General features: G+C 68.6%; 54 protein-coding genes and 1 tRNA gene (1 of these 55 running past the window's edge). 38 read left to right on the top strand and 17 right to left on the bottom strand.

Annotated elements, in window-relative coordinates; genetic code table 11:
* The 15 genes from dacB to C560_RS0119750 form a co-directional block, all read left to right on the top strand.
* On the top strand, positions 1-617 hold the 3' portion of the coding sequence (gene dacB, locus C560_RS0119820; protein ID WP_051533284.1) for a D-alanyl-D-alanine carboxypeptidase/D-alanyl-D-alanine endopeptidase. It extends 877 nt beyond the left edge of the window; the window shows 617 of its 1,494 coding nt (coding positions 878-1,494); its start codon lies off the left edge, out of view; the stop codon is at positions 615-617.
* Between the two features lie 146 nt (positions 618-763).
* On the top strand, positions 764-1,915 hold the full coding sequence (locus tag C560_RS0119815) for a zinc-dependent metalloprotease (RefSeq protein ID WP_026539513.1): 1,152 nt from the start codon (positions 764-766) through the stop codon (positions 1,913-1,915).
* A 98-nt stretch (positions 1,916-2,013) separates the two neighbouring features.
* On the top strand, positions 2,014-3,048 hold the full coding sequence (gene tilS, locus C560_RS0119810) for a tRNA lysidine(34) synthetase TilS (protein ID WP_197026201.1): 1,035 nt from the start codon (positions 2,014-2,016) through the stop codon (positions 3,046-3,048).
* A gap of 30 nt (positions 3,049-3,078) precedes the next feature.
* Positions 3,079-3,630, top strand: a complete 552-nt coding sequence (gene hpt, locus C560_RS0119805) for a hypoxanthine phosphoribosyltransferase (protein WP_018774939.1) — start codon at positions 3,079-3,081, stop codon at positions 3,628-3,630.
* A 212-nt stretch (positions 3,631-3,842) separates the two neighbouring features.
* Complete coding sequence (ftsH, locus tag C560_RS0119800; RefSeq protein WP_026539511.1) at positions 3,843-5,909, top strand: ATP-dependent zinc metalloprotease FtsH; 2,067 nt, start codon at positions 3,843-3,845, stop codon at positions 5,907-5,909.
* 9 nt (positions 5,910-5,918) lie between these two features.
* Positions 5,919-6,563, top strand: coding sequence for a GTP cyclohydrolase I FolE (gene folE, locus C560_RS0119795; RefSeq protein ID WP_026539510.1), 645 nt, complete (start codon positions 5,919-5,921; stop codon positions 6,561-6,563).
* 11 nt (positions 6,564-6,574) lie between these two features.
* Entirely contained in the window at positions 6,575-7,525 is a 951-nt protein-coding gene (gene folP / locus C560_RS0119790) for a dihydropteroate synthase (RefSeq protein WP_026539509.1), read from the top strand.
* A gap of 13 nt (positions 7,526-7,538) precedes the next feature.
* Positions 7,539-7,898 (top strand): dihydroneopterin aldolase, encoded by a 360-nt coding sequence (folB, locus tag C560_RS0119785; protein ID WP_026539508.1) that lies wholly within the window; start codon positions 7,539-7,541, stop codon positions 7,896-7,898.
* Positions 7,895-8,464: a 2-amino-4-hydroxy-6-hydroxymethyldihydropteridine diphosphokinase gene (gene folK, locus C560_RS0119780; protein ID WP_026539507.1), complete on the top strand. Its 570-nt coding sequence runs from the start codon at positions 7,895-7,897 to the stop codon at positions 8,462-8,464. Before folB ends, folK begins: the two co-directional genes overlap by 4 nt.
* Complete coding sequence (locus C560_RS0119775) at positions 8,461-8,988, top strand: DUF3180 domain-containing protein (protein ID WP_026539506.1); 528 nt, start codon at positions 8,461-8,463, stop codon at positions 8,986-8,988. The genes folK and C560_RS0119775 overlap by 4 nt, the downstream gene beginning before the upstream one ends.
* On the top strand, positions 8,969-9,481 hold the full coding sequence (locus tag C560_RS0119770) for a PH domain-containing protein (RefSeq protein WP_026539505.1): 513 nt from the start codon (positions 8,969-8,971) through the stop codon (positions 9,479-9,481). Before C560_RS0119775 ends, C560_RS0119770 begins: the two co-directional genes overlap by 20 nt.
* Positions 9,482-9,499: 18 nt before the next feature.
* A complete protein-coding gene (locus C560_RS0119765; protein WP_026539504.1) occupies positions 9,500-11,113 on the top strand; it encodes a PH domain-containing protein in 1,614 nt (537 codons plus the stop codon).
* Complete coding sequence (locus C560_RS0119760) at positions 11,106-12,026, top strand: Rossmann-like and DUF2520 domain-containing protein (RefSeq protein ID WP_026539503.1); 921 nt, start codon at positions 11,106-11,108, stop codon at positions 12,024-12,026. Before C560_RS0119765 ends, C560_RS0119760 begins: the two co-directional genes overlap by 8 nt.
* Position 12,027: 1 nt before the next feature.
* Positions 12,028-12,930 carry a pantoate--beta-alanine ligase gene (panC, locus tag C560_RS0119755; protein WP_026539502.1) on the top strand — a complete coding sequence of 301 codons (903 nt, stop codon included), beginning with the start codon at positions 12,028-12,030 and terminating at the stop codon, positions 12,928-12,930.
* 184 nt (positions 12,931-13,114) lie between these two features.
* Positions 13,115-14,614, top strand: coding sequence for an MDR family MFS transporter (locus C560_RS0119750; protein WP_026539501.1), 1,500 nt, complete (start codon positions 13,115-13,117; stop codon positions 14,612-14,614).
* 89 nt (positions 14,615-14,703) lie between these two features.
* Here C560_RS0119750 and C560_RS0119745 read toward each other — a convergent pair whose 3' ends face one another.
* The 3 genes from C560_RS0119745 to C560_RS22485 form a co-directional block, all read right to left on the bottom strand.
* Positions 14,704-15,537, bottom strand: coding sequence for an alpha/beta fold hydrolase (locus C560_RS0119745; RefSeq protein WP_026539500.1), 834 nt, complete (start codon positions 15,535-15,537; stop codon positions 14,704-14,706).
* Between the two features lie 121 nt (positions 15,538-15,658).
* Complete coding sequence (locus C560_RS0119740; protein WP_018774926.1) at positions 15,659-16,285, bottom strand: thymidine kinase; 627 nt, start codon at positions 16,283-16,285, stop codon at positions 15,659-15,661.
* Between the two features lie 56 nt (positions 16,286-16,341).
* Positions 16,342-17,319: an alpha/beta fold hydrolase gene (locus tag C560_RS22485; protein ID WP_081801771.1), complete on the bottom strand. Its 978-nt coding sequence runs from the start codon at positions 17,317-17,319 to the stop codon at positions 16,342-16,344.
* A 100-nt stretch (positions 17,320-17,419) separates the two neighbouring features.
* On the opposite strand from C560_RS22485, the gene lysS reads away from it, so the two are divergent.
* The 10 genes from lysS (at position 17,420) to dhaM (ending at position 28,730) form a co-directional block, all read left to right on the top strand.
* The gene (gene lysS, locus C560_RS0119730; protein WP_018774924.1) at positions 17,420-18,952 is read left to right on the top strand and encodes a lysine--tRNA ligase; all 1,533 of its coding nucleotides are present in this window, start codon (positions 17,420-17,422) and stop codon (positions 18,950-18,952) included.
* Between the two features lie 2 nt (positions 18,953-18,954).
* On the top strand, positions 18,955-19,125 hold the full coding sequence (locus C560_RS23670) for a hypothetical protein (protein ID WP_197026194.1): 171 nt from the start codon (positions 18,955-18,957) through the stop codon (positions 19,123-19,125).
* A gap of 154 nt (positions 19,126-19,279) precedes the next feature.
* Positions 19,280-19,606, top strand: a complete 327-nt coding sequence (locus tag C560_RS0119720) for a histone-like nucleoid-structuring protein Lsr2 (RefSeq protein WP_018774922.1) — start codon at positions 19,280-19,282, stop codon at positions 19,604-19,606.
* 767 nt (positions 19,607-20,373) lie between these two features.
* Positions 20,374-22,866 (top strand): ATP-dependent Clp protease ATP-binding subunit, encoded by a 2,493-nt coding sequence (locus C560_RS0119715; protein WP_026539499.1) that lies wholly within the window; start codon positions 20,374-20,376, stop codon positions 22,864-22,866.
* Positions 22,867-23,111: 245 nt separating this feature from the next.
* Positions 23,112-25,235, top strand: a complete 2,124-nt coding sequence (locus tag C560_RS0119710; protein WP_026539498.1) for a S9 family peptidase — start codon at positions 23,112-23,114, stop codon at positions 25,233-25,235.
* A gap of 61 nt (positions 25,236-25,296) precedes the next feature.
* Entirely contained in the window at positions 25,297-25,830 is a 534-nt protein-coding gene (locus tag C560_RS0119705) for an amino-acid N-acetyltransferase (protein ID WP_197026193.1), read from the top strand.
* A 160-nt stretch (positions 25,831-25,990) separates the two neighbouring features.
* The gene (locus C560_RS0119700) at positions 25,991-26,272 is read left to right on the top strand and encodes a hypothetical protein (RefSeq protein WP_155855834.1); all 282 of its coding nucleotides are present in this window, start codon (positions 25,991-25,993) and stop codon (positions 26,270-26,272) included.
* A 153-nt stretch (positions 26,273-26,425) separates the two neighbouring features.
* Positions 26,426-27,427 (top strand): dihydroxyacetone kinase subunit DhaK, encoded by a 1,002-nt coding sequence (gene dhaK / locus C560_RS0119695; RefSeq protein WP_026539495.1) that lies wholly within the window; start codon positions 26,426-26,428, stop codon positions 27,425-27,427.
* Between the two features lie 2 nt (positions 27,428-27,429).
* Positions 27,430-28,062 carry a dihydroxyacetone kinase subunit DhaL gene (gene dhaL, locus C560_RS0119690; protein ID WP_026266688.1) on the top strand — a complete coding sequence of 211 codons (633 nt, stop codon included), beginning with the start codon at positions 27,430-27,432 and terminating at the stop codon, positions 28,060-28,062.
* A complete protein-coding gene (gene dhaM / locus C560_RS0119685) occupies positions 28,059-28,730 on the top strand; it encodes a dihydroxyacetone kinase phosphoryl donor subunit DhaM (RefSeq protein ID WP_026539494.1) in 672 nt (223 codons plus the stop codon). Before dhaL ends, dhaM begins: the two co-directional genes overlap by 4 nt.
* Positions 28,731-28,733: 3 nt before the next feature.
* On the opposite strand, the gene C560_RS0119680 is transcribed toward dhaM, so the two are convergent.
* Together C560_RS0119680 and C560_RS0119675 are read right to left on the bottom strand one after the other, a co-directional pair.
* Positions 28,734-29,231, bottom strand: a complete 498-nt coding sequence (locus C560_RS0119680; RefSeq protein ID WP_026539493.1) for a hypothetical protein — start codon at positions 29,229-29,231, stop codon at positions 28,734-28,736.
* A gap of 16 nt (positions 29,232-29,247) precedes the next feature.
* The gene (locus C560_RS0119675) at positions 29,248-30,084 is read right to left on the bottom strand and encodes an A/G-specific adenine glycosylase (protein ID WP_269320037.1); all 837 of its coding nucleotides are present in this window, start codon (positions 30,082-30,084) and stop codon (positions 29,248-29,250) included.
* A gap of 404 nt (positions 30,085-30,488) precedes the next feature.
* Here C560_RS0119675 and C560_RS0119670 point away from each other — a divergent pair, with 404 nt between their 5' ends.
* Positions 30,489-31,076: a hypothetical protein gene (locus C560_RS0119670; protein WP_081801770.1), complete on the top strand. Its 588-nt coding sequence runs from the start codon at positions 30,489-30,491 to the stop codon at positions 31,074-31,076.
* Positions 31,077-31,274: 198 nt separating this feature from the next.
* Here the strand turns inward: C560_RS0119670 and disA are convergent, their stop codons facing one another.
* Positions 31,275-32,351, bottom strand: a complete 1,077-nt coding sequence (gene disA / locus C560_RS0119665) for a DNA integrity scanning diadenylate cyclase DisA (RefSeq protein WP_018774911.1) — start codon at positions 32,349-32,351, stop codon at positions 31,275-31,277.
* A 376-nt stretch (positions 32,352-32,727) separates the two neighbouring features.
* Here disA and C560_RS0119660 point away from each other — a divergent pair, with 376 nt between their 5' ends.
* A complete protein-coding gene (locus C560_RS0119660; protein ID WP_026539490.1) occupies positions 32,728-34,341 on the top strand; it encodes a peptide chain release factor 3 in 1,614 nt (537 codons plus the stop codon).
* Between the two features lie 174 nt (positions 34,342-34,515).
* Positions 34,516-35,874 (top strand): protein kinase domain-containing protein, encoded by a 1,359-nt coding sequence (locus tag C560_RS0119655; RefSeq protein WP_026539489.1) that lies wholly within the window; start codon positions 34,516-34,518, stop codon positions 35,872-35,874.
* Positions 35,875-35,899: 25 nt separating this feature from the next.
* Here C560_RS0119655 and C560_RS0119650 read toward each other — a convergent pair whose 3' ends face one another.
* On the bottom strand, positions 35,900-37,108 hold the full coding sequence (locus C560_RS0119650) for a PucR family transcriptional regulator (RefSeq protein ID WP_026539488.1): 1,209 nt from the start codon (positions 37,106-37,108) through the stop codon (positions 35,900-35,902).
* 97 nt (positions 37,109-37,205) lie between these two features.
* On the opposite strand from C560_RS0119650, the gene C560_RS0119645 reads away from it, so the two are divergent.
* Both C560_RS0119645 and C560_RS0119640 read left to right on the top strand, forming a co-directional pair.
* Positions 37,206-38,285: a ferredoxin reductase gene (locus C560_RS0119645; RefSeq protein ID WP_026539487.1), complete on the top strand. Its 1,080-nt coding sequence runs from the start codon at positions 37,206-37,208 to the stop codon at positions 38,283-38,285.
* Between the two features lie 13 nt (positions 38,286-38,298).
* Complete coding sequence (locus C560_RS0119640) at positions 38,299-39,501, top strand: fatty acid desaturase family protein (RefSeq protein ID WP_026539486.1); 1,203 nt, start codon at positions 38,299-38,301, stop codon at positions 39,499-39,501.
* 83 nt (positions 39,502-39,584) lie between these two features.
* On the opposite strand, the gene C560_RS0119635 is transcribed toward C560_RS0119640, so the two are convergent.
* From C560_RS0119635 to C560_RS0119620, 4 genes are all read right to left on the bottom strand, one after another.
* A complete protein-coding gene (locus tag C560_RS0119635; RefSeq protein WP_026539485.1) occupies positions 39,585-40,220 on the bottom strand; it encodes a class I SAM-dependent methyltransferase in 636 nt (211 codons plus the stop codon).
* Positions 40,221-40,233: 13 nt separating this feature from the next.
* Positions 40,234-42,417, bottom strand: a complete 2,184-nt coding sequence (locus C560_RS0119630; RefSeq protein ID WP_043423430.1) for a heavy metal translocating P-type ATPase — start codon at positions 42,415-42,417, stop codon at positions 40,234-40,236.
* Between the two features lie 156 nt (positions 42,418-42,573).
* Positions 42,574-43,947, bottom strand: coding sequence for a DNA repair protein RadA (radA, locus tag C560_RS0119625; protein ID WP_026539483.1), 1,374 nt, complete (start codon positions 43,945-43,947; stop codon positions 42,574-42,576).
* A 76-nt stretch (positions 43,948-44,023) separates the two neighbouring features.
* On the bottom strand, positions 44,024-45,151 hold the full coding sequence (locus tag C560_RS0119620) for an FUSC family protein (protein ID WP_026539482.1): 1,128 nt from the start codon (positions 45,149-45,151) through the stop codon (positions 44,024-44,026).
* A gap of 260 nt (positions 45,152-45,411) precedes the next feature.
* Between C560_RS0119620 and pstS the strand changes: the two genes are divergently transcribed.
* The 4 genes from pstS to pstB all read left to right on the top strand — a co-directional run bounded on the left by pstS (position 45,412) and on the right by pstB (position 49,609).
* The gene (gene pstS, locus C560_RS0119615) at positions 45,412-46,533 is read left to right on the top strand and encodes a phosphate ABC transporter substrate-binding protein PstS (RefSeq protein ID WP_026539481.1); all 1,122 of its coding nucleotides are present in this window, start codon (positions 45,412-45,414) and stop codon (positions 46,531-46,533) included.
* Between the two features lie 208 nt (positions 46,534-46,741).
* Positions 46,742-47,674 carry a phosphate ABC transporter permease subunit PstC gene (gene pstC / locus C560_RS0119610; protein ID WP_026539480.1) on the top strand — a complete coding sequence of 311 codons (933 nt, stop codon included), beginning with the start codon at positions 46,742-46,744 and terminating at the stop codon, positions 47,672-47,674.
* Positions 47,675-48,784 (top strand): phosphate ABC transporter permease PstA, encoded by a 1,110-nt coding sequence (pstA, locus tag C560_RS0119605; RefSeq protein ID WP_026539479.1) that lies wholly within the window; start codon positions 47,675-47,677, stop codon positions 48,782-48,784.
* A gap of 45 nt (positions 48,785-48,829) precedes the next feature.
* Positions 48,830-49,609 carry a phosphate ABC transporter ATP-binding protein PstB gene (gene pstB / locus C560_RS0119600; protein ID WP_026539478.1) on the top strand — a complete coding sequence of 260 codons (780 nt, stop codon included), beginning with the start codon at positions 48,830-48,832 and terminating at the stop codon, positions 49,607-49,609.
* An 11-nt stretch (positions 49,610-49,620) separates the two neighbouring features.
* On the opposite strand, the gene C560_RS0119595 is transcribed toward pstB, so the two are convergent.
* The 3 genes from C560_RS0119595 to C560_RS0119585 all read right to left on the bottom strand — a co-directional run bounded on the left by C560_RS0119595 (position 49,621) and on the right by C560_RS0119585 (position 52,311).
* Positions 49,621-50,634 (bottom strand): inorganic phosphate transporter, encoded by a 1,014-nt coding sequence (locus tag C560_RS0119595; RefSeq protein WP_197026200.1) that lies wholly within the window; start codon positions 50,632-50,634, stop codon positions 49,621-49,623.
* Between the two features lie 4 nt (positions 50,635-50,638).
* Positions 50,639-51,256 (bottom strand): DUF47 domain-containing protein, encoded by a 618-nt coding sequence (locus C560_RS0119590; RefSeq protein WP_018774896.1) that lies wholly within the window; start codon positions 51,254-51,256, stop codon positions 50,639-50,641.
* Between the two features lie 401 nt (positions 51,257-51,657).
* Positions 51,658-52,311: a hypothetical protein gene (locus C560_RS0119585; protein ID WP_018774895.1), complete on the bottom strand. Its 654-nt coding sequence runs from the start codon at positions 52,309-52,311 to the stop codon at positions 51,658-51,660.
* A 202-nt stretch (positions 52,312-52,513) separates the two neighbouring features.
* Here C560_RS0119585 and C560_RS0119580 point away from each other — a divergent pair.
* From C560_RS0119580 to C560_RS0119570, 3 genes are all read left to right on the top strand, one after another.
* A tRNA-Lys gene (locus C560_RS0119580) sits at positions 52,514-52,586 on the top strand.
* A gap of 188 nt (positions 52,587-52,774) precedes the next feature.
* Positions 52,775-53,269 carry a MarR family winged helix-turn-helix transcriptional regulator gene (locus tag C560_RS0119575; RefSeq protein ID WP_026539476.1) on the top strand — a complete coding sequence of 165 codons (495 nt, stop codon included), beginning with the start codon at positions 52,775-52,777 and terminating at the stop codon, positions 53,267-53,269.
* A gap of 142 nt (positions 53,270-53,411) precedes the next feature.
* Positions 53,412-53,651, top strand: a complete 240-nt coding sequence (locus C560_RS0119570) for a hypothetical protein (RefSeq protein WP_155855833.1) — start codon at positions 53,412-53,414, stop codon at positions 53,649-53,651.
* Between the two features lie 79 nt (positions 53,652-53,730).
* On the opposite strand, the gene C560_RS0119565 is transcribed toward C560_RS0119570, so the two are convergent.
* Positions 53,731-54,831: a lactonase family protein gene (locus C560_RS0119565; protein WP_026539474.1), complete on the bottom strand. Its 1,101-nt coding sequence runs from the start codon at positions 54,829-54,831 to the stop codon at positions 53,731-53,733.
* A gap of 254 nt (positions 54,832-55,085) precedes the next feature.
* On the opposite strand from C560_RS0119565, the gene C560_RS0119560 reads away from it, so the two are divergent.
* Entirely contained in the window at positions 55,086-55,916 is an 831-nt protein-coding gene (locus tag C560_RS0119560; protein WP_026539473.1) for a putative protein N(5)-glutamine methyltransferase, read from the top strand.
* Between the two features lie 40 nt (positions 55,917-55,956).
* Here the strand turns inward: C560_RS0119560 and C560_RS22480 are convergent, their stop codons facing one another.
* Positions 55,957-56,388, bottom strand: coding sequence for a hypothetical protein (locus C560_RS22480; protein ID WP_043423428.1), 432 nt, complete (start codon positions 56,386-56,388; stop codon positions 55,957-55,959).
* Between the two features lie 193 nt (positions 56,389-56,581).
* Positions 56,582-56,845, bottom strand: coding sequence for a GlsB/YeaQ/YmgE family stress response membrane protein (locus C560_RS0119550; protein WP_018774889.1), 264 nt, complete (start codon positions 56,843-56,845; stop codon positions 56,582-56,584).
* Positions 56,846-56,894 lie beyond the last annotated feature (49 nt).

Genomic DNA, 56,894 nt, shown 5'->3' with positions numbered 1-56,894 from the left:
CCGGCATCGCCCGGGTCCAGCCCGGCGGCGCGCCGGAGGGCCGGGACGCCAAAGTCCTGGCCGAGGTCCAGTCCGCCACGGTGGGGCAGCAGGTGGACTTCATGCTGCAGACCTCGGACAACTACCTCGCCGAGGTGATGGGGCGGATGACCGCCCTCGGCGCCGGCCTGCCCGGCAGCAGCGACGACGCCATTGCCGCCGTGCTGGCGCAGGTCAAGGACATGGGCGTTCCCACTGATTCCCTCCGGGCCGCGGACGTCTCCGGCCTGGCCCTGGCCAATCGGGTCTCGGCCCGGCAACTGACGGACGTGGTCCGGGCCATGACCTCGGGCACAGACCCCCGGCTGCGCGCCGCCCTCACCGGGTTCCCGGTCGCCGGGCTCACCGGCACCCTGGGGGACCGTTACACGGATGCGGCCTCGGCCGCGGGCGCCGGGCTTGTCCGCGCCAAAACGGGCACGCTGAACACGGTCATTGCCCTCAGCGGTTACGTGGTCGACGCCGACGGCCGGCTCCTGGTCTTTTCCTTCGTCGGCAACGGGCTGACCCCCGGCGCCGCGAACAAGGCCGCACTGGACCGCTCCGCCGCCGTCCTCGCCGGCTGCGGCTGCCGCTGACGTCGGCGGCCGGCCAGGAACGCGCAGCCGGGAACCCCCGGCCGGGTCCGGGGACGGGGCCGGCCGACGGCCGACGAGCCCTGGCCGGTTCGCCGGTCAGCGAAAATTAAGGCGGATTGTCGGGCCCCTGTGATCTGATGGACCCCATGGAGTCTTCTGCAAGCCAGACATCAAGCGAGACATCACCCAAGACGCCGAGCGGGGCATCGGCCCAGGCCCCAGATCTCATCAACTGGGAGCTCGCCGCGTCCACGGCAGCCCGGCTGACGCCGGCAGGTCCCGTCCTGGGCGCAGCCGAGATCGGCGCCGCCGTCGAAAATCTGCGGCTCATGGCGGACATGGCCGTGCCGCACGTCCACCACATCACCGGCCTGGACGCCGCGCGGGACCTGCGCGACTCCGAGGTCCTTGTGGTGGACCGGGCCTCATGGGCCAAGGCCAACACGCAGAGCTTCGCCGTCATGCTCAAGCCCGCCATGGGAAAGCTGCTGGAGGGCCGCGGATCCCTCAGCCCCGGGGCTGCCGGGGTCAGCGCAGCCATCACCGGCAGCCAGCTCGGCGCCATCCTGGCCTTCCTTTCGAGCAAAGTCCTGGGCCAGTACGATCCCTTCTCCGCGCTGGCCGAAAACTCCACGGCCCCCGCTTCCGGGCGGCTGCTGCTCGTCGCGCCGAACATCATCTCCGTGGAACGCGAACTGAAAGTCGAACCCGCGGACTTCCGGCTCTGGGTCTGCCTCCACGAACAGACCCACCGGGTGCAGTTTGCCGCCGCACCGTGGCTGCGGCACCACATGCTCCAAGAGATCGAAAACCTCAGCGGACTGTTGCTGGGCAACGTCGATTCCCTGATGGAGCGGGCCTCGGCGGCCGCGAAATCGCTGAAGGACCGCGCGGCTCCCGGCACCGCACCCGGACGCGGCGCCATCCTGGACCTGCTCCAGAACCCGGAGGAAAAGGCGGCCCTGTCCCGCCTGACTGCCCTCATGAGCCTGCTCGAGGGCCACGCCAATGTGGTCATGGACGCCGTGGACGCCAGCATCGTCCCCTCGGTGAAGACCATCCGGCAGCGTTTCAACGACCGCGGCCAGGACCGCGGCATGATCGAGAAATTCATCCGCAACCTGCTCGGCCTCGACGCCAAGATGCGCCAGTACAGCGACGGCGCCAAGTTCGTCCGGGAAGTGGTGGCGGCCGCCGGCATGGGAGGCTTCAACAGGGTCTGGGAGTCCGCGGACCATCTCCCCAGCGAACCCGAGATCCACGACTCCAAGCTCTGGCTCGACCGGATGGGCCTCTAGCCGCCATGACTGCTCCCGACGGCGTCGGTTCGACCTCGATTTCCAGCGGACGACGCCGGCCCGGCCGCCTCGCGCCGGTGGTCGGCACGGCGCGAAAAATGCTGCAGGACGCCCTTGCCGCGGCCGGCTACCCGGACCGCGTCCTGGTCGCCTGCAGCGGCGGCCCGGACTCGCTGGCTCTCGCCGCCGTCGCCGCCTATTTCGGGCGCCGGGGTCACGTGGACGGCCATCCTGTCTCTGTTGGCGCCGTCGTCGTGGACCACCAGCTTCAGCCGGGCTCGGCCGGGGTCGCCGCCACCACGGCCCGGACCCTCGAAGAACTCGGGCTCTCTCCCGTGACGATCAGGACTGTCGACGTCGCCTCCAGCGGCGCAGGCCCCGAGGCTGCTGCCCGGGACGCCCGCCATGCGGCCCTCGAGGCCGCCGCGGACGAGGCAGGCGCAGGCGCGATCCTGCTCGGCCACACCCTCGATGACCAGGCCGAACAGGTACTCCTGGGCCTGGCGCGGGGGTCGGGTACCCGGTCCCTCGCCGGGATGCGCCCGGCCCGCGGCCGGCTGCTGCGCCCGTTCCTGGGCCTGCGGCGTGCGGACACCCTGGAGATCTGCCGGGTGGAGGACCTGGAGCCCTGGCACGACCCGTCCAACACCGATCCCGTGTACGCGCGTTCCCGGACCCGGGTTGAGGTGCTGCCCCTGCTGGAGGACAAGCTTGGCCCCGGAGTCGCCGAATCGCTCGCCCGCACGGCCGCGATCCTGCAGCTCGACGCCGATTACCTGGAGGACGTGGCGAACGACACGTTCGAGCGGCTGCGCCAGCAGGCCGGGGAGGAGATCAGCCTTCCGGAGGCCGAACTGCGGGATCTTGCCCCGGCCGTGAGGTTCCGGGTGATCGCCAAGGCCGCCGCCGCCGTGGGCGGTCAGCAGCCCAGCTACCAGCGCCTGCTCGCGGCGGAAGCACTGCTGCGCCGGCAGGGATCGGCCGGTCCGGTGGAGCTTCCCGGCGCGGTCAGCGTCTACCGGCTCTCGCTCGCGCAGCTCCTCGCGGCGGAGCCGTCCGCCGCCGGTGTTCCCCGCGAAGCCGCCCGCTGTGGGAAGCTTGTATTCCGGCCTCAACAGCCGCCCCGAAATTAGTCGCACCCCGCATCTACACAGGAGCCATTGGTGGATTCAAACGACGTCCAGGCAGACCTCAAACACGTTCTCTACACCAAGGAACAGATCCAGCAACGGATCACCGAACTCGCGGCGCAGATCGACAAGGACTACGAGGGCCGCGACCTCCTGATCGTCGGCGTGCTCAAGGGCGCCGTCATGGTCATGGCAGATCTGGCCCGCGCACTGCACACCCACGTCTCCATGGACTGGATGGCCGTCTCCTCGTACGGCTCGGGCACGCAGTCCTCAGGCGTGGTCCGCATCCTGAAGGACCTCGACACCGACCTCATGGGCAAAGACGTCCTGATCGTCGAGGACATCATCGATTCCGGCCTCACGCTGTCCTGGCTCAAGACGAACCTGGAATCCCGCGGCACGGCGTCGGTGGAAATCTGCACCGCCTTCCGCAAGCCGACGGCCGCCAAGGTCAAGATCGACGTCAAGTACGTCGGCTATGACATCCCCAACGAGTTCGTGGTGGGCTATGGCCTGGACTACGCCGAGAAGTACCGCAACCTGGACTTCGTCGGCACCCTGGCCCCGCACGTCTACGAGTAAGTCGTTCACGCGGGGGCACCCGTCCGGGCCCCGGGCGGCCGGAGGCCCGGCCGGCCGGAGGCCCGGGGCCGCTACGCCCACAGGGAACTTTTGCCCTTTGCCGTGCGTGGGATAGTGCGACGGTGTATAGCTAGAACCTGACGCAGCACCACACGCGCGCAGATCTCTCGCCGTGCAGCACTACCAGGAGGGACGGGGCCAGCCCCGAACAGATGAAAGCTAAGAGTTTCTTCAAGGGCCCCGGCATCTGGATTGTCGTCGTGGTGGCCATGCTGCTGCTGGCATTTGCCACGCTTGCACCGGGCGGCGCCAGCCGGATCGACACCGACAAGGGCCTTGAGCTGCTGACAGCCGGCGGCAAGGTTGAACAGGCCAAGATTTTCGACGCCGAGAACCGGGTGGACCTGGTCCTGAAGGACAACCTCCAGGTCGACGGGCAGGACAAGGGCAAGAACGTCCAGTTCTACTTCGTCAACGCCCGCGCCCAGGACGTCGTCAAGGCGGTCACGGACTCCAAACCGTCCGGCGGCTTCACCGACCAGCCGATCGAAAACAACTGGTTCTCCGGGCTCTTCTCCCTGCTGGTGCCCGTGCTGCTGCTTGGCGTCCTGTTCTGGTTCCTGCTCTCCCGGATGCAGGGCGGCGGGTCCAAGGTGATGCAGTTCGGCAAGTCCAAGGCCAAGCTGGTCAACAAGGACATGCCGCAGGTGACCTTCAGCGATGTCGCCGGCGCCGATGAGGCTGTCGAGGAACTCGAGGAGATCAAGGAATTCCTGCAGGAGCCGGCCAAATTCCAGGCCGTCGGCGCCAAGATTCCGAAGGGCGTGCTGCTCTACGGCCCTCCGGGCACCGGCAAAACCCTCCTTGCCCGCGCTGTTGCCGGCGAGGCCGGCGTTCCCTTCTTCTCCATCTCAGGCTCCGACTTCGTGGAAATGTTCGTCGGCGTGGGCGCCTCCCGTGTACGCGACCTCTTCGAGCAGGCCAAGTCCAACGCGCCGGCGATCATTTTCGTCGATGAGATCGACGCCGTCGGCCGGCACCGCGGCGCCGGAATCGGCGGCGGCAACGACGAGCGCGAGCAGACCCTGAACCAGCTGCTGGTGGAAATGGACGGCTTCGACGTCAAGACCAACGTCATCCTGATTGCCGCCACCAACCGCCCCGACGTCCTGGACCCCGCACTGCTGCGCCCGGGCCGTTTCGACCGGCAAATCTCGGTGGAAGCCCCCGACCTGATCGGCCGCGACCAGATCCTGCAGGTGCACGCCAAGGGCAAACCGATGGCCGACGGCGTCGACCTCAAGGCCGTCGCCAAAAAGACCCCCGGATACACCGGCGCGGACCTCGCCAACGTCCTGAACGAGGCTGCCCTGCTGACGGCCCGCTCCAACGCGAACCTGATCGATGACCGCGCCCTCGACGAGGCGATCGACCGCGTCATGGCAGGCCCGCAGAAGCGCAGCCGGGTCATGAAAGAACACGAACGCAAAGTCACCGCGTACCACGAGGGCGGCCACGCCCTGGTCGCGGCTGCCCTGCGGAACTCCGCCCCGGTCACCAAGATCACCATCCTGCCCCGCGGCCGTGCCCTGGGTTACACCATGGTGGTCCCGGAGAACGACAAATACTCCGTCACCCGCAACGAGCTGCTGGACCAGATGGCCTACGCCATGGGCGGCCGCGTCGCCGAGGAACTTGTCTTCCACGATCCGTCCACGGGTGCGTCCAACGACATCGAAAAGGCCACCGGAATCGCCCGGAAGATGGTCACCGAGTTCGGCATGAGCGAAAGGGTCGGCTCCGTCCGCCTCGGCCAGGGCGGCGGCGAGCCGTTCCTTGGCCGCGATGCCGGGCACGAGCGCAACTACTCGGACCAGATTGCCTACATCGTCGACGAGGAAGTACGCCGCCTGATCGACGGCGCGCACGATGAGGCCTACGCCATCCTGACCGAGAACCGGGATGTCCTGGACGAGCTCGCGCTGGAACTGCTCGAGCGCGAAACACTAAACCAGGCTGAAATCGCGCAAATCTTCACCAACATCCGCAAGCGCGACTTCCGCGACGTCTGGCTCTCCAAGGAGACCCGCACGCTCCAGTCCGCCGGACCGGTGGAGTCGCGCCGCGAAAAGGCGGAGCGTGAAGCGCAGGAGGAAGCCACCCACGCCCGGCTCGAAGAGCCCCTGGATGCCCAGCCCCCGCATGCCCAGGGAGTCGGCGGGCAGGAGTCTTTCCAGGGCGGTGCAACAGATATCGGGACTGATGGTCATCCCGGCTAGGCTTCTTCTGTGACTTCTAACTTCGACGACGACGTTCCCGCCCCCGCTGCTGCTCCGGCGGGGGGCGGGGAAGCCCCACATTCAAAGTCCAAAGTGGACCGGCCCAGGATTGAAGCCGCCGTGCGGGAAATCCTGCTGGCGATCGGGGAGGACCCGGACCGCGGCGGTCTCGTGGACACCCCGAAGCGGGTGGCCAAGGCGTACGTGGAAATGTTTGCCGGCCTGCACCACGACCCCGCCGAGATCCTGGCCACCACCTTCGACCTCGAGCACGAGGAACTCGTCCTCGTCAAGGACATCCCGTTCTATTCCACCTGCGAGCACCACCTGGTGCCGTTCCACGGGGTGGCGCATGTGGGCTACATCCCGTCCCACGACGGCAAGGTCACAGGCCTGAGCAAGCTGGCGCGCGTGGTGGACATGTTCGCCAAGCGCCCGCAGGTCCAGGAACGCCTGACCACCCAGATCGTCGAGGCCCTCGTCACGCACCTCAATCCGCGCGGCGCGATCGTCGTCGTCGAATGCGAACACCTGTGCATGTCCATGCGGGGAATCCGCAAGCCCGGCGCCAAGACCGTCACCAGCGCAGTGCGCGGGCAACTCCATGACCCGGCCACCCGTGCCGAAGCCATGAGCCTCATACTCGGAAGGTAAGAACACAGACTATGGACTCCCTAGCTGCAGCCCCGGGGACCGGCCCGGCCACCTCGCCCCTGCCCATCCTGCGCAAAGCGCGCCCGGCGGCGAAGTTCCAGGACCTGCCCACTGACCGGACACTGGTGATGGGAATCCTCAACGTCACCCCTGATTCCTTCAGCGACGGCGGAGCGCACGCGACGGAAGACACGGCGATCGCGGCAGGGCTGCGGATGTTCTACGCCGGGGCGGACATCATCGACGTCGGCGGCGAATCCACCCGCCCGGGTGCCACGGCAGTCGGCGCCGACGAGGAACAGCGCCGGGTCCTGCCGGTCATCGAGGCCCTGGTCAAGGCCGGCGCCCTGGTCAGCATCGACACCACCCACGCCGTGACGGCTGCCGCGGCTCTGAAGGCCGGCGCCGCGATCATCAACGACGTCTCGGGCCTGACCATGGAACCGGAAATGGCCGAACTGGCCGCGCGCACCAAGGTCCCGTACATCCTGACGCACCGCCGCGGCGACGCCAGCACCATGAACTCCCTGACGGACTACCGTGACGTTGCAGGGGAAGTGGTGACGGAGCTCGCCGGCATCCGCGACAAGCTGTACGCCGCCGGGGTCGCGCCGGAGCAGATCATTGTGGACCCGGGACTGGGGTTCGCCAAAAACGACGGCCAGAACTGGGAGCTCCTGCAGCACCTGGATGTCCTGCAGGCCATGGGCCACAAGGTCCTCGTCGCCGGCTCGCGCAAACGCTTCCTCGGCAGCCTCCTGACCGTGGCCGGCAAGGCCGCCCAGCCGGCTGAACGCGACGCCGCCACCGCCGCCATAACCGCCATCAGCGCCTTCCGCGGCGCCTGGGCTGTGCGCGTGCACGACGTCGGCGCGAGCCTGGACGCCGTCAAGGTCGCCGCCCGCATGGCACCCCCGACGCCCCCGGCAGCGGCCGCTTCCGCCGCCGCCGGCACCAACTGAACCGGCCGGCACCATGGATCAGATCACGCTGAGCGGCGTCACCGCCGTCGGCCATCACGGTGTGTTCGATTTCGAGCGCCGCGACGGGCAGCCGTTCGTCGTTGACGCGGTGCTGCACCTGGACTTCAGCAAGGCGGCGGCTTCCGACGACGTCCTGGACACCGCGCATTACGGCGAGGTGGCCAACTGCATCCGGGACTGGATCACGGGTGGGCCGCTGAACCTGATCGAGGCCCTCGCGGTGCGGATCGCCGAGGACGTCCTGCAGAAATTCCCAGTCGCCGCCGTGGATGTCACCGTGCACAAGCCCAAGGCCCCAATCGACGTCGACTTCGGCGACGTCGCCGTCAGCGTGCACCGGAGGCGGACGTGAGCCCGCGCTACACCCGTGCCGTGATCGCGCTCGGCAGCAACCTGGGTGAGCGCAGCGACACCCTGTCCGCCGCCGTCGCAGACCTCGTCGACCCGCCGGAGGTGCGCCTGCTGGCCATCTCGCCGATCGTCCAGACTAAGGCCGTCGGTGGCCCGCCGGGCCAACCTGACTTCCTGAACATGGTGATCGCCGTCGAGACGTCGCTGCCGCCACGCGAACTGCTGGAGCACTGCCACGAGGTGGAGCAGAAGCATTTGCGCGTGCGCGAGGTCCGGTGGGGGCCGCGGACCCTGGACGTGGACATCATCACGTACGGGGACGTGGCAAGCTCCGACCCCGACCTCACCCTGCCGCACCCCCGGGCCGCGGAACGGGCGTTCGTGCTCTATCCGTGGTCGCTGATCGATCCCGCGGCGGAGCTCAACGGCGAACGCGTGGGCGACCTCGCGGCGAAAGCGGCCGACTTCGCCGACCTCGCCACCTTTGACGGCTTCCAGGACCAGGCTGCGACAGATGTCACAGCCACGGAGACCACCGGCGTGCCCGGTGCGGCGGAGCAGCCGTGAAGCTGACCAGCCCCCTGCTCCTGCTGGCCATTTGCGTGGTCCTGGCCGTGGCCGGCTGGTTCGCCACCATGCTCTCCGGCCGCTACGGACTGGCCACCCCGGTGCTGCCCCTGACGGGGCTGGTGACCATGGGTGTGATCGTGGCCCTCACGCTGGTGCTGGGCATCCGCGTGCTCCGGTGGCGCAACGGCAAAAAGAAGAAGAAAATCCTCAACCCCATCCTGGCGGCCTGGACCCTGGTCCTCGCCCAGGCCTGCGCCTACACCGGGGCGGTCCTTTTGGGCTGGCACGCGGGAATCGTGGTGGAACAACTGCGGCTGTGGAACCTGCGCAGCAACCAGGACATCACCTGGCAGGCCCTGGCCATGGCTGGGGGCGCGCTGATCATGGTGATTGTCGGGCTCGTCGTCGAGCGGTTCTGCCGGATTCCGCCCGAGGACGGCGACGCCGATTCCCGCCCCGGCGTGCAGGGAAAGCGCAGCAAGCCCTCGGCAGAAGGCGAATATGCGTACCGAAGCGATTGATCCTCCAGGCATCGACTGGCTCAGGGTGTCACCGAAGTACGTCACGGTGCGCCTCGCGGGATGGGCGCTGGGAACCCTGATCACGGTGGCCCTGCTCTCGCTTCCCCTGGTCCTGGTGCTGACCGGGGCGTGGACCTGGCCGCCGGTCTGGCTGGCCGTCGCCCTGCCCGCCGTCGCGCTGCTTCTTGCCCTGTGGCGGCTCGTGCTGATTCCCCGGCAGGTGCGCTCGATCGGCTACGCCGAGCGTGAGGACGACCTCCTGATCCGGCGGGGCATCTTCTTTCAGCGCACGCTCGTGGTTCCTTACGGGCGGATGCAGTACGTGGATATTGCGGTGGGCCCGGTCGAACGTCAGCTGGGCCTGTGCACCCTGAAGCTGCACACCGCAGCCGCCGCGACCAGCGCCGAGATTCCCGGCCTGCCCGCGGGCGAAGGCGCCCGGCTCCGCGAACAACTGTCCGCCCGCGGCGAAGCCCGGCTGGCCGGGCTGTGACCGGAAGGCCGTGACGGGATGGCGCTGACACCGGAGGATGCCGGACGCGCCGCCGACGGAACCGCCGTCGGAGCCGGCATCGGGACAAACGCCGACGCCGGCTGGTTGCGCGTGCACCCCGCGTCGCCCTTTGTCCGCGGCTGGGTGGCGCTGGCTGCACTGCTGTTCTTTTTTGGACGCGACAGTTTCGAACGGTTCCTGCAGGGCGGCCCGGTCTTTGACGAACGGTTGGCCGGACGGGCGCCGTGGCTGCTGCTCGGCGGCGGCATCCTTCTGCTGCTGACCGTTCTCGGCTACGTCCTGAGCTGGTACTTCACCCGCTACCAGGTGGCCGGCGGCTACGTGCGCGTCAACACCGGTTTCCTGTTCAAGCAGCAGCGGCAGGCCAGGCTGGACCGGGTGCAGGCGATCGACGTCGTGCAGCCCCTGCTGGCGCGGATCTTCGGACTGGCTGAACTGCGGTTCGAAGTCGCCGACGCCGGCCAGTCCGCGGTGCGCCTGGCGTACCTGCGCGCGGACGAGGCCCGGCAGCTCCGCGCCACAATCCTGGCCCGCGCCTCCGGTGCCGCCGCCGGGACGCAGGCGCCTGAGCCGGGACACCCGGAGCCCGGAGGGCTGGAGTCCGGAGAGCTGGCGTCCGCCGCCGTGGAGGCCCCCCAGCAGGCCGTGCTGACCGTGCCGCCGCCGCGCCTGCTGGGCTCGTTGCTCCTGAGCGAACAAAGCGTTGTGATCCTGGCTGGCGGCATTGCCTCGGTGATGCTCTCCGCTGTCACGGAAAACCGGAACTTCGCGGTCTTCCTGATCCCTGCCGCGATCGGGCTCCTGGCCTCCTACTGGTCCGCGTTCAACAAGGGCTACAACTTCACAGCCGCTGTTTCCCCGGACGGCATCCGGCTGCGCTACGGCCTGCTGGACACGCAGGCGCAGACCGTGCCGCCGGGCAGGATCCAGGCGCTGAAGGTCAGCCAGCCGCCGCTGTGGCGGGTGTTCGGCTGGTACCGGATCCAGGTCAACGTGGCCGGCTACGGCCTGGCCAGCAGCGCCGGGGAAGGGGCGGCCCGGACCACGCTGCTTCCGGTGGGATCACTCGCCGACGTCATGGAAATCCTCGCCCTGGTGCTCCCGGATCCCGGAACCCAGGATCCGGTGGGGCTGTTCACCGCCGGGATCACCGGCCTCGCGGACCCCGCCGGGACCCCGGGAAGCGCGGCCGGCCGGGACGCCGACGGCGGCTTCGTCACCAGCCCGCGCCGGGCCCGGTTCCTGGCGCCGCTGGGCTGGCGGCGCAACGGTTTCACGGCAACGGAGACCGCCCTGCTCCTGAGGTCGGGCCGCTGGTGGCGGAACTTCGTGGTGGTGCCGCACCAGCGCACCCAGTCCATGGCGCTCGAGCAGGGTCCGCTCGCCCGGCGGTTCCGGGTGGCGGACCTGGTCCTGCACACCACGGCGGGTCCGGTGGCCCCGCGGCTCATCCAGGCCGGCCTCGACGAAGCCCGGGACCTGTTCGATGCCCAAGCCGCGCGTGCCCGCGCCGCGCGCAAGCACCAGAAGAGCGAACACTGGCTGGAGCCGGCGGCCCAGCCGGCCGCACCACCCGCAGAAGACCCCCAGGAAGGCCCGCATCATGGCTAAACCAGGACGCCTTGGCGTCGGAATCATTGGCGCAGGGAAGGTCGGTGCCGTCCTGGGGGCGGCGCTGCGCGGAGCCGAGCACGCCGTCATCGGGGCGTCCGCCGTTTCGGACGCCAGCAAAGAACGCGTCGAAACGCTCCTGGCAGGCGTCCCGATCCTGGACGTGCAGGACATCGTGGAGCGCGCCGAACTGGTCCTGCTTGCCGTCCCGGACGATGCCCTGGGCCCGCTGGTGAACGGACTGGCCAAGCTCGGCGCCTGGCAGCCAGGCCAGCTCGTGGCGCACACCTCCGGGCGCTTCGGCGTCGGGATCCTGCACCCGGTCCGTGCCGCCGGCGCCGTGCCGCTCGCGCTGCACCCGGCCATGACGTTCACGGGCATGAGCCTGGACCTCACCAGGCTCCTGGACTGCACCTTTGGCGTCACGGCCGACGCCGCGATGCTGCCGATCGCCCAGGCACTCGTCGTCGAAATGGGCGCCGAGCCCGTCGCGATCGCCGAGGCCGACCGCGTCCTCTACCACGCTGCCCTCGCGCACGGTTCGAACCATATGGTCACGCTCGTGGCGCAGGCCTCGCAGCTGCTCCGCGACGTCGGCGTCGACGCCCCGGACCGGATGCTGGGCCCGCTGCTGCGCGCCACCCTCGAGAACGCCCTCGCCTCGGGCGAAACGGCCCTGACCGGGCCCGTGGCCCGCGGCGACACCGGCACGGTGGCCGCGCACGCCGGCGCCCTCCGCGAGTACGACGGCGGCGCGGCCGGCGATATTCTTGAGGCGTACCTGGCCATGGCCCGGGCGACAGCCCGCCGGGCAGGAAGCCGCGGGCTCCTGAAGCCGGAACAACTCGACGGCATCGAACAGGCGCTCGGCGGGCCCGGCCAGAACGGGACGCCCGCCCCGGAAGGACCCTGACATGGCAATCCAACTCGTCACCACGGCGGCCCAGCTCCGCGCCGCCAGCGCCCGGCTGCTGGCGCAGAAAGGCGGCACGTCCCAGGGCCTCGTGCCCACCATGGGCGCCCTGCACGAGGGACATGCCCAGCTGGCCCGGACGGCCGTCGCCCAGAACGACGTCGTGGCGGCCACCATTTTCGTCAACCCGCTGCAGTTTGGCGAGGCCGCGGATCTGGAACGCTACCCCCGCACGCTCGATGCCGACCTCGCGCTGCTCGACGCCGAGGGGGTGGACCTGGCGTTCGCACCGGGTGTCGAGGAGGTCTACCCCGGCGGGGCACCCCTCGTGCGGATCACGGCGGGACCCCTGGGCGAAAAATGGGAAGGCGCGTCCCGGCCCGGGCACTTCGACGGGGCGCTGACCGTCGTCGCGAAACTGCTCCACTACGGCATCCCTGGTGCCGGCCTGCCCGGTGGCGGCCAGCCCGCGTACCGCGCCTATTTCGGCCAGAAGGACGCGCAGCAGCTGGCCCTGGTCCAGCGCATGGTGGCGGACCTGAATTTCCCCGTGGAGATCGTGCCGGTGCCCATTGTGCGCTCGGCCGACGGCCTGGCGCTCTCCAGCCGCAACCGCTTCCTCTCCGAAGACCAGCGCGAGGCGGCCCTGGTGCTCTCCCGCGCTCTGCGGCTCATCGAGGAGCGCGCCAACGCCCATGAGCCGCTGGACGTCGAATCCGCGCAGGCCCTCGTCCGGTCCCAGCCGCTCGTGGAGCTGGACTATTTCGAGGTGGTGGATCCGCGCACCCTCGAGCCCCTCGCGGAGAACTGCCGGGACACCCCGTTCCGCGGCGAGGGGCTGGCGATCATCGCCGCCACGGTGGGCCCCGTCCGCCTCATCGACAACGCACCCCTGAACTCCTAACCCCAACCCGCCACCAAAAAGCAACGCGGGGTCACTTACCGCCCATGTCGCGGCCTCCGATGGGCGGTAAGTGACCCCGCGTTGGTTTTCCGGTGACGGGAATGCGCCCGGGCCTTAGACTGTTGCAACCTGCAGCAGCGCCGACGCTCGCCGGACCCACACCAAACTCCCTGAGGGAACTCCCATGTCAACAGACGTCTCTTCCAACGCCTCTGGCGATCCCGCACCGGGCGCTGCCCCCGCCGTCCCCGCGCAGAACCTGCCGGCGGCGCCTGTCGCGCCCACCGCGCCGGCAAAGATGTCCCGGGAGTCCGTGGCCATCATCGCCACGCTGCTGGTGGCCACCTTCGTCGTGATCCTCAACGAGACCATCATGAACGTGGCACTGCAGCGGCTGATGGTGGATCTGAACATCGATGCGCCCACCGTGCAGTGGCTGTCCACGGGTTTCATGCTCACCATGGCCGTCGTGATTCCCACCACCGGATTCATCCTGCAGCGGCTGACCACCCGTGCCGTGTTCATGCTGGCCATGGGACTGTTCTCCGGCGGCACGCTGCTGGCCGCCCTCGCGCCGGGCTTCGAAGTCCTGCTGCTGGCCCGCATTGTCCAGGCCGGCGGCACCGCCATCATGCTGCCGCTCCTGATGACCACCATCCTCACGCTGGTGCCGCTGGAACGCCGCGGCGCCGTCATGGGCAACGTCAGCATCGCCATTTCGGTGGCGCCGGCACTGGGCCCCACGGTTTCCGGCCTGATCCTCCAGCATTTTTCCTGGCGGTTCATGTTCGTCTTCGTACTGCCGATCGCCCTCGCCGCGCTGGCCATCGGGGCCAGGTACCTGACCAACATCGGTGAGACCGAGAAGACCCGGCTCGATGCCCTGTCCGTGGTGCTCACGGTCCCCGCCTTCGGCGGCCTGGTGTACGGCCTGAGCCAGATCGGCGGCGGCCAGGGCGGATCCCGCACCCCCGCCGTGGTGGCCCTGGCGGTGGGCGTGCTGGCCCTGGCAGCGTTCGTCCTGCGCCAGCTGAAGCTGCAGAAGACCGACGGCCCCCTGCTGGACCTGCGCGCCTTCACCTTCCGGATGTTCACCGTGTCCGTGCTGCTGCTGGTCGTGGCCATGATCGCGCTGTTCGGCGCGGTGATCCTGCTGCCGTTGTACCTGCAGGAGATCCGCGGCCTGACCTCACTTGAGACCGGCCTGGTCCTGCTGCCCGGCGGACTGGCCATGGGCCTGCTGGGGCCCTTCATCGGCCGCGTATTCGACAGGGTCGGGCCCCTGCCGCTGACAGTGACCGGCTCGATCATGATGGTGCTGTCCCTCTGGCAGTTCTCCATGCTGGACGCCACGTCGCCGCTGGGGTGGATCATCGCCCTGCATGTGGCACTGAGCCTGGGCCTGGCGCTGTTGTTCACCCCGGCCTTCACGACGGGGCTGAACCCGCTGCCGCCGCACCTGTACTCCCACGGCTCGGCCATCATGAGCACGCTGCAGCAGGTGGCCGGCGCCGCCGGCACGGCGCTCCTGGTCTCGATCTACGCCTTCGTGGCGGCTAACTCGGGCATGGTCGCCGGCATGCATGCGGCATTCCTGACGGCGGCCGTCATAGCCGTCGCCGCCGTCGTGCTGTCCTCCATGATGCGCAAAACCGAAGGCGCGGCACACCCGGCCGCCCACTAGGGGTAGCCAACCAACGCGGGGTCACGTAGCGCCGGTCCGGAGGTCCGGGAAGGGCGCTACGTGACCCCGCGTTGGTTTGCGGCCGAGGGTCAGCCCGAGTAAAACGCGCTCAGCTCGGCGATCAGCTTGTCCGGCGCCTTGTTGACACCGTCGTGTCCCATGCCCGGCAGGATCGTATAGCTGGAGCCGGAGAGGACATCATGGATCTGGGCGCAGGCCACGCCGAAGTAGGCCGGGCTCTTCTCGCCAACAATGATCAGCGTCTCCAGCGGCAGTTCCAGGAAGGGTTCGGCCGGCATGTCCGCGGCGATGATCGCCTTGATCTCGCGGACGCCGGTCTGCATGAGGTCGCGCAGCTGCTTGCCGATCGGGGTGCTCGCCGAAAGCTTGTTCGCCAGCGTCAGCATGGACAGCGGCATCCGGGACAGGGCGCTGCCGGTCTCCAGGCCCTTGAGCAGGACGGCGAGGGCGCGGTCGTCGTCGCCGGCTGCGGTCGCCCGCTCGTATTCGGGCGTCCAGTCCGCCGTGACGCTGTGGTTGACGGACACGGCGGGGTCGTACACGGCCAGCCGTTCCACCGGCAGGGTGCGGGCCGCGTGCAGGGCCACCGCCCCGCCGAAGCTGTGGCCGAAGACGTCCGTGCTGGCGGTGTGCTTCATGACGGCGTCGAGGTCGTGGATGTCCACGTCGAGGGTGTAATCCTCAGGCTGCGGGGAGGACGAGCCGCGGCCGCGACGGTTGAAGGTGTGCACCGGCCGGCCCAGCGACGCACTGAGTTTCTGCGCGAAACGGGTGTAATCGGCGGCCGTCACCATCGAGGCCGGCACGACGACGATGCCCGAACCCGCCGAGACGAGCTCGGCGCCCGTGCTCAAAAGCTCGATCGTTCCGCCGTCGGGGGTTCTGATGTTCTCGCGGGTCATGCTCCGAGCCTAGCCGAGGCCGCGCCGCGGTGCAGTACGCCGCAGTGCAGTATGACCGCAGTTCAGTTCAGGGCAGGGCAGGGCAGGGCAGTGCAGGACGCCGCACGGCGCTGCGCCGGCGCTAGTTGCCCAGCCGGCCGCCGGAGACCTCGAGGTAGCAGGCGCCGCAGAGCGACTCGTACCAGACGTCCTGGCCGTCGATCGCAACCTGGTTCCCGTCGAACACCACGTGGTCCCCGATCCGGCGTGTGTTGAAGATGGCCTTCCGTCCGCAGCGGCAGATGGTCTTGAGCTCTTCGAGGGTGTGCGCGATCTCCAGCAGGCGCAGGGAACCGGGGAACGCGCGGGTCCGGAAGTCGGTGCGGATGCCGTAGGCGAGGACGGGGACGTTGTCCAGGACCGCGATGCGGAAGAGGTCGTCCACCTGTTCCGGTTCCAGGAACTGGGCCTCGTCCACCAGCAGGCAGGCCACCGGCGGGGTGTCCACATGCTGCAGCAGGGCATCGGGATCGTCGCCGTGGGCCTGGGCGGTGAAAAGCGCACGGGCCGACGCGCCGGCGGGGATCAGGAAGTCCACCGAACGGGTCATGCCCAGGCGGGACACGACGTCGGAGTCGCCCTTGGTGTCCACGTCCGGCTTGGCCAGCAGGACCCGCTGGCCGCGTTCCTCATAGTTGAACGCCGCCTGCAGCAGCCCCGTAGATTTGCCGGAGTTCATGGCGCCGTAGCGGAAGTAGAGCTTGGCCAAGGGGGTCCTTTCGAAAGGGTCGCCCCCGATTCTAGCGGTCGGTCGCGTTGCCGCCCTCAGCGGCCGGGCCCGCTCCGCCGCCACCGGGCCGGCACGCCCGCGGCTGCAAGGCTGCCGGCCAGGCTGACGGGCGGCGGGGCCGCAGCCCCGGGTCCGCCGCGGAGGAACCGGGCCGTACGCAGGGCCAGCCGGCTTCCCGGCCGGATGGGGCCTTCGTGGAGCTGCCCGGGGACCACGGCGAAGCTGACCGCCGGGACGGCGTCGGCAAGCTGGTGGCTCGTCTCGGCGAAGTAGCCGGGGCTCCAGCCGCCGCTGAGCATGAGGGTGGGGGTGGTGATGGCGGCAAAATCTTCGAGTTCGGCGTCGGCATCCAGTACGGCGCGCATTTCGGCGACGGCCGTGGGCAGCAGCTGCCGCATTTCGGCGCCGAGCCTGGTCCGGGCCGAGAGGATGCTGAGCATGCGCAGCGCGCCCAGGGGCAGCATGGATACCGGGCCGGCCGTCTCCAGGCCTTGCACCAAATGCGCCCAGGCGTGGTCGAGCTCGCCCGCCGCCACGGACTTTTCCAGTTCGGGCCGCCAGCGCTGGGTGAGGTTCCCAGAGAGGCTCACGGCGGCGTCGTAAGTCACCATCCTGCGAATCGGCAGGCTCCGGGCGGCCTCGAGGGCCACGAACCCGCCATAGCTGTGGGCCACGACGTCGCTGGCGCCGGTCTCGCGGAGCACCGTTGCCAGGTCGGCCACCTCGGTGGCGGCGGAATAGTCGGCCGGCTGGTGCGAGGAACCGGCGCGACCCCGGCGGTTGTAGCAGTGCACCGGCTGCTCCAGCAGCCGGCAAAGTTTTCGGGCAAAGGACCGGTAGAGCGCATCGGTGATAAGTGTCCCGTGCACGACGACGATGCCGGATCCTTTGCCGCGCGCCGCCACGGCGGCGCCTGACGCTGCTGCTCTGCCCGGTGCATGCCCCGCCGGACGGATGGTGTGCAGCTCAAGGTGTCCGTTGCCGTCGTCGGTCCTCACTGTCCATGTCTCCACAACTTCGAGTCTATTCCCGCCACCCGTCCGTCTGGCTGCCGCCCGGGCAGAACCGGGCCGGGACCTTCCCGGACGCAAATCGACGGTAAACTTGGGGATTGTGACTTCCCAAAACACCCCCGCCCCGAACACCGCCGCCGAACCGCACGACGCCAGCGAACAGACCCGCATCCGCATGGAGAAGCGCGCCAAGCTGATCGAACGCGGCGTCGAGGCATATCCGGTGGGTGTCGAACGCACGCACTCGCTCACCGAAATCCGGGAGAAATACGCCTACCTGCAGGCCGATGAAACCACCGGCGACGCCGTCGGCGTGACCGGCCGCATCGTCTTCATCCGCAATACGGGCAAACTCTGCTTCGCCACCCTCCAGGAGGGCGGCCTGGACGGCAAGGCCGTACGGCTGCAGGTCATGCTGAGCCTGGCCAACATCGGTGAGGAGGCGCTCGCGGAGTGGAAGTCCCTCGTGGACCTCGGCGACCACGTCTTCATCAAGGGCGAGGTCATCTCCTCACGCCGCGGCGAACTCTCCGTCATGGCGGATTCCTGGACCATGGCCTCGAAGGCGCTGCGCCCGCTGCCCGTGCTGCACGCCGGGCTGAGTGAAGAAACGCGTGTCCGCCAGCGCTACGTGGACCTCATTGTCCGCGACGAAGCCCGCGAGATGGTTTACACCCGCGCCGCGATCACCCGCTCCATCCGCGAAACCCTGCACCGCCAGGGCTACGTCGAGGTGGAAACCCCCATGCTGCAGCTGGTTCACGGCGGCGCGACGGCCCGTCCCTTCGAGACGCACATGAACGCCTTCGACCAGAAAATGACGCTGCGCATCGCTACCGAGCTCTACCTCAAGCGCACGGTGGTCGGCGGGATCGACCGGGTCTACGACATGGGCCGGGTCTTCCGCAACGAAGGCGTGGACTCCACGCACAGCCCCGAGTTCACCACTTTGGAGTCCTACGAGGCGTGGGCAGACCAGTTCGTCATGGCGGACCGGATCAAGGAAATCATCCTGGATGCCGCCGACGCCGCCGGTGTGGGCCGCGTGCTGCAGACCGAAGCCGGGGAGATCAACCTCGACGGCGACTGGACCTGGCTGGCTGTCTACCCGGGACTGTCCGACTTCGTGGGCCAGGAAGTAACCCCCGACACCCCGGTTGCCGAGCTGCTGGAGCTGGCCGCCAAGCACGAGGTTAAGGTCGACGCCGCCTGGGAAGCCGAGAAGCTCGTCGTCGAACTCTTCGGCGAACTGGTGGAACCGACTTTGCTCAACCCCACCTTCGTCTACGACTATCCGCCGTCCGCGCAGCCGCTGGCCCGCCAGCACCGCGAAGACGGCCGCCTGATCGAGGCCTGGGACCTCATCATCGGCGGCATGGAGCGGGGCACGGCGTTCTCCGAACTGATTGACCCGGTGATCCAGCGCGAACGCCTCACCGAACAGTCCCGCCGCTCCGCCGCCGGTGACGTGGAGGCAATGCAGCTGGACGAAGACTTCCTCCGTGCGCTCGAGTACGGCGCACCGCCCATGGGCGGGATCGGCCTCGGCATCGACCGGCTCGTGATGCTCTTCACCGGAGCCGGCATCCGCGAAACGATTCTCTTCCCCCTGTTGAAGCCCGAAGGACACTGAGCGTGGACTATATCGCCGTATTGCTGCCTCCCATCGTGGTGGGCCTGCTTTTCTGGTTTGCCATGAAATCCATATTCAATGCCGACAAATCAGAGCGGCAGGCAGAAGCCCGCGCCCATGCCGAAGCCGAAACTAGGGCCAAAGGACAGGATTCCGGGACCTCGGGGAGCTAATTGCCCGGGAAAGAAGTAATAGTTCCCTATTGCAGCCTGTAGTTTTCCTTTGGACAGAGTTTTGCGCTTTGACTCCCTGCTGTAACGCGGAGGATACTTATTCCAGATACATCCTGCTTTTCTAAACGCTCGATCTTTGGAAAGAGAGTCCTTTATGGCACAGAAAGTAAAAATCATCCTCGTTGATGATCTGGATGGGGGATCCGCGGACGAAACTGTCCGGTTTGGCCTTGACGGCGTCAGCTACGAAATAGACCTGTCGTCAAGCAATGCTTCAGAACTGCGCTCCGCGGTGGAACGATTTGTGACGCACGCGCGCAAAACGTCAAGCGGACGCGCCACGCGCACGAAAATTTCCAGCGGACGGAATCAGGACTCTGCCCAGATCCGTCAGTGGGCACGGGACAACGGCTATGCGGTAAACAGCCGTGGACGTATCCAGGCTGAAATTCAGGAAGCTTACCAAAAGGCCAATTCCTAGCAGGGGCCCGCGTCGGGGCGCAGTGTCGAGCCCGGCGTGAGAGCGCAGTATCAAGCCGCAATCACGTTTCATGGCGTCGTAATCGAGCCTCAGTCAAATGCCAATGCCCCCGTTATCTGACGGGGGCATTGCCATGCCGGCGGCGAGTGCCCGGCCGGCGACGTGCCCGGCCGGCGACGCGCCCGGCGGATCGACCGTCCGGCTACGCGCCCGCTCCGCCGGAGCTGCCCGTCCGGGCACGCGCCCGCTCCGCCGGAGCTGCCCGTCCGGCCGCCAGTGGTCCCCGCCTGCAGCATCCCCGGGCCGACGTCCCGCACGAGGTCAACCATTTGCCAGAGATGGCCGCTATGGGACCAGGCTTAGCGGCCATCTTCGTCAATTCGGGAAACTTTGCCATGCCGACGGCGGGGCGCCCGTCCGGGGTGCCCGCCCGCCGGATCGGCCCGCCCCGAACGGCCGGCGCAGCTGCCGGCCCGGAAGGCCCGCCCGGCGGATCGGCCCGCCCCGAACGGCCGGCGCAGCTGCCGGCCCGGAAGGCCCGCCCGGCGGATCGGCCCGCCCCGAACGGCCGGCGCAGCCCGCCGGCGCGCCCGCCCGGCCGGCGGATCGGCCCGCCAGGAAGGGTTCCGGACGGTTCCTGCCTTCTGCCGGGGACCCGGTCCGGGCAGGGATGCGCAACCCTCCGGTTTCCCCTGTGGCGAACAAGCCACAAATCTGGAACCCGGCCACGTAGCATCAAAGTACGTCGTAGCTAGGAGTGTGGCGAAATGTTTGAGCGATTTACGGACCGTGCCCGTCGCGTAGTTGTGCTTGCCCAAGAAGAGGCACGCATGCTGAACCACAATTACATTGGTACCGAACACATCCTCTTGGGTCTGATCCATGAGGGTGAAGGTGTTGCCGCCAAAGCCCTTGAATCCTTGAGCATTTCGCTCGACGGTGTCCGCGAACAGGTCCAGGAGATCATCGGCCAGGGCCAGCAGGCGCCCTCCGGCCACATCCCCTTTACCCCGCGCGCCAAGAAGGTCCTGGAGCTCTCGCTGCGCGAGGCCCTGCAGCTGGGCCATAACTACATTGGTACCGAGCACATCCTCCTCGGCCTCATCCGGGAGGGCGAAGGCGTTGCCGCCCAGGTACTCGTCAAGCTCGGCGCAGACCTGAACCGGGTCCGCTCGCAGGTCATCCAGCTGCTCTCGGGTTACCAGGGCAAGGAAGCCACGGGCGCCGGTGTCGGCCCCGGACAGGCCGAGGGGACCCCGGCCGGGTCCGTCGTCCTGGACCAGTTCGGCCGCAACCTGACCCAGGCGGCGCGCGAGAACAAACTGGACCCCGTGATCGGCCGTGAGCAGGAAATGGAACGCGTCATGCAGGTCCTTTCCCGCCGCACCAAGAACAACCCCGTGCTGATCGGTGAGCCCGGCGTCGGCAAGACCGCCGTCGTCGAGGGCCTGGCCCAGGCGATCGTCCGCGGGGATGTCCCGGAGACCATTAAGGACAAGCAGCTTTACACGCTGGACCTCGGGTCCCTCGTGGCCGGTTCCCGCTACCGCGGCGACTTCGAAGAGCGCCTGAAGAAGGTCCTCAAGGAGATCCGCACCCGCGGCGACATCATCCTGTTCATCGATGAGATCCACACCCTGGTGGGTGCCGGTGCCGCCGAAGGCGCCATCGATGCGGCCTCGATCCTGAAGCCCATGCTGGCCCGCGGCGAACTCCAGACCATCGGGGCCACCACGCTGGACGAATACCGTAAGCACATCGAGAAGGATGCCGCGCTGGAGCGCCGCTTCCAGCCGATCCAGGTCAAGGAACCCTCCGTTGCGCACGCGATCGAGATCCTCAAGGGCCTCCGCGACCGGTATGAGGCACACCACCGGGTCACCATCACCGACGGCGCCCTCGCCTCGGCGGCGAGCCTTTCCGAGCGCTACATCTCGGACCGCTTCCTGCCGGACAAGGCAATCGACCTGATCGACGAGGCCGGTGCGCGGTTGCGCATCCGCCGCATGACTGCTCCGCCGGAGCTCAAGGTCATGGACGAGAAGATCGCCGCCATGAAGCTGGAGAAGGAATCCGCGATCGATGCGCAGGACTTCGAAGGTGCCGCGTCGCTGCGCGACAAGGAGCAAAAGCTCATTGCCGAGCGCGCCGAGAAGGAACGCCAGTGGAAGACCGGCGGCATGGACGACATCTCCGAAGTTGATGAGGACCTCATCGCCGAGGTGCTGGCGAACTCCACCGGCATCCCGGTCTTCAAGCTGACCGAGGAAGAGTCCTCGCGCCTGCTGAAGATGGAAGACGAGCTGCACAAGCGCGTGGTCGGCCAGAACGAGGCCATCAAGGCCCTGTCCCAGGCGATCCGGCGCACCCGTGCAGGTCTCAAGGACCCCAAGCGTCCGGGCGGTTCGTTCATCTTCGCCGGCCCCACCGGCGTCGGCAAGACCGAACTGGCCAAGGCCCTCGCCGAGTTCCTGTTCGGCGAGGAAGACGCGCTGATCACCCTGGACATGTCCGAGTACTCGGAGAAGCACACGGTGTCGCGGCTCTTCGGTGCCCCTCCGGGCTACGTGGGCTACGAGGAAGGCGGCCAGCTGACCGAGAAGGTCCGCCGTCGTCCGTTCTCCGTGGTCCTGTTCGACGAAGTGGAGAAGGCGCACGCTGATCTCTTCAACTCGCTGCTGCAGATCCTGGAAGACGGCCGCCTGACCGACTCCCAGGGCCGCGTGGTGGACTTCAAGAACACCGTGATCATCATGACCACGAACCTCGGCACCCGGGACATCTCGAAGAGCGTTGCCACCGGCTTCCAGTCCGGCACGGACACGCAGACCGGCTACAACCGGATGCGGGCCCGGGTCACGGAGGAGCTCAAGCAGCACTTCCGCCCCGAGTTCCTGAACCGTGTTGATGATGTTGTGGTCTTCCCGCAGCTGACCCAGGACGAGATCATCGAGATCGTGGACATGTTCGTCGCCCGCCTGGAGAAGCGCCTCAAGGACAAGGACATGGGCATCGAGCTCACGTCCGCGGCCAAGGTGCTCCTGGCGACCCGCGGCTACGACCCCGCCATGGGTGCCCGGCCGCTGCGCCGCACCATCCAGCGCGAGATCGAGGACCAGCTCTCCGAGAAGATCCTCTTCGGCGAACTGCACTCCGGCGACATTGTGGTGGTGGATGTGGAAGGCGAGGGCGACGACGCGAAGTTCACCTTCGCCGGCAACGCCAAGCCGCGCATCCCGGAGATCGCTCCGAGCGTCTAAGCATCAAAAGCAAAGGCCCCGCTGCCCCGAAAGGGACGGCGGGGCCTTTGCTTTTTGCGCTGCCGTGAACCATTTGCCGGAGATGGCCGCTATGGGGCCGGGCATAGCGGCCATCTTAGGCAAATGGCGCCTGTGCTGAAGCGATCCGGCCCGTCCCGCACGGTTCGGAGGCCTGATCTGAAAGCAGTGTTTCACTCTTAGTGAACTTTCTGTGATCGATGCCACATACGGTGTTGAATCGGTGCATGGCTGCCAAGGACTCAGAGACCCTGAGCGAACAACCCGAGACCCCCTTCCATGATCTGGACCACTACCTGGCGATCCCCAGAGTGAGCGGTTTGACGCTGAGCCCGGACGGCGCCCGGCTGGTGACCACCGTGGCAACGCTCGGCGCGAAGGGTACTGAATACTGCACCGCGCTATGGGAGGTGGATCCGGGCGGGGTCAAACAGGCCCGCCGGATCACGCGCAGCGCCAAGGGGGAGGCGGGGGCGGTGTTTGCCGCCAGCGGCGACCTGTACTTCACCTCGGCCCGTCCCGATCCGGAGAGCCCCGAGGCCGACCCCGTCAACGCCCTCTGGATTCTCCCGGCCGACGGCGGCGAAGCCCGGGTGGCGTTGTCCCGCGCCGGCGGAATCGGCGGGATCCACGCCGCCAAGGACGCCGACACCGTGGTGGTGGCGGCCTCTGTGCTGGCCGGCTCCACGGACGAGGACAACGACGAGGAACGCCGCAAGGCGCGCAGGGACAACAAGGTCGCGGCCATCCTGCACAGCGGCTACCCCGTCCGCTACTGGGACGCCGACCTGGGCCCGGCGCAGCCGCGGCTGTTCGCTGTCGAACCCGGAGACCCGTTGGAGGCTGGAAAGCCGGCCACCGTCGACGCCGCGGCGCCCCTCAAGCTCCGCAACCTGACGCCCGACGCCGGCACGCGGCTCAGGGACGCCGAATCCGTGCTCAGCCCGGACGGCAGAACCATTTACAGCAGCTTCGCGAAGCCCCTCGCGAATGCCGATTCGCGCTCGGTGCTGGTCGCCATCGACGTCGCCACCGGCACCCGGACGGTGTTGCTGGACACGGAAGGCCTGAGCTACTTCCCGGGCCCGGTGAGTCCGGACGGCCGCAGCCTGGTGGTGGTCAGTGAAAGCGACACCACGCCGCTGGCGGCCCCGCAGGTCAAGCTGGACCTCCTTGACGTCGCCGGCGCGAAGGCAGGGGACGGCGCACTGACGCCGCTCGCCCATGACTGGGACCGCTGGGCCCGCCCCGCCGCGTGGCTGCCGGACGGATCGGCCCTCCTGGTCACCGCCGACGAGGACGGCGCATCGCCGGTGTTCCGGATCGGTGTGGCCGGAGGCCCGGCCGGGGCCGGCCAGGTGCTGCGCCTGACGGCCGACGCCGCCGCGTACACCGACGTCGTCGTCGCACCGGACGGACGCAGCGCCTACGCTCTGCGCAGCTCCTACGAATTCCCCGCCGAACCTGTACGGATCGACCTCGCCACCGGCGGCGTCGTCCGCCTGCCCGCGCCCGCGGAGCGCCCCCGCTTCAAGGGCACGCTGGAGCGCGTCGAGACGACGGCGGCCGACGGCGCCCGTGTGCCCGCGTACCTGGCCTTGCCCGAGGGCGCGTCCGCCGCGGACCCGGCGCCGCTGCTGCTGTGGATCCATGGCGGCCCGCTGGGGTCCTGGAACGCCTGGACCTGGCGCTGGAACCCGTGGCTGCTGGTGGCCCGCGGCTACGCGGTGCTCCTCCCGGACCCTGCCCTGTCCACCGGCTACGGCCAGGACCACATCCAGCGCGGCTGGGGGGAATGGGGCAAGGCTCCGTTCACCGACCTGATGGCCATCACCGACGCCGTCGTGCAGCGCCCCGACATCGACCAGACGCGCACGGCCGCCATGGGCGGCTCCTTCGGCGGGTACATGGCCAACTGGGTGGCCGGGCAAACAGACCGCTTCAAGGCAATCGTCACGCACGCCAGCCTCTGGGCACTGGACCAGTTCGGCCCCACCACCGACGCCGCGCAGTACTGGCTCAAGGAGATGACGGCAGAGATGGCGCTGGAGAACTCCCCGCATCTGCACGTGGAGAACATCCGCACTCCCATGCTGGTCATCCATGGCGACAAGGACTACCGTGTGCCGATCGGCGAGGGGCTCCGGCTCTGGTACGAACTGCTCGCCAAGTCGCAACTGGCGGCGGACGAGAACGGCGAAACGGACCACCGTTTCCTGTACTTCCCGGACGAGAACCACTGGATCCTGCAGCCGCAGCACGCGAAGGTCTGGTACGGCGTCGTGGAGCACTTCCTGGCCAGGAACCTGCTGGACAAGGACGTTCCCGTGCCCGACGAACTCGGTCTCTGACGCCCCGGGGCCCGTGCCGGCAGGAAGCCGGCCGGGCCCGGGGCACCCGTAAGATTGGGCTGTGACTGAGACCGTGACTGAGACCGCGACTGAGACGATCCGCATCCGCCCCGCCCGCACCGACGACGTTGGCGCCATCAAGACACTAGTGGCGCCGCTGGCCGACCAGCGGATCCTCATGGCCAAGGAAACTGTGGCCTACTACGAAAGCCTGCAGGAGTTCCGGATCGCCGAATCCGGAGAGGGCGAGGTGATCGGCTGCGGGGCGCTGCACGTCATGTGGGAGGACCTCGCCGAGGTCCGCACCCTCGCGGCCTCGGACGCCTGGCGCGGCAAAGGCGTGGGACACGCGCTGGTGGAGCGTCTGCTGGAGGATGCCCGCGCGCTGGGAGTCTCCCGGGTCTTCTGCCTGACATTCGAGGTGGAGTTCTTCAAGAAGCACGGCTTTGAGGTCATGGCCGACCAGACCGCCGTCGACCCCGTGGTGTATTCCGAGCTCCTACGCTCGCATGACGAAGGCGTGGCCGAGTTCCTGGACCTGGCGCGGGTCAAGCCGAACACGCTGGGCAACACCAGGATGATCAAGGAGCTGTAGCGGCCGCCGGGTTGCGGCTGCCCCGGGCGGCTCTGGCGGCGCTGCCGCCAGGAAATCGACGTCCACGCAGGGCTTCCCTTCAATAAATTTGGTGGATAAACTGATGCCGGCCCAGGGGGTGGGCCGCCATACTTTCGGAGGCAAAAAATTGCACAAAGACGTGATTTTTCCCGATCTCTCCGCAATCCACAGGCCGATCGCCAGCGCACCGGCAGGGCCGCCGGACCAGCCGCTGGAAGCGCTGCCGCCCGAACCCGCCACCCGCTCCTCGCCCGGCACCGGCGCTCCCGTGACGGGGCAAACCGCCGGACCGGTATCTGCCGCATCAGTACCGCCGGCCACGTCCCGCACCCGCAAGGGCCGGCTCGCCGCGCCACCGTTCTCATGGCTGGGCGTCGACGCCTGGCCGCATTCTCCGGCGTGGGCCGACCAACAAGCCTGAAGCGCCGGAGTCCGGAACGCGCGGCCAACCCCGCCGCCCCGGGATTCGCAGCCCGCCAGGGGCCCGGGCGGAGGAATCGGGAGCCTACCGCCGGCCGTGCCCCGGTAGTAGGGTCTAAGCAAGCAGCCAGGACACCATCCAGGGAGCACCGCCATGAAGAAACTCATCAATGATCCCAAAGCCGTGGTCGACGAGTCAGTGGAAGGGTTCGGGCTTGCTCACGCCGACCTCGTGACCGTCTTTCCGGACCCGAAATACATCGTGCGCAAGGACGCCCCCGTGGCAGGGAAAGTCGGGCTCGTCTCCGGCGGCGGCAGCGGACACGAGCCGCTGCACGGCGGGTACGTGGGCATGGGCATGCTCGACGCCGCCGTCCCGGGTGCCGTGTTCACCTCGCCCACCCCGGACCAGATCCTGCCGGCCACGCTGGCCGTAAGCTCCGGCGCCGGCGTCGTGCACATCGTGAAGAACTACACCGGTGACGTCCTTAATTTCGAAACCGCGGCCGAACTCGCGCAGGCCGAAGGCGTCGAGATCCGCACCGTGCTCGTCAACGACGACGTCGCCGTGCAGGATTCGCTGTACACGGCCGGGCGCCGGGGCGTCGGCGGCACCGTCCTGGTCGAGAAAATCGCCGGTGCGGCCGCCGAGCGGGGTGACAACCTGGACGCCGTCGCCGCGATCGGTGACCGCGTCAACCAGAACGTGCGCAGCATGGGCGTGGCGTTGTCTGCCTGCACCGTCCCGCATGCCGGGGTGCCCAGTTTCGAGCTCGAGGAAAACGAGATCGAGATCGGCATCGGCATCCACGGCGAGCCGGGACGGCACCGCATCCCGATGGAAAACGCCGACGGCATCACCGACCGGCTCCTGGACCCGGTGGTCAGCGACCTCGGCCTCGCTTCCGGGGACCAGGTGCTCCTGTTCGTCAACGGCATGGGCGGCACCCCGCAAAGCGAGCTGTACATCGTCTACCGCAGGGCCGCGCAGAAACTGGCCGAGCAGGGCGTCACCGTGGCCCGCTCCCTCGTGGGCAACTTCATCACGTCCCTCGAAATGCAGGGCTGCTCCATCACTGTTCTGCGCCTCGATGACGAGATGACAATACTCTGGGACGCTCCCGTGCACACTCCGGCCCTTCGCTGGGGCGTCTGACCGTGGGCTTGGACGTCGGCTGGGCGGTGCGGTGGCTGACGCTTTCGGCGCAGGCCATGGCGGAGCACCGGGTGGAACTGATCGAGCTGGACCGGCCGATCGGGGACTCGGACCACGGCGAGAACATGGACCGCGGCTTCAAGGCCGTGATGGACAAGCTTGCCGAGGCGCCGCCGGAAACCCCGGCCGCGGCCCTGAAACTGACGGCCATGACGCTGATGTCCAAGGTCGGCGGGGCGGCCGGCCCGCTGTACGGCACGGCGTTCCTGCGGGCCGCCACGGCGCTGGGTGAGGCCTCCGACGTCGACGCCGCCACTCTCGCTGCCGCCCTGCAGGCCGCCCGCGACGGGATCGTGGCCCGCGGCAAGGCCGAATCCGGGGACAAGACCATGGTGGACGCGTGGACGCCCGCGATCGAGGCGGCCGCCGCTGCGGCCGGCGACGGCGACGGGGACGTCCGGAAGGTGCTGCTTGCCGCGGCGGAGGCCGCCGAGGCCGGCGCCGTGTCCACGGATCCGATGCTCGCCCGCAAGGGACGTGCCAGCTACCTGGGGGAGCGCAGCATCGGCCACCGCGATCCCGGGGCGGTCTCCAGCGCGCTGATTCTGCGCGCCGCGGCCGGAGCGGCCGAATGACAGTCCGGCTGGTGGTCGTCTCGCACAGCTCCAAGATAGCGGACGGCGCCGCCGAGCTCGCCGCGCAGATGGCTCCCGACGTCCTGATCTTGCCCGCCGGCGGCACCGACGACGGCCGCATCGGCACGAGCCTGGACAAGGTCATGGCGGCCCTGGAGCAGGCTGCCGGTGACGGTGTGGTGGTGCTCGCCGACCTCGGCTCCGCGGTGATGACGGCCGAGTCCGCTGTGGAGTTTGCAGCCGACCCGGGCTCGGTGCTGATCGCTGATGCGCCCCTCGTCGAAGGACTCGTCGCGGCCGCGGTGGCTGCGCAGGCTGGGGCCGAAGCGGCGGCGGTGAAGGACGCGGCCGAGGCCGTCTACCGGCCCCCGGCCCATCCCGCGGAGGCCGGGCATGTGCACCAGCAGCCGCCGGACGCCACCGGGGACTTTGAGCTCGTCAACCAGGCCGGCATGCATGCCCGGCCCGCAGCGAAGATCGCCGGCGGCCTGTCCGGCATGGACGCCGAGGTGACCGTGAACGGCGCCGATGGCGCCTCCATGACCGAGCTCATGATGCTTGCCGCCGGCAAGGGAACCGTCCTGCACGTGGAGGCCAGCGGCCCGGACGCCGCCAAGGCGGTCGGCTACCTGGAACGCCTGGTTGGCTCGGGGTTTGGAGAACCGTAGGCGCTAGGGTGCCTGGCGGAGGCCGGTCGCGTCGAGCACGACGCTGGCGGTGATGAAGGTTCCGCACTGCTCACCAAACGGATGTGCCGCCCGGGGCGTGAACGCCGCGGTCCGGGCCGGCAGCGGGTTCCCGGCGGTGTCCGTGCCCGTGGCCGTCACCTCGATCCGACTGGCGCTCAGCGTCTCCATCATCAGCATTCCGGTCAGGGTGCCGTCGGGCGAAGAAGTGGCCGAGCAGACGCCGTCGCCGCCGTAGGGGCCCGGCTCACAGCCTTGGTCCACGGCCGTGCTTCCGGGGACCAGCTCGAGGTCCGCCTCCTTGCAGCGGCCGTCCTGGCAGGCGGCCAGGTGGATGGCCCGCACTGTCGGGGCGTACTCCCGGTCCACTGTGAGCGACACAACGGGCGCCTGGGCGATCGCCGGGCAGGCGGCCTCGGGCCGGCATGAGGCAGCCAGGACTGCGGTGAGGACCAGCACGGCCGCGGCCGCCAGCTTGCGCATGCTCCAGCGTAGATCCTCAGCCCGGGAGCCGGAAGCCGCCTTGGTGCAGTTCGGCCAGGCCGTCGCCCAGCAGGCCGGCCAGCGCCCGTTCCAGCTGCTCGGGGGCCGCGTTAAGCCGGTGCAGGGCCGCGAGCGGGATGCCGACGCCTTGCGGTTCGAAGCCCAGGTCCGCGGGGGCCTGGTGGAACAGGACCGGCGCCACGGGCTCCTCGGCTGCCCGCAGGACGGCCATTACGGCGCCGCGCACCTGCCGGTCCGTGCCGTGCCAGGCCTGTCCCTTGGGCGTGTACGTTGGCGCCGGCTCGCCGGCCGCCAGCCAGGCGCAGGACTCCCGGACAGGGCACTGGCCGCACTTGGGGGCCCGCGCAGTGCAGACTAAGGCGCCGAGTTCCATGACGGCGGCGTTCCAGCGCACCGAGGCGCCGGGGCGGTCCGGGAGCAGAGACTCCGCCAGCCGCATTTCGGCGGCGGTCAGGGCCTGAGCCGGAAGCGCCGCGCCGCTGACCAGCCGCGCGTGGACCCGGCGGATGTTGGTGTCCACCACCGTTTCGCGGCGTCCGTAGGCGAACGCGGCGACGGCCGCGGCCGTGTAGCTGCCCACGCCGGGCAGCTCCAGGAGTTCGGTGTAGGTGCCGGGGACGGCCCCGCCGTGGCTGTCCCTGATGGCGACGGCGGCAGCATGCAGGCGCAGGGCGCGCCGCGGATACCCGAGCCGGCCCCAGGACCGGACGGCCTCCCCGGCGGGTTCGCCGGCCAGATCGGCCGGTTCGGGCCAGCGGCGCAGCCACTCCTCCCAGACTGGCAGGACCCGGACCACCGGCGTCTGCTGGAGCATCACCTCGCTGACCAGCACACCCCAGGGCGTGCACTCCGCGGCCCGCCAGGGCAGTTCCCTGGCGTTGGCCGCGAACCAGTCATCCAGGGCCGCATGCAGGGCAGGGAGATTGGCGGCGCGGGCGGGCGCCCTGGCGGGCAGGGGTGCCCGCGGTGCCGCGGCGGATACTGGGGGCGTTGGGGTTAGAGTTTCGATCCATTCAGCGTAATAGATCGGGGTAACGGATCGGGACGGCGTCAGGTCCCGCGGCGTGGTCGGGCGCCATAGCCCGCGCGGTTCTCTAGGCTAGAAGTATGGTCAGGCAAGGCACTTCAGGTACGGGCGGTTCGCGGCCGAAAGCTTCGGCCCCACGACAATCCGGACGCCCATCCGGACGGCCCCCGCTCCGCCGGGTCTACCGCCGCCGCCGGCTGTTTGCGGGGGTGGTCCTGCTGCTCGTCATCGCCGTGGCCTTCGGCGGCTTTGTGGCGGTCTCCAATGCCATGGGCGGCGGCCAGCCTTCCGGCGCCCAGCCGTCCGGGGCCGGAGCTGCACCGGCGGCCAGCCCGGCTGCCTCTGCGCCGGGGAGTCCCACGGCGTCCGGGGAGGCGTCGGCCTCACCCACGGCCACGTCGGGCGAGGGCTGCGAGCAGAATTTGATCACCGTTACTGCTGCCACCGACAAACCGGCTTATGCCGCCGGTGAGAAGCCGCTGCTGAGCCTCACGGTGACCAACAACAACAAGATGCCGTGCGAGGTCAACCTCGGAACGTCGCAGATGGAGTACATGATCACCAGCGGCTCGGACCGGATCTTCTCCTCCAGGGACTGCCAGGCGGAGAGCGCGGACCTGATGAAGACCATTGCTCCGGGCAAGAGCGAAACGGCGAACTTCCCATGGCAGCGCAACCGCACGGTGCAGGGCTGCGAGCCCGTCGAGGCCACGCCCGGTGCCGGCGGCGCCTATTACGTCTTCACCGCCCGGCTGGCGAACAAGAACAGCCCCAAGGCCGTGTTCCAGCTCAGCTGACCCGGTAACTCCCGTCGATTGCTCCCAGGTGCCGTTGCCTCGCAAGCTCAGCTGACCCGGTAACGCCCGTCGAATGCTCCCCGCCGGCACCCTCGCCTCGCAAGCTCGGCCAGGGAACCCTGCCGGCGTGGGCCCAAGTGCCGTTATGGGCGCTCAAAAGGGCACCTGGGGAGCACTCGACGGGGTTTTTGGAGCGGGTTAGAGGAAGCGGTCCAGCAGGCTGGCCTCGGCCATGCGGCTCAGGCCTTCCCTGACGGTCCTGGCGCGCTGGTCACCGATCCCGTCCACGGTCATGAGGTCATCGATCGTTGCCGCCATCAGGAACTGCAGGCCGCCAAAGTGGTCGACGAGCCGGTCGGCGACGGCCTTCGGCACGGCCTTGAGTCCGGAGAGCAGACGGTAGCCGCGCGGCTGCACGACGGCGTCGAGGTTGGCCTCGCCGCCGGCGAAGCCGACGATCCCGGCGATCTTGCCCAGGTCGATCAGCTCGGTTGGGCCCAGGCTGACGAGGGCCTTGACGGCTTTGTCGATGTCCTCCGCTGTTGCGGCCGGCCCGGAGTAGTCGCGGATGATGACGTCGCTGCCCGGGCCGCGGCCGACGGTGAGCTCGTCCAGCTGCAGCGAGAGCAGGCGGCCGTCCTCGCCCAGTTCCAGGACGTACTGGGAGATTTCCTCGGAGATCCTGCGCACCATTTCCTGGCGCTGCAGGGTGACCGCGACGTCTCGGACCGTGACCATGGCCTCGATTTCCAGGGCGGAGAGCGAGCTGGTGACCTGGTCCAGGCGCGAGCGGTAGCGTTCCAGGGTTGCCAGGGCCTGGTTGGCGCGGGCCAGGACCTTCTCGGAGCCCTCCAGGACGTGGCGCAGCCCGTGCACGTACAGCGCGATGATCTGCATTGACTGGCTGACCGAAATGACCGGGACGCCCGTCTGGATGGCCACGCGTTCCGCGGTCCGGTGCCTGGTGCCCGATTCCTGCGTTTCGATGCTCGAGTCCGGGACGAGCTGGACCGCCGCGCGCAGGATGTTGCTGGCATCCTTGTCGCAGACGATGGCGCCGTCCATCTTCGCCAGTTCCCGCAGCCGGGTGGGGGAGAAGTCGATGCCGATCTCGAAGCCGCCCGAACAGATGGACTCGATGGTCCTGTCGATGCCAAGCACGATCAGAGCGCCGGTCCGGCCGCGGAGGATGCGTTCCAGGCCGTCGCGGAGGGCTGTGCCCGGTGCCACCCTGGCCAGGGTCGCCTTGAGCGCATCTTCAGGGCTCCGAGCCATAGATTTCCCTTCAAAGGTGCAGGGACGAGCCTGCAAGTGCGCCGGATTCCAGGGTCTCCCGGCAGGATCAAAGTACTCAGTTCCCCGCTCTCCCCATGATAGGGGTAAAGCGTGGCCACTTCCGCACAGGCAAGCCTTAAAGTGGTCCATTATGGCGTACCGCCGCGGGCCTCCGGAAGGGCTGTCCCGGGTGCCGCCCGGGACGGCATTTTGGCGCCGGGAGGCCGCCGCCTCGTGCGCTGGCCTCCGGCAGCTTCATGCGCGGTCCGGCCGCCGCTTCGTCCGCGGTCCGCGGCCTGCGATAAACTTGGATCCTTGGGTGTACCGCGGGCTCTCCGCGCCGTGACCCGTCCACTGCCGCAGCGAAAGTAGCATCGTGTCTCAAGAAGTCCTCAGCCCCGCCCGAGTCCAGGAGATTCACAAGCAGGCGGCCCGGCGCCGGACTTTCGCGGTCATTTCGCACCCCGACGCCGGCAAATCCACGCTGACGGAGGCCCTGGCGCTGCACGCAAAGGTGATCGGCACGGCCGGCGCCTCCAGCGGAAAGGCCAACCGCAAGGAGACGGTCTCGGACTGGATGCAGATGGAAAAGGACCGCGGCATCTCCATCAGCTCCGCCGCTCTGCAGTTCGCCTACCGGGACACCGTCATCAACCTCCTGGACACCCCGGGCCACGCCGACTTCTCCGAGGACACCTACCGCGTGCTCGCAGCCGTTGACTGTGCCGTCATGCTGGTCGACGCCGCGAAGGGCCTGGAAACCCAGACCATGAAGCTCTTCGAGGTCTGCAAGCAGCGCAACCTGCCCATCATCACCGTCATCAACAAGTGGGACCGGCCCGGCCTGGACGCCCTGGCCCTGATGGACGAGATCACCGAGCGCACCGGCCTGCAGCCGATGCCGCTGACCTGGGCCGTTGGCATCTCCGGCGACTTCCGCGGCGTCTGGGACCTGCGCAATGACCGCTTCGCGCAGTTCAAGCGCAACAACGCCGGCGCCAACATCGCGCTCACCGAGTACTTCACCCCCGACGAGGCCGCCGCCAGCCAGGGCGACGACTGGTCCAACGCCGTGGACGAGGCCGGGCTGGTCATCGAATCCAACCTGGCGTTCGACGTCGAGGCCTTCCACGCCGGCAAGGCGACGCCGATCCTCTTCAGCTCGGCCGCGCTGAACTTCGGCGTCAAGGAAATCCTCGACGCCCTCGTCGACTTCGCCCCGCCCGCTGCCCCGCGGCCCGACGTCGACGGCGACCCCCGCCCCGTGGATGCCCCGTTCGCCGGATTCGTCTTCAAAGTCCAGGCCGGCATGAACAAGGCCCACCGCGACCACGTCGCCTTCATCCGCGTGTGCTCCGGCATGTTCGAGCGCGGGATGGTGGTCACCCAGACCCGGACGGGCAAGTCCTTCGCCACCAAGTACGCCCAGCAGGTCTTCGGCCGCGAACGCGAGGTGATCGACGAGGCCTTCCCGGGCGACGTGGTGGGCCTCGTGAACGCCTCCTCCCTCCGGGTGGGGGACAGCCTGTTCCTGGACCAGCCCGTGGAATTCCCGGCGATCCCGTTGTTCGCCCCGGAGCACTTCCAGGTGGCGCGCTCCAAGGACCCGAGCCGGTTCAAGCAGTTCCGCCGCGGCATCGAACAACTCGAGCACGAGGGCGTCATCCAGGTGCTCCGCTCCGACATCCGCGGCGACCAGGCGCCCGTGCTCGCCGCCGTCGGCCCCATGCAGTTCGAGGTGGTCGAAGACCGCATGGCGCACGACTTCAGCGCCCCGATGCGGCTGGAACGGCTCCCGTACTCCATGGCCCGGATCTCGACCGCCGAGGCCATGCCCGCGCTTGCCAACGTCCCCGGCGCCGAAGTCCTGTTGCGCTCCGACGGGGAATACCTGGCCCTGTTCAACGACGTCTGGGCCCTGCGCCGGATCGAAAAGAACCACCCCGACCTCACCCTGGTGCCGATCGGGACCCACAACCCCGCAAAGTAGCGCAAGACGGCGGACCGAAAGACTCCTGGGAAGTCTTCCGTAATCCTGTTTCCGCGTTATGATAAGTAAGCTTGCTTACGATGCGGGTGCCGGGGCTTGTTTTCCGGCTTTGGACTGATCCGCCCGATTCCAGCGGCGGCCCCATTAGAGGGACCAAGTAGACCTTTGACAACCATGGACCCCGGTTTCCTGCTCAGCGGACGCTACCGGATCGAAGAACTCATTGGCCGGGGCAGTCAATCGAGCGTATACCGTGCCACGGACGAAGCCCTGGGACGCGAAGTGGCTGTCAAACTCTTCCGCGACGGCACTGTGGACGAAGAACGGACCCGCCGGCAAAGCGATGAAGTGCGGATCTTGGCAGGGATGGCCCACCACGCCCTCGTGACACTGTTCGACGCCGGCACGGACCTCAGTGACCCGACCCGCAGGCTCAGCTACCTCGTGATGGAACTCGTCCGCGGCCCGGACCTCCGCCGCCGCTCGGCCGAGGGCCCGCTGTCAGCAGCCCACATGGCGCTGATCGGACACGATCTCGCCGACGGTCTTGCGCACATCCACCACCACGGCATCATCCACCGGGACGTCAAGCCGGCCAACATCCTGCTCGTGGACTACAGCGTCGAGGACCGGCGCCCCCGCGCCAAACTCAGCGACTTCGGCGTGGCCATCACCATCCGCGAAGGCCACCACGGCGACCCCGATGACAGCTCCGGCACCCCGGCCTACCTCAGCCCCGAACAAGCCGCCGGCGAACCGGCCGGCCCCGCCAGCGACGTCTATTCGCTGGGGCTGGTCCTGCTGGAAGGCCTGACCGGGAAAATGGCATACCCCGGCGCGCCGGTGCAGTCCGCCCTGGCCCGGCTGCTCCACGACCCGGACATCCCCGAAGACATCGCGCCCCTGTGGGCGGCCCTGCTGACCTCCATGCTGGACAGGGATCCTGCGGCCCGCCCGCCGGCCCGGGAAGTGTCACTGGCCCTGCGCCAGGAAGTCATTAACGGCACGGGACGACGCCGCCGGGACCCGGCCGCGCTGTTGACCGACGAAGAAGGGCGCATGCGGGCGGTCGAGCGGTACCGGATCCTGGACACTCCTGCGGATGGCGCGTTCGACCGGATCGCGGCGCTGGCCGCACGCATGTTCTCGGTGCCGGTGGCGATTGTCAGCGTTGTGGACCATGACCGCATCTGGTTCAAGTCCCACCACGGCACCGACGTCACGGAAATCGGCCGGGACCCCGGATTGTGCGCCTCCGCCGTTCTGCAGGGCGATGCCTGGGTTGTCCGGGACGCCATCAACGATCCCCGGACGCTCTCCAACCCGCTCGTGGCAGGCGAGTTCGGCCTGCAGTTCTATGCCGGGGTGCCGCTGCGCACTCCTGACGGCTACAACCTGGGCACCTTCTGCATCCTGGACCGGGAGCCCCGCGAGTTCAGCGATGAGGACACTGCTGCGCTGGAGGACCTGGCGGCGCTCGTGATGCACGACCTGGAGCTGCGGCTCCACAGCCGGCGGCCGCTCGCCGGGTAACCTGAGGCCCGCCTGACGGGCTGGCCTACCGCCGGCCGGCGTGTAGGGCCAGCTCGAGTTCAAAGCGCGCCGTTGGATCCTCGAGGGCGTCGCCGAAGAGCTCGCGCAGCTGGGCTGCCCGGTAGCCCACGGTCTGCGGGTGGATCCCGAGCTCGGCGGCCACGGGCGCCCGCTGGCCCCAGTGGCGCAGCCAGGAGAGCAGGGTTTCGGCGAGCCGGTCGCGCTGGGCGGGCCGGAGCCCTTCCAGCGGCGCGAGCCGGCGGTTGGCGAGCTCGGTGATCGCCGAAGGTTCCGCGCCGAGAATCACCTGCGCCAGGTGCTCGTCGGCCCAGATCGGGGGATCATCCGGCCCCTCCCGCGGAGGCAGCGCCGCGGCCGCCAGCACGGCCAGCCGCAGCGAGTCCGGAACCCTCTCCCAGCCCCCGGCCGGTCCCACGGAAGCTCCGCGCCCCTTCAGGGCACGGTCCAGGTCGTCCCGGGCGGAGCGCGACACCCGCGCCGGCACCAGGGCCACAACATCGGTCTCGCGCTCAATCACAAGGGTGCCCGGACCCAGGCGCAGCCGCAGCCCGGCCGCCCGGTCCAGCGGCAGCGTCACCACCGCCATGCGCTGGGGCAGGGACCAGTCCGCCATCGCCGCCGTCTGGCGCAGGGCCGCCTCATCGGCCTGGCCGAGCAGGAGCAGGTCCAGCAGTTCGGTGCGCCGCCGGTCCACCGCTCCGGCCCGTTCGGACTGTTCAAAGGCGTAGGCCTCGGCGCTGACCGCCGACAGCTCATCGATGTACGCGAGGATCGATTCGCCCAGATCCACCACGACGCCCTGGCCCAGATGGTGTTCCACCGAGACTTTGGACATCTCCCGGAAGGTCACGCGGGCGCCCATCCGGTAGGCGCTCAGGAGCGCGTCCATGCTCCGCCCCTGCCGGAACTCGCCGCTGCCCAGCCCGGCCACCAGCTCCCGGCTTTCCTCGGACAACGCCGGCAGCCGGGTCCCTGGCAGCTGCAGGAACCGGTCCAGCGCCGCGGCCACACCCCTGCGCAGCCCCCTGCCGAAGCGCCCCTCAATCGGCCGGGCGTACGCCGGGACGAGCTGCGGGACGGCCTCGATGATGGCCTCGACAATGCCGGGCATCCGCGGACGCAGCATGTCGCTGACCTCCCGCGGCAGGGCCAGCCAGGGAGGATCATAGGCGGGGGCGGGGCCGGCAGGCTCCCGGGCAGGGGATATGTTCATGGACAGTCCGTTGAGTTGTTGCGGCGGGATAGTTTTATTGCGTCGATCGTATGCCTTGGGTGAAGAAGTATGGCGCAATCTGACATAAGCTTGATGAATGATCCGGCTCCGTAAGCTGGCGCGCGCCGCATCTCTACTGACCACCCCACTAGCTCCAGAAGACATTCTGTCGCTGTTCAATCCTGTGTTTTCCGCCCGCCAATTGCGCGGCGTGGTCACCAGGGTGGTTCCAGAAACGGCCGATTCCGCCACCATTTTCTTCCGTCCCGGCCGCGGCTGGCAAGCACACCTTGCCGGCCAGTGGGCCCGTATTGGCGTCGAGCTCGACGGTGTCCGCCACTGGCGGTCCTACTCGCTCAGCGCCCCCGCCGGACAGGACCCGGCAATCACCGTGACCGACATGGGCGCCGTCTCCGGGGCCCTCGTTCGCGGCACCAAGCCCGGCGACGTCCTGTTCCTGGCGCCCCCGCAGGGCGACTTCGTCCTTCCCGAGCATCCGCGTCCGCTGCTCATGCTCACGGCCGGCAGCGGGATCACCCCGGTGATGTCCATGATCCGCACGCTCGTTCCGCACCGCCCGGATTCCGACGTCGTCCTGGTCCACACCGCCCGCACCGCCGCGGACACCATCTTCCGTGAAGAACTCGCCGAGCTCGCCGACCAGTTCCCCAACCTGCGTGTCACGCACTGGTTCACCGCGGAGAGCGGACGGCTGGACTTCACCTCGGCCGCCGACCTGGACCGGCTCTGCCCGGACTGGCGCCAGCGCGCCGCCTACGCGTGCGGCCCGGAAGGCTTCCTCAACGACGCCGAGGCACTGTGGGAGGCCGAAGCGGAGGATGTACAGCAGGCCGCGGCCAGCTCGGGCACCCTGACCATCGAACGCTTCAGCACCAGCCTCGCCGGCGGCGCCGGGCACGACGGCGGACTGGTCACGTTCGAGGCCTCCGACCGTGAAGTCGAGGCCGACGGCGACACCCCGCTGCTCGATGTCGGCGAGGACGCCGGCGTCCTGATGCCCAGCGGCTGCCGCATGGGCATCTGCCACAGCTGCCTCGTCCCGCTGCGGGCCGGCCATGTCCGTGACCTTCGCACCAACGAAGTGCACGGCGAGCCCGGCCAACTAATCCAGACGTGCGTGTCGGCAGCCGCCGGCCCCGTTAACCTCGACCTCTGAGGAGTATCACCGCATGACGATTGTTTCCAACAAACCGGACCTTTCCGACGCCGACACCAGCGGTTCAGCCGACACAGCAAAGGTCGTCACGGTCGCGAAGACGCGGCCCGGCGCCCTCGCCGAGACCGGCAGCCCGCTGCTGCGTCCGCCCGCGGCCGCCCACCTCTCCGACGAGCAAGTGGCGGAGCTGGGGCGCGAACTCGACGCCATCAAGGATGACATCCTCGCCAAGCGCGGATCCACCGACGCCGCCTACATCCGCCGCATGATCAAGATCCAGCGCGGCTTGGAGCTCTCCGGTCGTGCCCTGCTCCTGGTCAGCAAGAAGAAACCGGCCTGGATCGCCGGGACTGCGCTGCTGAGCTTCGCCAAGATCCTGGAAAACATGGAACTCGGGCACAACATCCTGCACGGGCAGTGGGACTGGATGCGGGACCCGGACATCCACTCCACCACGTGGGAATGGGACTTCGTCACCCCCGCGCGCTCCTGGCAGCACACCCACAACGACCTCCACCACCGCTGGACAAACGTGGTCGGCAAGGACAACGACATCGGATACAACCTGCTGCGGATGGATCCGGAGCAGGAATGGAAGCCGTTCAACCTGGGCAATCCGCTGTACAACGCGCTGCTGGCACCCGTCTTCGAGTGGGGCATCGCGATCTACGACCTCGAACTGGTGGACTACAAGGAGGGCCGGAAGTCCAAGGAAGCCCTGACCAAGGACCTGAAAGCCCTCGGCCGCAAGGCACTGAAGCAGTTCACCAAGGACTACGCCGCCACTCCCGCCGTCGCAATGCTGACCGGTTCCGGCAAGCAGGCCCTCTACGGCACGCTGACCGCCAACGCCGTCCGCAACGTGTGGGCACACGCAGTGATCTTCTGCGGCCACTTCCCCGAAGGCACAGACACCTTCACCGAGGACATGGTGGAGGGGGAGACCCGCGGCGACTGGTACGTGCGGCAGATGATTGGCTCGGCCAACATTTCCGGCTCCAAGTTCATGCACCTTATGACCGGCAACCTTTCGCACCAGATTGAGCACCACCTGTTCCCGGACCTGCCGTCGAACCGCTACGCGGAGGTGCAGCCGAAGGTGCAGGAGATCTGCCAGCGCTACGGACTGCCGTACACCACGGGTCCGCTGCTGAAGCAGGTCGGCTCCACGTGGGCCAAGATCTTCAAGCTGGCCCTGCCTCCGAAGAAGGCCTAGCCAACCCAGGCCGGCTCAGCCGGAGCGGAATTATGAGAGGGGCGTCTGCCATCGCGGCAGGCGTCCCTCTTCGTCGTGCCGGGTCAGGTTTTGCCCGCCACACCGAGGACGTGGGCCAGCCGCGGGTTGCCGGGGAGGACCGAAAAACCGAAGCGTTCGATGCCCTGCACGCTCAGGCCGGCCCCGGCGATCATGGCGGCGGTGTCACGGTTCGGGTGGCATCCGCCTGCCAGCCGGGCCCACAGCGGTGTGAGCAGGTCTTCGGCTGCCCCCAGCAGGCGGTGCACGGAGCGGACGTGTTCGTAGAACAGCAGCAGGCCGCCGGGACGCAGGACCCGGACCACCTCCGCCAGGGCCACGGACGGGTCCGCCACGCTGCACAGGACCAAACTGGAAACGACGACGTCGGCCGAGGCATCCGCCGCCGGCAGCGCTTCCGCCACGCCGTCCCTCACCGAGACGGGCACCGGCGCCTTGCCGGCGGCGTCGCGGGCCAGCGCACGGAGCGTGGGGTCCGGTTCGAGGGCCAGCACACTGGACACCGTGGAAGGGTAGAACGGGAAGGTGGCCCCGTATCCCGCCCCGATTTCGATGACGAAGCCGTGCGCCGGCGCCACGAGCCGGCGGCGGTGCCCGGCTGCGCCGCGGGCGTCCATCCGCGGACCTAACCGGGCATACGATCGGCCGAAGGATGACTCGCGGCGGGTGGTTTCCGGCATGGGGGCCTCCAGGTCAGCTGACCGCGGCCGGGTTGAGCCTGAGCCTGCGCAGCAGCTGGGCGTTCAGGGCAACCACAATGGTCGACGCCGACATCATCACGGCGCCCGCGGCGGGGGAGAGGACGATCCCCGCGAAGGCGAGGACACCGGCCGCCAGCGGCACCGAGATGATGTTGTAGCCGGTGGCCCACACGAGGTTTTGCCACATCTTCCGGTAGCTCGCCCTGGACAGATCGAGCATTGACAGCACGGCCCGCGGATCGTTGCCGGCCAGGACCACGCCGGCGGATTCCACGGCCACATCCGTGCCGCCGCCAATCGCGATCCCCACCTCTGCCCGTGCCAGCGCGGGGGAGTCGTTGACGCCGTCGCCCACCATGGCCACCTTCAGCCCACGGCCCTGGAGCTCCGCCACCTTCTTGTCCTTGTCGGCGGGGAGGACCTCGGCGAACACTTCGTCGATGCCGAGTTCGGCGGCGACGGCGTGCGCCACCTGACGGGCGTCGCCGGTGACTATGGCCACCTTGATGCCGCGTGCCTGCAGGGCCCGGACGGCCTGGCGGGACTCGGGCCGCACAGCGTCCTCGAGGCTGACGGCACCCAGGACCGTGCCGCCGTCCACAACGTGGAGCACCGCCGCGCCGCGCGCCAGCCAGGCGCCGGTGGTGGCGGCCAAATCCGGCGGCTCCTGCAAACCCAGCTCCCGGAGCAGGGCCGGGCCGCCCACCTGGACCGTGCGGCCATCGACCGTGGCCCGGACTCCGCGGCCGGTCAGGGACGTGAACCCGTCCGCCGTCGGAAGCTCCAGTCCCCGTTCCCGGGCGGCGGCTACGATTGAGCGGGCCAGGGGATGTTCGCTGTCAGCCTCCACAGCGGCCGCGAGTGCCAGCACCGTATTCTGCACCGTATTCTGCGCAGCGTCCTGGCCGGTTACTGTGGCAGAGTTTGTGCCGGCGGCCGCGCCGGCGGCCGCGCCGGCCGCCGCGGCGGCGGCGGCGACCTCCTTGAGCTCCGGCTCTCCCCTGGTCAGGGTTCCGGTCTTGTCGAACAGCACGACGTCGACTGTCCGCATGCGCTCCAGCGCCATCCGGTTCTTGATCAGGACGCCCGCCCGGGCGGCCCGCTCGGTGGAGATGGCGATGACGAGCGGGATGGCCAGGCCGAGGGCATGGGGGCAGGCGATCACCAGGACCGTCACGGTGCGCGTGACCGCGTCGCTTACGCTGCCCATCAGGGTCCAGAAGATGAACGTCAGGACGCCGGTGCCGGCCGCGAAGTAGAAGAGGAACGCCGCGGCCCGGTCGGCCAGGGCCTGGGCCCGGGAGGAGGACGCCTGCGCCTCGGCCACGAGGCGCCGGATCCCGGCGAGGGCCGTGTCCTCGCCGATGGCTGACACCCGGACCCGCACGGAGTTGTCCGTGGCGATGGTGCCGGCCACCACGGGATCGCCCGGGGCCCGCAGGACGGTTTTTGATTCGCCCGTGATCATGGATTCGTCGAATTCGGCCTGGCCGCCGCTGACGGTGCCGTCAGCTGGCATCCGGCCGCCGGGGCGGACCAGGATGGTGTCCCCGGTGCGGAGCTCGGAGAGGCTGACAGTCTCAGTGCCGGCGGCCGTGACCCGTTCCGCTTCGTCGGGCAGCAGCGCCGCCAGGGCATCAAGGGCGCCCTGGGCCGAGCCGAGGGCGCGCATCTCGATCCAGTGGCCCAGCAGCATGATGGGGACCAGCAGCGCCAGCTCCCACCAGAAGTCGAGATCGACACCGCCGATGCCGAGGCTGGTCGCCCAGGAGGCGATGAAGGCGACGCTGATGGCCATGGCGATCAGCAGCATCATCCCCGGCGTCCGCGTTTTCAGCTCATTGAGCCCGCCCTTGAGGAACGGGCGGCCGCCGTAGAAGTAGATCGCCGTGCCGAACACCGGCGGGATCCACGCTGAGCCGGGGAATGCGGGAGGCTCGTAGCCCAGGAGTTCCGCGAACATGGGGCTGAAGAAGACCACCGGCACGGCCAGGGCCAGAGTCAGCCAGAACCTGTTCCTGAACATTGCGACGCTGTGCCCGGCATGCTGGCCGTGGCTGTGCACCATGTGGTCGTCCGCGGCGGGGCCCGCGGCATGACTGCCGTGCGGCGTCCCGCCCGGGCTGTGGTTCTCGATTCCCCGGTCCACTCCGGGGCTGCTGTGCCGGTGTTCCATGGTGCGTGCTCCTGACGGATGCTCAGTCATCTGCGGCTACGCCCAACATACCCCCGGGGGGTATCTATGGCAAGGGGTCATTTTCAGGATTCGGCGGACCCCGATAACCCGCGTCATCCCGGGCCTGCGGCCCCCCGGCCTCTGTGGCTCAGCTGATCAGCTGATCAGCAGCCCCAGGGCCTCGGCCAGGTGGCCGACTTCGCGGACGGAGAAGCCGGCGGGTACCGGTCCGTGTCCGCTGGGGCTGGCCGGCACCACGGCATGGGTGAAGCCGAGCCGGTGCGCCTCCTGGATCCGCTGGTTGATGCCGGGCACCGGGCGGACTTCGCCCGCCAGGCCCACCTCGCCGAAGGCTATGAGCCGCTGGGGGAGCGGCTTCCTGGCCTTGGCCGACGCCACCGCCAGGGCCACGGCGAGGTCCGTGGCGGGTTCGCTGAGCTTGACCCCGCCGACCGTTGCCACGTAGGAGTCGTCCTTGTTCAGCAGGCAGCCGGCGCGCTGCTGCAGGACGGCCAGGAGCATCGCCACGCGCGAGCTGTCCAGTCCGCTGGTGGCGCGGCGGGGCTGGGAGCTGGCGCTTTCGGCGAGCAGCGCCTGGACCTCGGCCAGCAGCGGTCGGCGGCCCTCCAGCGTGACTGTGATGCAGGTTCCCGAGACGGGCTCCTTGGTCCGGGAGACGAACAGTCCGCTGGGATCGGCGAGGCCCTCGATTCCGTCTTCGTTCAGATCGAAGCAGCCGACGTCGTCGGTGGGCCCGTAGCGGTTTTTGACCGCGCGCAGCAGCCGCAGCCGCGAGTGCCGTTCGCCTTCGAACTGGCAGACGACGTCCACGAGGTGTTCCAGCAGCCGGGGTCCGGCGATGGAGCCGTCCTTGGTCACGTGCCCGACCAGCAGTGTGGTCATGTTCCGGCGCTTGGCCGCCGCGATCAGGGACGCCGCCACCTCGCGCACCTGGGACACCCCGCCGGCGCTGCCCTCGACGTCGGCGCTGCTGAGGGTCTGCACGGAGTCCACCACCAGCAGCCGCGGCTCCAGCTTCTCCACCTGCCCCAGGGCCTGCCCCAGGTCGGTCTCGGCGGACAGGTACAGGGATTCGGCCACGGCGTCGATCCGGTCCGCGCGGAGTTTGACCTGGGCCGCGGATTCCTCGCCGGTGATGTAGAGGACGTCCTGGGCCGTCCGGGCGAACTTGGCCGCAACGTCCAGCAGCAGCGTGGACTTGCCCACCCCGGGCTCGCCCGCCAGCAGGATCACGGCGCCGGGCACCAGCCCGCCGCCGAGCACGCGGTCGAGTTCATCCACGCCGGTGGGCAGGAAAGCGGCGGTAGTGGCGTCGACGTCGGCGATCCGGCGGGCCGGTTCCAGGACCGTGGTGGCCGCCGTCGTCCGGGCGACGGCGGTGCCGGTCTCCTCCACGCTGCCCCACGCCTGGCACTCGCCGCAGCGGCCCACCCACTTGGCCGTCGTCCAGCCGCACTCGGCGCATTTATAGCCGGGCGCCTTCGGCCCCCGGGAAGTCTTCGTAGCCATTGGTCCACACTATCGGGGGCCAGCGACAATGGACCGCGTCGACGGGCCCTCGCGCCAGCTACAGCGGCTACAGCGGCTACAGCGGGGGAAGGATGTCCCGGGCTTCCTTGGAATCCAGCCCGGCGGCCTCGAGCAGGTCCACCATGAGCGGGCGGAACAGCATGACCACCGTTTCGCCCTCGAGCAGCTGGACATCCAGCATCCGCGGATGCAGGCGGACGGCGATCTCCCGCAGCTCGGACCGGGCCGTGCGCAGGTGGGCGCGGCGGGCGCCGTCGTGCACTTCCGCCAGGCCGAGCGAGAGTTCGTCGACGGCGGCGGCCGTCTCCTGCAGGACCTCGGCGATGTTCTGGGTGGCCTCGTCCGAGAGCGCCGCATGGTTGATGGCGCTGGTCAGGCGGCGCGCAAAGACCCTGCTGTTGCGCAGCGCGAGGTCGATGTAGTCCAGCGACTGCTCCATCTGGTCCAGTTCGTCCCGGTGCCGCCGGTAGGCGGGGGCCAGGGTTGCCACTTCGCCGGAGGCACGCAGCGACTGGCGCATGGCGTCGACGAGCGGCTGGCAGTTCCGGCCCCGGATGAGGGCATGCCAGGCCTGGGTGGAGTCACTGTAGCTCAGCGCCGACGCGCATTCCCGCAGCACCTCGGCGAGCTCGTGCAGGAGCTTCTTGACGTCACTGCGGGGTTCACGCCGGGGATCCTTGGGGACGAGGATGGTCACCAGGAGCGCGAACGCCCCGCCCACGACGGCGTCGATGCTGCGGGTGAACGGGCCCCCGATCGGCGCGGGCAGGAGCACCACGAGCACCGACTGCAGGCCCAGCTGGGTGGTGAAGATCGTCCCGCTGTCCAGGAACCTGGCCAGCAGGATGGAGAAAAGGAGCACGACGGCGGCCTGCCAGATTCCGGAGCCCAGCCAGTGCAGCAGCAGGTCCCCGACCACGATCCCGATCGTGCAGCCCATGCCCACCTCGATGACGCGGCGCAGCCGGGGGTCGCGGGAAAACCCGAGCGCAATCAGGGCTGACGTGGCGGCAAACAGCGGCGCGGAATGGCCCAGGACGTATTCGGCGAACGCGTAGGCGCCGACGGCGCAGGCGGTCATCTGGATGGCCGGGACCAGGGAGTTCCGGCTCCGGACAAAGCCGGTGCGGACCCGGCCGCGCAGGAATCTTGCGCTTGCGGAGAGTCCAGTCGCGGAGGCCATGCCCTCCAGTCTATTTGCTGCCCCGGGGGCGGCCGTCACCGGCCGCGGGCACTGTGCGGCCGATACGACTGTGACGCACAGAACACAATGGCTACCCGGCATATGTAAGCCAATAGTCCCGCGTCGTTTACCGGCCGTTCACTTTGGTCCGCAATTCTCTTCACCTGGGCCACCTACGGTCGGTAGAGGTACAAACCGTACGCATCCCTGCGGGCCTTCTCCGGGCCCGGCACTCCCAGCCCTGGAAGGGGTACAACTCAGTGAAGGCTCTCCGCTTCGGCCGCAACGCGGCTATCGCTGTAATCGCCGTTGGCGCACTTGCGCTGACCGCCTGCGGTTCGGACAACGCAACCAACACGGCCCAGACTGCTGCGCCGTCTGCCTCTGGCCCCGCGGTCACCGGCACCCTGACCGGCATCGGTTCTTCCGCCCAGGGCGCAGCCATGGACGTCTGGAAGACCAACTTCGCCACCGCGAACCAGGGCGCCACTGTGCAGTACTCCCCGGACGGTTCCGGCGCCGGTCGCAAGGCGATCATCGATGGCTCGGCCCAGTTCGCCGGCTCCGATGCCTACCTCAAGGATGAAGAGCTCGCCAGCTCCAAGGAAAAGTGTGGTCCCGACGGAGCCATTGACATCCCGGTCTACATTTCCCCGATCGCCGTGGCCTTCAACGTCCCTGGCATCACCGACCTGAAGCTCGACGCCCCCACCGTTGCGAAGATCTTCCGCGGCGAGGTCGCCAACTGGAACGACCCCGCCATCGCGGCCATGAACCCGGGCGTCCAGCTTCCGGATCTCAAGGTCACCCCGGTGAACCGCTCTGACGACTCCGGCACCACCACCAACTTCACCGACTACCTGTCCGCCGTCGCCCCCGAGGTTTGGACCGACAAGGCAGCCGGCGTCTGGCCCGCGAGCCTGAAGGGCGAGAACGCCAAGGGCACCTCCGGCGTCGTCAAGACTGTCACGGACACCCCCGGCGCCGTGACCTACGCCGACGACTCCGCTGTCAGCGGCAAGCTCGGCACCGCGCAGATCAAGGTCGGCGACTCCTTCACAAAGATCTCCGCCGAGGCAGCTTCCAAGGCAGTCGACCAGGGCAAGCCGGTCGAGGGCCGCAACGCCAACGACCTCGCCATCAAGCTGGACCGCACCACCACGGTCGCGGGCGCCTACCCGATCGTCCTGGTGTCCTACCACATCGTCTGCACCACCTACGACACGCAGGCCACCGCTGACCTGGTCAAGGCCTTCGTCAAGTACGCCGCCTCCGACGCGGGCCAGCAGGCCGCCGCCGACGCCGCCAAGTCGGCGCCGCTGTCCAAGACCCTCCAGGACAAGGCAATGGCTGCCGTCGACTCCGTCAAGGCCAAGGCCTAGGGATACGCTGCGCCGCGAGGCAAAGTGGAAAAGGCATAGTGGAAACACGAGCCTGATCGAGGTTCCCTGCATCATGGCGGCCGTCAACGGCGGCCGCCATGGAGCAGGGAACTGACGCGTTTGTTCCATAGATCAAGATTTGCCGGGCACCGGCCGCGGAGGCCTCCCCAGCCGCCGCCCGGATCCATCCAAACCGAAGGACCGTGAAGTGACCACCACCTCCCTGACCAAGTCCCGGGGCGCAGGCCAATCCGGTGACAAAGTCTTTTCCGCAGCCACCTTGGCAGCAGGGTGTTTGATCCTCGTCGTGCTCTTCGGCGTGGCACTGTTTCTGGTGATCCAGGCGCTGCCGGCCCTTGTGGCTCCGGGGGACAAGATCCAGGGCGGCGAAGGATTCTTCACCTACATCTGGCCGCTTGTCATCGGCACCCTCATCGCTTCGGTGATCGCCCTCGTGATCGCGACGCCGATCGCGATCGGCGTCGCGCTGTTCATTTCGCACTTCGCGCCGCGCAAACTCGCCTCCGGCCTGGGCTACGTGATTGACCTCCTCGCCGCCATCCCGTCCGTTGTCTACGGCGCCTGGGGCGTTGCGTTCCTGGCCAAGGAAATCTCGCCGTCGTACAACTGGCTGGCCGCGAATATGGGCTGGCTGCCGATCTTCCAAGGTCCCGCCTCCGCCACCGGCAAGACCATCCTGACGGCCGGAATCGTGCTTGCCGTCATGGTCCTGCCGATCATCACCTCCCTGACCCGCGAAATCTTCCTGCAGACCCCCAAGCTGCACGAAGAGGCCGCGCTGGCGCTCGGGGCCACCCGCTGGGAGATGATCCGGATGACCGTGCTGCCGTTCGGCCGGCCCGGAATCATCAGCGCCGTGATGCTGGGACTGGGCCGGGCCCTCGGCGAAACCATGGCCGTCGCGCTGGTGCTGTCCTCCGGGGCCCTGACCGCCAGCCTGATCCAGACCGGCAACCAGACCATCGCCGCCGAAATCGCCCTGAACTTCCCCGAGGCCAGCGGGCTCAAGGTCAACACGCTGATCGCCGCGGGCCTGGTGCTGTTCGTCATTACCCTCGGCGTGAACATGATTGCCCGGGGAATCATCACCCGGCACAAAGAATTCTCGGGAGCCAACTAAATGACCGCCACCCTGACTCCGGTACGCAAGCGCTCGGCGCTGACCAAGGGCCAACTGCCCAAGGCCGCGCCGTACATTGTCCTGGCCGTTGCCTTGATCCTTGGCGCGGCGATCCTCGCGCTGATCGGCTTCAATGCCTTCGGCTGGGGAATCGTCTCCGCCATCCTCTTCACCGCCGGCCTGGTGGGCTGGAGCCTTGTTGTGGAAGGCGCCCGCAAGGCCAAGGACAAGCTGGCCACCTGCCTGGTGGTGGGGGCCTTCCTGATTGCCCTAGTGCCGCTGTTCTCGGTGATCTGGACCGTGCTGGTCAACGGGCTCCCCGGGCTCCTGGATCCCGGTTTCCTCACCACGTCCATGAACGGGGTCACCGGCGCCTTCGACAACAAGACGGTCGAGGAAGGCGCCCCCCTGCTGGGCGGCATCTACCACGCGCTCCTGGGCACCTTGCTCATCACGGTGCTCGCCACCCTCATCTCGGTCCCGGTGGGCCTGCTGACCGCGATTTACCTGGTGGAATACGGCGAGGACCGCGCACTGGCCAGGGCCATCACCTTCTTCGTGGACGTCATGACCGGCATTCCCTCGATTGTCGCCGGCCTGTTCGCCGCCGCCGCGTTCTTCGCGGTGGTCGGCCCAGGCACCAAGACAGGCGCCGTGGCCGCCGTCGCACTGTCGGTACTGATGATCCCGGTGGTGGTCCGCTCCAGCGAGGAAATGCTCAAGATCGTGCCAAACGAACTCCGCGAGGCCGCCTACGCCCTCGGCGTCCGCAAGTGGCGGACCATCCTCAAGGTGGTCCTGCCGACGGCGATTTCCGGCATCGCGTCCGGCATCACCCTGGCGATCGCCCGCGTGATCGGCGAAACCGCGCCGATTCTGGTCACCGCCGGATTCGCGACCACCATCAACGCCAACGTGTTCAGCGGCTGGATGGCCTCGCTGCCGACCTTCATCTACACCCAGATCCTGAACCCCACCTCGCCGTCGAACCCGGATCCGTCCTCCGAGCGGGCCTGGGGCGCGGCCCTGGTGCTCATCATCCTGGTGATGCTGCTCAACCTCGGCGCCCGCCTGATTGCCCGCATCTTCGCCCCCAAGACAGGCCGCTAGGCCACCGCGCCCGCCGCCCCAACCTCCAGCAAGTGAAGGAACACCATGTCTAAGCGCATCGACGTCAAGGACCTGAACGTCTACTACAGCAAATTCCTGGCCGTCGAAGACGTTAACATCAACATCGACGCCAAGTCCGTCACGGCCTTCATCGGCCCCTCAGGTTGCGGCAAGTCCACCTTCCTGCGCACCCTGAACCGTATGCACGAAGTCATTCCCGGCGCGAGGGTTGAAGGCGAAGTACTGCTGGACGGGGACAACCTCTACGGCCCCGGCGTCGACCCGGTCACGGTCCGGTCCCAGATCGGCATGGTCTTCCAGCGCCCGAACCCGTTCCCCACCATGTCCATCCGGGACAACGTGCTGGCCGGCGTGAAGCTGAACAACACGAAGATCTCCAAGGGCGAGGCCGATGTCCTTGTGGAACGGTCCCTGCAGGGGGCCAACTTGTGGAACGAGGTCAAGGACCGTCTGGCCAAGCCCGGCTCCGGGCTGTCCGGCGGCCAGCAGCAGCGCCTGTGCATTGCGCGCGCGATTGCCGTTGAACCCCAGGTGATCCTCATGGACGAGCCCTGCTCCGCCCTGGACCCGATCTCGACTCTGGCCATTGAGGACCTCATCAACGAGCTCAAGGACCAGTACACGGTGGTGATCGTGACGCACAACATGCAGCAGGCGGCCCGCGTGTCGGACAAGACGGCCTTCTTCAACATTGCCGGCACCGGCAAGCCGGGCAAGCTGATCGAGTTCGGCGACACCCCCACGATCTTCAGCAACCCGACCGAGAAGGCCACCGAGGACTACGTCTCCGGCCGCTTCGGATAACCTGCAGCGCCTTACAGGCCGGCCAGCGTCGAGAGCGCCAACTGCAGGATGAACGCGGCGGCGGCGGTGGCAATCGGGGTCAGGACCCAGAACCCCAGGATGCGGATCACCAGCCGGCGGTTGGTGCCCGGGAAACACTGGTTGGCGCCGGCGCCCAAGGTTGCCGCCGTCACCGTATTGGTGGTGGAGACAGGCCAGTGCAGCCCGATCGCGCCCACCAGCAGCATCACCGCGCTGTACATCTGCGCGACGGATCCGCGCAGGGGGTCGATCCGGGTCAGCCGGTAGCCGATGGTGTAGGAAATCCGCCACCCGCCCGCCAGGGTGCCCGCCGCCAACAAGATGGCCGTCAGCAGGGCCACCCACATAGGCACTGAACCGCCGTCGGAGAGCCCGGCCGCCAGCAGCGCCAGGATCACGACCGCGCTGATGCGCTGGCCGTCCTGCAGCCCGTGCCCAAAAGCGACGGCGCCGGCGGCGACCGCCTGAGCCCGCCGGGAGCGGGTGTTGACGACGTTGGGCGGCGTGTAGCGGGCGGCCCAGCCCGCAGGCCAGACCAGCAGGAACGAGCCTGCATAGGCGATCACCGGTGAGATCAGCAGCGGGAGCACCACCTGGGACAGGAGCGAGGCGTCCACGCCGGTGACGGGGTTCCCGCCGACGGCGACGCTCGCGACCCCCGCCCCGGCGAGCCCGCCGACCAGGGCATGGGTGGAGGACGCCGGGATGCCGCGCCACCACATGTAGAGGCCCCAGAGGATGGCACTCAGCAGCGCGGCGAGGAGAATCGTCAGGCCATTCGTGCCCGTCGGCAGCGTCAGCCACACCTGGGTGACGGCCAGGGCCAGGGCGGCGCTGAGCGCGGCCCCGATGAAGTTGAACAGGCTCGCCAGCAGCACCGCCACCGTGGGAGTCAGCGACCGCGTCCGCACCGCCAGCGCCACCGACGAGGACGCGTCCCTGAAACCGTTGAGGAAGGCGAAGGCCCCGGCGCAGAGCAGCACCAGGGCAAGGAAGAAGAGCATCACGTCAGGATTCCTTGACGATGATGCTGCCCACCTGGGTGGCGATCCGGCGCATGTCCTTCGTGACTTCCACGAGCTGGTTCGCGACGTCGCGGTTGCGCGCGTACTGCATCGCCTTCATCTCGTGGAGCATGTCCGCGACCCAGACCCGGTGCGTCCGCTCGGCACGCTTGGCCAGGCGCAGGATCTCGATCCAGTAGTCCTCGAGATCGTCCAGGTTGTTCAGCCGCCGCATCGCATCGACTGTGAGTTCGGCCTGGCGGCTGATGATTTCCAGCTGGTCCGCGGCGCGTCTGGGCAGCCGTTCGAGCTTGTAGAGGGAAACGAGCTCGGCGGCGGCATCGAGCTTCTCCATGGCCTCGTTGAGGAACCGGGACAGTGTGTACATGTCCTCGCGCGGCAGCGGGTTCACGAAGCTGGTGCGCATGTGGGTCAGGAGGGCAAAGTGCAGCTCCGCCGATTTTGCCTCGTGGTTGTGCATGTCCTCCACCAGCCGGGCATGCTCACTGGCCGGGGCGCCGAGGATCTCTGAGAGTGTTCCGGTCCCCAGCACGATCTGGTGCGCCATTTGGGAGAGCAGGTTCAGTCCGGCGGACTCCTGGGGGAACAGGCGCAGCTTCACGTGGTGTCACCGGTCTTCCGGGAGGAGGTTCGCGGGTGGAGTCGGCCAGCCGTGTGACTTGACGGAGACCGGTGCATACGCATTACTTTACCGTCCGCTGCGGGTCCGGACCGGCCCGACGCGGCATGTGACGGTGCAGGCGGAAAACAGGCTAAAAACAGGAAGGAACGTGAGCGAGGCAGGCGATCAACGGGCAACGAGGGCATGAAAATGGTGCCGAACCGGATACGCCTCTCGGCGGTAGGCCGCTCTAGGCGGCTAAATGTTGAAGCCCGGGGGTTTCGCGGTTCGGCACCGCTTTCAGTTTTCTACGTAGGTTCATGCAAGTCAACATTGACAGCCAACCCACGTCGTGCGTGCCGCCCGGCATCCGGGCGCCTGCCGCCCGGGCCGGCTGGCTCTTAGTCCAGTTCGCCCAGCCGCCACGCATTGGCGGCGTGTTCGAGGTCCTCGGCCGTCTTGACCAGCAGATGCGAGTTGCGGGTGAGTTTGCTGGCGTGGTTCTCGTTGCTGTGCTCGGCGTTGTCCGCAAGTGTCGCCTGGCCCAGGGCCACCACGCGGCAGAACGCTGCGGAGCGTTCCAGTGCGACGTCGAATTCGCCGTCGAACGCCCCGGACAGGATGGCGTCGGCCATGGATTTCATCTCGTCGGCGCCGGGCGGTTCGGCGGCACCGGCCACCACATGCGATACCTGGGCCGTGTCCTTGCCCGCCTTGAAGTAGACGGAGATCCGCTCGGGATCCTGGATGGTGGCGGCCCGCAGGGCGTACAGGCGCCACAGTGCGCCGGGGAGGGAGCGGGCGGGGCTTTCGGCCCACATTTCGGCGATCGCTTCCAGGCCCTGCTCATCGGCGAGTTTGACAAGCCGTTTGGTGACTTTAGGGTCGTCGCTGTCCCGGCCGCGGCGCACGAGCGCCTGCGCGGCCAGATGGGCCGCCTCCGAGACGCGGGCAGGATCGGCCCCTCCGGCGAAGGGCTCAAAGTCGATCGGTGCGAAGGGTTTCGGCTTGTGGTGCCGCGGGCCGGGGGCGCTTGATCCTGCTTGCTCGCTCATGCCCCCACGCTACTCCAGTGCCGCAAGGGAATCGAGGATCGGTGCGCGCAGCTGCCGGAGACCCGGAGGCCAGCGCCGCCGCTGCGGGCAACATGAAAAAACCCGGCCCAGGTCTGGGGTACAGTGTTAACGTCCAGAAATGGACTGGGCCGAAACGCGCCGCAACAGCGGATTTTATCCGCTGGTTCGGGGCCATCGGCTGGGGCCTTTAGCTCAGTTGGTAGAGCATCGGACTTTTAATCCGTGGGTCGTGGGTTCGATCCCCACAGGGCCCACTCTTTTAGCGAAGAGTGGAAAAACCCCGGTTTCCTGGCAACAGGAAGCCGGGGTTTTTTGTGCCTGCCCCGGGCCCATCCTTCCGGTCCTTTCCGATCGGTCCGGGGTCCCTGTGCTGCGGGGCGCTGTAACTGCGGCCGCCTGGATTGTACGGCTGGCTAGTTACCAGTTCCGCTAGGCTTGGCGAATGGACTCCCACGGCGCCTCCGGATACTGGTATGGCCCCGATGACAGCCTGGATCCTCCTGCGGCGATCCTGCAGGCCCTCCGCGACTATCGGATCTCGGAGGTCGCGACCAGGCGGTCCACCCGCGATTCGATGGGGATGGGTGAGACGGACCTGCTGGCCTTGCGGTACCTGCTGCGGGCCAGCGCGACAGGCGAGCGGGTTGGCCCGAAGGACCTCAGCCGTGTCTTGGGCATCACGACCGCTTCCACGACGTCGCTGATCGACCGGCTGGTGGCCAGCGGACACGTCCGGCGTGAGCCGCACCCGACCGACCGGCGCTCACTCGTGATCGTGCCGACGCTGGCGACGGATTCCGAAGTCCGCGCCACGCTTGGGCACATGCACCGGCGGATGATGGAGGTGGCCGAGTCCATGAGCGCCGAGGACGCCCGCGTGGTCATCACTTTCCTGCGCCGGATGAGCGCGGCCATCAGCACCGAGCGGCATAACTAGCTCGTTTAACTAGTTATATGTATGCTTACTACTTGGTTTTTCGATCTCAACGAGAGTAGGCGCCGTGGCTGAATCAGCAACCCTGACCGGGGACCCTGCGACAGTTCTCCCGCCCAACGCCCCGCTACACTGCGGCGCACCCATGCAGTGGACTTCGCCGGAGCCGGGTGCGATGCCCTCGTACTCCTTCGGGCCTGCGGACCCGTTCCTCGATCTTCCGGCCCTGTGGCGCTGCCCCTGCGGTTTCCAGCTCGACGGCGGGTTCCAGCTGGGGGAGGGGGGCCAGTTCGACGGCGGGTTCGACCTGGAGGGCATGCTCCAGCTCGATAGTGTCGAACAAGGTACCGATCACGGTGCTGCGGGGCTTGCCGCGGCCTGCTGACCCAGCCGCCTGCTTTCTCACCGCCTGCTCTTCACCGCCTGCTCTTCACCGCGAAACGCGTCGGCCGGGCGCCGGTTCCTCACTCCCCGGGCATAGGCCGGGCCCGCGCCGGCACCAGCGCGGTGGGGGAGTCCACCTGCAGCCGGTCCGCGGGGATACCCGGCAACCCTGATGCCGCGTCCAAGCGAAACGTCACGACGTCGCCGGAGCGTTCGTGGGCGACGTGCAGCAGGCCATCGCGGACCAGATGGTGCCGGGGCCAGTCGCCGCCGCTGGGGACATCGGCCACCGGACGCAGCGCCGCGCCTCCGGCCTCCACCTCCAGCACGCAGACCCGGTTCGAACCGCGGACGCCCACATAGGCGTGCCTGCCGTCGGGCGCCAACGCGATCTCGGCCGCCGAATCTTCCGGCTGCGCCCCGCCGGCGGTGGCGGGCCCGACGAAGCCGAGCCGGAAGTCCCCGGAGTCCGGAGACAACCCTGCCACAGCCACCTCGATTGAATACTCGGTCACCACAAAGACGTGGCCGCCCGGATGCTGGACCAGGTGCCGGGGGCCGCTGCCCTGCGGCAGGGCCACCTCATGGTCCAGGGCCGGAACCAAAGCCAGTCCCGGCCCGGAGCGGACATTCCAGATCCGCAGCAGGTCGTGGCCGAGGTCGGTGGTCATCACCCTTCCGTCGGCCAGCATGAGGGCCGCATGGGCGCGGCTGGGCCGCTTTTCCCTTTCGGAAGGTCCGCCGTCGGGAGCCTCCCCGTACGGGTCGCGCGATTCGACGCCGGCCGTCCGGCCCACGATGCCGCCGTCGGCGTCGAGCCCGTAGAACAGCACCTGGCCGTCGCCCCAGCAGCAGACCACGAGGAAGCGGCCGGAAGGCTCGACGGCGACATGGCAGGCCGCGTCACCGGCCGGCCACGCCGGGCCCGCGGGCTCCAGGCCAAAGGCGCCGGCCCGGCGGTAGGCCCGGACGGTCCTGGCGTGCTCGGCCACGGCATAGACCACAGGGAGTGACGGGTGGACCGCCAGGAAGGACGGCGAGTCGGCCGCCGCCGCAACACCCAGCCACCGCAGTGTGCCGTCGGCCGCCGCGGCAACCGCGCCGATCCCCGTACCGCGGCCGCCGGAATCTGCCGTGTAGGAGCCGGTCCAGATGAGATCGTGTGCAGGGATGGAGTCCATGTTCACATCCTGCCAGCCGGCGCTGCCACGGCATCCCAAACAGGCCCGGAAACGGGCGCCACAATTCGCCGCCGCAAACCGCAGGCCAAACACAGCTGGCCGCGGGCGGCTTCGGTAGCATGGGCAAATCGAGCAACTGCAGCAAAAGGAGGTGGGTCCCGTTCACGCAAGTCCAGAAAGGATGCCCGCCCAGCGCTGCCGGCTGCGGCCAGTTCACGGTGAGGGCGTCTGACACCCGACCGAAAGGCACTCCCATGCCAGTAATCCGCCATGTTTCCCCGCACGAGAGACTCACCGCCAAGCTCCGGGCAGCCGGCTGCGTGTTTGCCGAAGACGAGGCCCGCCTGCTGATCGACGCGGCCCCGACGCCGGAGGCGCTGGAACAGATGGCCGGGCGGAGGGTTGCGGGCCTTCCCCTTGAACACATTCTCGGTTGGGCGGAATTCTGCGGACTCCGCATCGCGGTCGACACCGGAGTCTTCGTGCCCCGTCGGCGGACGGAGTTCCTCGTCCGGCAGGCGGCTGCGCTGCTGGACGCAAGCCGCCTGGCGCTGAGCGCCGGGACGGCTCCGGTCGTTGTCGATCTCTGCTGCGGATCCGGCGCTGTCGGTGCGGCGCTTGCCGCCCTCGCCGGCCCCGCCGAGCTCCACTGCGCCGATATCGACCCCGCGGCCGTGGCCTGTGCGCGCACGAACGTCGTGCCCCTGGGCGGGGAGGTCCACGAAGGCGACCTCTATGGTCCGCTCCCGGCCGGCCTCCGGGGACGCGTCCGGTTGCTGGCGGTCAACGCCCCCTACGTTCCCTCGGCAGACATCGAAACCATGCCACAGGAGGCGCGCGTCCACGAGCCGCGGGCCTGCCTCGACGGCGGCGCCGACGGGCTTCAGGTGCAGCGGCGGGTCGCCGCCGGCGCGCGGCAGTGGCTCGCGCCCGGCGGCCACGTGCTGATAGAAACCAGCCGCCGGCAGGCCGCGCAGACGGCCGGAATCCTTCGCAGGCACGGACTCGCGGCCCGGGTGCTGCGCTCGGAGGAGCTGGGGGCCACGGTGGTGGCCGGCGCGCTGCTGCCCTCCGTCGGGCGGTAGCTGCTGGCAGAGGCGGCTACCGCGGCCCCTCAACAAACTCCTAGGGCAGTTTGTCCGGGTCCGCGCTGGTGGCGGGGCCCGCCGGGGTGGCGCCGCCCTCGTCCGACCAGTCCTGGCCGTCCTGATCGCTGAGCGCCGGATCGGAACGCACGTCGGGGGCCACAGGCACGGACGTACCCGGCGCGGTTGTTCCCTGCGTGGCCGCGGCGGGGCTCTCCTTGCCGGCGTCGCGGTGGATGGCCGAGCTGATGACCGTGCCTGCGCGCCGGGCGGCTTCACCGAGCTGCCCGGACACCTCGGGGGCCTTTTCCTTGAGCGTCTCGGCGGCTACGGCCACCTTGTCCTGGACCGGCTTGCTCTGCCAGAGCTCTGCCGACCTGGCCTTGAGCTTGTCATAGGCTGCGCGGCCTGACCGCGATCCCAGGACGTATCCTGCGGCCAGTCCGGTGGCGAAAAGAAATTTGCCCTTCATGCTGTGCTCCTGCTCCCTGACGTAGGTGGAAAGAAGATGTTGCTGAACAGTTCCTGGACGGCGCCGTGAACAGCGCCGTGAACAGTGCGTGGCGGTTCCTGCTCTTGCGGCCCGCAGGCCACCCTGCTGTCAAAATATTGCAAAAAACCGGCCCCGGGAATAACCCAGGGCCGGTTTCCGGTCAGTCTCCGTGTTAGCGGGCTGAGCGCTTGCTGATCATGCCGTAAACGAGCAGGACGATGATCGCACCGCCGATGGCCAGCAGCCAGGTCGACAGCGAGAAGAACTCGTTGATGCCCACGCCGAAGAGTGCGCTGCCAATGAAGCCGCCGAGCAGGGCGCCGACGACGCCCAGGATCAGAGTGATGATGATGCCACCGCCCTGACGTCCCGGGAGGATGGCCTTAGCGATGGCTCCGGCGATGAGGCCCAGAATCAGAAATGCGAGAAAACCCATTTTTCGTTCCTTCTTCTTTCATAGAGGAGGCACCCGGATCGCCGGGTGC

Origin of the sequence: Arthrobacter sp. 9MFCol3.1 (assembly GCF_000620385.1) — a bacterium.
GTDB lineage: Bacteria > Actinomycetota > Actinomycetes > Actinomycetales > Micrococcaceae > Arthrobacter.
This window is presented reverse-complemented; position numbering and strand designations above follow the sequence as displayed.

Coding starts and splice junctions, on each gene's coding strand:
- C560_RS0119815 (WP_026539513.1), top strand. CDS start 764: ATGGAGTCTTCTGCAAGCCAGACATCAAGCGAGACATCACCCAAGACG.
- tilS (WP_197026201.1), top strand. CDS start 2,014: ATGCTGCAGGACGCCCTTGCCGCGGCCGGCTACCCGGACCGCGTCCTG.
- ftsH (WP_026539511.1), top strand. CDS start 3,843: ATGAAAGCTAAGAGTTTCTTCAAGGGCCCCGGCATCTGGATTGTCGTC.
- folP (WP_026539509.1), top strand. CDS start 6,575: ATGGACTCCCTAGCTGCAGCCCCGGGGACCGGCCCGGCCACCTCGCCC.
- folB (WP_026539508.1), top strand. CDS start 7,539: ATGGATCAGATCACGCTGAGCGGCGTCACCGCCGTCGGCCATCACGGT.
- C560_RS0119770 (WP_026539505.1), top strand. CDS start 8,969: ATGCGTACCGAAGCGATTGATCCTCCAGGCATCGACTGGCTCAGGGTG.
- C560_RS0119765 (WP_026539504.1), top strand. CDS start 9,500: ATGGCGCTGACACCGGAGGATGCCGGACGCGCCGCCGACGGAACCGCC.
- C560_RS0119760 (WP_026539503.1), top strand. CDS start 11,106: ATGGCTAAACCAGGACGCCTTGGCGTCGGAATCATTGGCGCAGGGAAG.
- panC (WP_026539502.1), top strand. CDS start 12,028: ATGGCAATCCAACTCGTCACCACGGCGGCCCAGCTCCGCGCCGCCAGC.
- C560_RS0119750 (WP_026539501.1), top strand. CDS start 13,115: ATGTCAACAGACGTCTCTTCCAACGCCTCTGGCGATCCCGCACCGGGC.
- C560_RS0119745 (WP_026539500.1), bottom strand. CDS start 15,537: ATGACCCGCGAGAACATCAGAACCCCCGACGGCGGAACGATCGAGCTT.
- C560_RS0119720 (WP_018774922.1), top strand. CDS start 19,280: ATGGCACAGAAAGTAAAAATCATCCTCGTTGATGATCTGGATGGGGGA.
- C560_RS0119715 (WP_026539499.1), top strand. CDS start 20,374: ATGTTTGAGCGATTTACGGACCGTGCCCGTCGCGTAGTTGTGCTTGCC.
- C560_RS0119710 (WP_026539498.1), top strand. CDS start 23,112: ATGGCTGCCAAGGACTCAGAGACCCTGAGCGAACAACCCGAGACCCCC.
- dhaK (WP_026539495.1), top strand. CDS start 26,426: ATGAAGAAACTCATCAATGATCCCAAAGCCGTGGTCGACGAGTCAGTG.
- dhaM (WP_026539494.1), top strand. CDS start 28,059: ATGACAGTCCGGCTGGTGGTCGTCTCGCACAGCTCCAAGATAGCGGAC.
- C560_RS0119680 (WP_026539493.1), bottom strand. CDS start 29,231: ATGCGCAAGCTGGCGGCCGCGGCCGTGCTGGTCCTCACCGCAGTCCTG.
- disA (WP_018774911.1), bottom strand. CDS start 32,351: ATGGCTCGGAGCCCTGAAGATGCGCTCAAGGCGACCCTGGCCAGGGTG.
- C560_RS0119655 (WP_026539489.1), top strand. CDS start 34,516: ATGGACCCCGGTTTCCTGCTCAGCGGACGCTACCGGATCGAAGAACTC.
- C560_RS0119650 (WP_026539488.1), bottom strand. CDS start 37,108: ATGAACATATCCCCTGCCCGGGAGCCTGCCGGCCCCGCCCCCGCCTAT.
- C560_RS0119645 (WP_026539487.1), top strand. CDS start 37,206: ATGATCCGGCTCCGTAAGCTGGCGCGCGCCGCATCTCTACTGACCACC.
- C560_RS0119640 (WP_026539486.1), top strand. CDS start 38,299: ATGACGATTGTTTCCAACAAACCGGACCTTTCCGACGCCGACACCAGC.
- C560_RS0119635 (WP_026539485.1), bottom strand. CDS start 40,220: ATGCCGGAAACCACCCGCCGCGAGTCATCCTTCGGCCGATCGTATGCC.
- C560_RS0119630 (WP_043423430.1), bottom strand. CDS start 42,417: ATGGAACACCGGCACAGCAGCCCCGGAGTGGACCGGGGAATCGAGAAC.
- radA (WP_026539483.1), bottom strand. CDS start 43,947: ATGGCTACGAAGACTTCCCGGGGGCCGAAGGCGCCCGGCTATAAATGC.
- C560_RS0119620 (WP_026539482.1), bottom strand. CDS start 45,151: ATGGCCTCCGCGACTGGACTCTCCGCAAGCGCAAGATTCCTGCGCGGC.
- pstA (WP_026539479.1), top strand. CDS start 47,675: ATGACCGCCACCCTGACTCCGGTACGCAAGCGCTCGGCGCTGACCAAG.
- pstB (WP_026539478.1), top strand. CDS start 48,830: ATGTCTAAGCGCATCGACGTCAAGGACCTGAACGTCTACTACAGCAAA.
- C560_RS0119595 (WP_197026200.1), bottom strand. CDS start 50,634: ATGCTCTTCTTCCTTGCCCTGGTGCTGCTCTGCGCCGGGGCCTTCGCC.
- C560_RS0119585 (WP_018774895.1), bottom strand. CDS start 52,311: ATGAGCGAGCAAGCAGGATCAAGCGCCCCCGGCCCGCGGCACCACAAG.
- C560_RS0119575 (WP_026539476.1), top strand. CDS start 52,775: ATGGACTCCCACGGCGCCTCCGGATACTGGTATGGCCCCGATGACAGC.
- C560_RS0119570 (WP_155855833.1), top strand. CDS start 53,412: ATGCAGTGGACTTCGCCGGAGCCGGGTGCGATGCCCTCGTACTCCTTC.
- C560_RS0119565 (WP_026539474.1), bottom strand. CDS start 54,831: ATGGACTCCATCCCTGCACACGATCTCATCTGGACCGGCTCCTACACG.
- C560_RS0119560 (WP_026539473.1), top strand. CDS start 55,086: ATGCCAGTAATCCGCCATGTTTCCCCGCACGAGAGACTCACCGCCAAG.
- C560_RS22480 (WP_043423428.1), bottom strand. CDS start 56,388: ATGAAGGGCAAATTTCTTTTCGCCACCGGACTGGCCGCAGGATACGTC.
- C560_RS0119550 (WP_018774889.1), bottom strand. CDS start 56,845: ATGGGTTTTCTCGCATTTCTGATTCTGGGCCTCATCGCCGGAGCCATC.